General features: G+C 72.1%; 57 protein-coding genes (1 of these 57 running past the window's edge). 29 read left to right on the top strand and 28 right to left on the bottom strand.

Translation table 11 applies throughout. The annotated features are described in order from the left end of the window. Positions 1-241 carry the end of an HNH endonuclease gene (locus PD653B2_RS10710; RefSeq protein WP_085872367.1) on the top strand. It extends 1,055 nt beyond the left edge of the window, so 241 of the gene's 1,296 nt are visible here — the last part of the coding sequence; its start codon lies off the left edge, out of view; the stop codon is at positions 239-241. A gap of 17 nt (positions 242-258) precedes the next feature. Here the strand turns inward: PD653B2_RS10710 and PD653B2_RS10705 are convergent, their stop codons facing one another. Genes PD653B2_RS10705 through PD653B2_RS10695 form a run of 3 tightly spaced genes read right to left on the bottom strand, consistent with a single transcriptional unit; the run spans position 259 to position 3,307 of the window. Further along, positions 259-1,302 (bottom strand): zinc-dependent alcohol dehydrogenase family protein, encoded by a 1,044-nt coding sequence (locus PD653B2_RS10705; protein ID WP_085872366.1) that lies wholly within the window; start codon positions 1,300-1,302, stop codon positions 259-261. A gap of 17 nt (positions 1,303-1,319) precedes the next feature. Then, a complete protein-coding gene (locus PD653B2_RS10700; protein ID WP_085872365.1) occupies positions 1,320-2,432 on the bottom strand; it encodes an NAD(P)/FAD-dependent oxidoreductase in 1,113 nt (370 codons plus the stop codon). Then, complete coding sequence (locus PD653B2_RS10695; protein ID WP_085872364.1) at positions 2,429-3,307, bottom strand: DUF1295 domain-containing protein; 879 nt, start codon at positions 3,305-3,307, stop codon at positions 2,429-2,431. Before PD653B2_RS10695 ends, PD653B2_RS10700 begins: the two co-directional genes overlap by 4 nt. 79 nt (positions 3,308-3,386) lie before the next feature. Here PD653B2_RS10695 and PD653B2_RS10690 point away from each other — a divergent pair, with 79 nt between their 5' ends. After that, positions 3,387-4,535 (top strand): fatty acid desaturase family protein, encoded by a 1,149-nt coding sequence (locus tag PD653B2_RS10690; RefSeq protein WP_085872363.1) that lies wholly within the window; start codon positions 3,387-3,389, stop codon positions 4,533-4,535. Positions 4,536-4,544: 9 nt separating this feature from the next. On the opposite strand, the gene PD653B2_RS10685 is transcribed toward PD653B2_RS10690, so the two are convergent. After that, entirely contained in the window at positions 4,545-5,570 is a 1,026-nt protein-coding gene (locus tag PD653B2_RS10685) for a glycosyltransferase family 2 protein (RefSeq protein WP_085872362.1), read from the bottom strand. Between the two features lie 67 nt (positions 5,571-5,637). Next, a complete protein-coding gene (locus PD653B2_RS10680; protein ID WP_165763428.1) occupies positions 5,638-6,786 on the bottom strand; it encodes a glycosyltransferase family 4 protein in 1,149 nt (382 codons plus the stop codon). A 73-nt stretch (positions 6,787-6,859) separates the two neighbouring features. On the opposite strand from PD653B2_RS10680, the gene PD653B2_RS10675 reads away from it, so the two are divergent. The 6 genes from PD653B2_RS10675 to PD653B2_RS24915 are packed head-to-tail and all read left to right on the top strand — an operon-like array spanning position 6,860 to position 14,057. Then, entirely contained in the window at positions 6,860-7,324 is a 465-nt protein-coding gene (locus PD653B2_RS10675; RefSeq protein ID WP_133058958.1) for a hypothetical protein, read from the top strand. Beyond that, positions 7,321-8,406, top strand: coding sequence for a glycosyltransferase family 4 protein (locus tag PD653B2_RS10670; RefSeq protein ID WP_085872359.1), 1,086 nt, complete (start codon positions 7,321-7,323; stop codon positions 8,404-8,406). The genes PD653B2_RS10675 and PD653B2_RS10670 overlap by 4 nt, the downstream gene beginning before the upstream one ends. After that, positions 8,403-9,236, top strand: a complete 834-nt coding sequence (locus PD653B2_RS10665; protein ID WP_085872358.1) for a hypothetical protein — start codon at positions 8,403-8,405, stop codon at positions 9,234-9,236. The genes PD653B2_RS10670 and PD653B2_RS10665 overlap by 4 nt, the downstream gene beginning before the upstream one ends. Continuing rightward, a complete protein-coding gene (locus tag PD653B2_RS10660; RefSeq protein WP_085872357.1) occupies positions 9,233-11,596 on the top strand; it encodes a DUF2206 domain-containing protein in 2,364 nt (787 codons plus the stop codon). Before PD653B2_RS10665 ends, PD653B2_RS10660 begins: the two co-directional genes overlap by 4 nt. Further along, positions 11,593-12,876: a lipopolysaccharide biosynthesis protein gene (locus PD653B2_RS24920; RefSeq protein WP_165763427.1), complete on the top strand. Its 1,284-nt coding sequence runs from the start codon at positions 11,593-11,595 to the stop codon at positions 12,874-12,876. Before PD653B2_RS10660 ends, PD653B2_RS24920 begins: the two co-directional genes overlap by 4 nt. After that, positions 12,873-14,057 carry a CDP-glycerol glycerophosphotransferase family protein gene (locus tag PD653B2_RS24915; protein ID WP_165763426.1) on the top strand — a complete coding sequence of 395 codons (1,185 nt, stop codon included), beginning with the start codon at positions 12,873-12,875 and terminating at the stop codon, positions 14,055-14,057. The genes PD653B2_RS24920 and PD653B2_RS24915 overlap by 4 nt, the downstream gene beginning before the upstream one ends. A gap of 7 nt (positions 14,058-14,064) precedes the next feature. On the opposite strand, the gene PD653B2_RS25330 is transcribed toward PD653B2_RS24915, so the two are convergent. Continuing rightward, positions 14,065-16,389 (bottom strand): hypothetical protein, encoded by a 2,325-nt coding sequence (locus tag PD653B2_RS25330; RefSeq protein WP_085872356.1) that lies wholly within the window; start codon positions 16,387-16,389, stop codon positions 14,065-14,067. A 33-nt stretch (positions 16,390-16,422) separates the two neighbouring features. Beyond that, on the bottom strand, positions 16,423-17,553 hold the full coding sequence (locus PD653B2_RS10645) for an acyltransferase family protein (protein WP_165763425.1): 1,131 nt from the start codon (positions 17,551-17,553) through the stop codon (positions 16,423-16,425). Positions 17,554-17,641: 88 nt separating this feature from the next. Between PD653B2_RS10645 and PD653B2_RS10640 the strand changes: the two genes are divergently transcribed. Next, positions 17,642-19,504: a fibronectin type III domain-containing protein gene (locus PD653B2_RS10640; RefSeq protein ID WP_085872354.1), complete on the top strand. Its 1,863-nt coding sequence runs from the start codon at positions 17,642-17,644 to the stop codon at positions 19,502-19,504. A 9-nt stretch (positions 19,505-19,513) separates the two neighbouring features. Here the strand turns inward: PD653B2_RS10640 and PD653B2_RS10635 are convergent, their stop codons facing one another. The 3 genes from PD653B2_RS10635 to PD653B2_RS10625 all read right to left on the bottom strand — a co-directional run bounded on the left by PD653B2_RS10635 (position 19,514) and on the right by PD653B2_RS10625 (position 23,796). Beyond that, entirely contained in the window at positions 19,514-20,860 is a 1,347-nt protein-coding gene (locus PD653B2_RS10635) for a phospholipase D-like domain-containing protein (protein WP_085872353.1), read from the bottom strand. Between the two features lie 54 nt (positions 20,861-20,914). Beyond that, a complete protein-coding gene (locus tag PD653B2_RS10630) occupies positions 20,915-22,258 on the bottom strand; it encodes a phospholipase D-like domain-containing protein (RefSeq protein WP_242665238.1) in 1,344 nt (447 codons plus the stop codon). Between the two features lie 71 nt (positions 22,259-22,329). After that, positions 22,330-23,796, bottom strand: a complete 1,467-nt coding sequence (locus PD653B2_RS10625) for an MFS transporter (RefSeq protein ID WP_085872351.1) — start codon at positions 23,794-23,796, stop codon at positions 22,330-22,332. A 307-nt stretch (positions 23,797-24,103) separates the two neighbouring features. Here PD653B2_RS10625 and rlmC point away from each other — a divergent pair, with 307 nt between their 5' ends. The 4 genes from rlmC to PD653B2_RS10605 are packed head-to-tail and all read left to right on the top strand — an operon-like array spanning position 24,104 to position 27,191. Further along, positions 24,104-25,246, top strand: coding sequence for a 23S rRNA (uracil(747)-C(5))-methyltransferase RlmC (rlmC, locus tag PD653B2_RS10620; protein WP_085872350.1), 1,143 nt, complete (start codon positions 24,104-24,106; stop codon positions 25,244-25,246). After that, positions 25,243-25,572, top strand: a complete 330-nt coding sequence (locus PD653B2_RS10615; RefSeq protein WP_085872349.1) for a TraR/DksA family transcriptional regulator — start codon at positions 25,243-25,245, stop codon at positions 25,570-25,572. Before rlmC ends, PD653B2_RS10615 begins: the two co-directional genes overlap by 4 nt. Before the next feature lie 60 nt (positions 25,573-25,632). Then, positions 25,633-26,175, top strand: coding sequence for a hypothetical protein (locus PD653B2_RS10610; RefSeq protein ID WP_085872348.1), 543 nt, complete (start codon positions 25,633-25,635; stop codon positions 26,173-26,175). 20 nt (positions 26,176-26,195) lie between these two features. Next, positions 26,196-27,191 (top strand): aldo/keto reductase, encoded by a 996-nt coding sequence (locus tag PD653B2_RS10605; RefSeq protein ID WP_085872347.1) that lies wholly within the window; start codon positions 26,196-26,198, stop codon positions 27,189-27,191. Between the two features lie 25 nt (positions 27,192-27,216). Here the strand turns inward: PD653B2_RS10605 and PD653B2_RS10600 are convergent, their stop codons facing one another. Together PD653B2_RS10600 and PD653B2_RS10595 are read right to left on the bottom strand one after the other, a co-directional pair. Further along, a complete protein-coding gene (locus PD653B2_RS10600) occupies positions 27,217-27,648 on the bottom strand; it encodes an SHOCT domain-containing protein (RefSeq protein ID WP_085872346.1) in 432 nt (143 codons plus the stop codon). A gap of 32 nt (positions 27,649-27,680) precedes the next feature. Next, the gene (locus PD653B2_RS10595) at positions 27,681-28,370 is read right to left on the bottom strand and encodes a hypothetical protein (protein WP_133058957.1); all 690 of its coding nucleotides are present in this window, start codon (positions 28,368-28,370) and stop codon (positions 27,681-27,683) included. 132 nt (positions 28,371-28,502) lie between these two features. Between PD653B2_RS10595 and PD653B2_RS10590 the strand changes: the two genes are divergently transcribed. The 3 genes from PD653B2_RS10590 (at position 28,503) to PD653B2_RS10580 (ending at position 29,948) form a co-directional block, all read left to right on the top strand. Then, on the top strand, positions 28,503-28,922 hold the full coding sequence (locus tag PD653B2_RS10590; protein ID WP_085872344.1) for a hypothetical protein: 420 nt from the start codon (positions 28,503-28,505) through the stop codon (positions 28,920-28,922). A 1-nt stretch (position 28,923) separates the two neighbouring features. Then, the gene (locus PD653B2_RS10585; RefSeq protein ID WP_085872343.1) at positions 28,924-29,313 is read left to right on the top strand and encodes a DUF2237 family protein; all 390 of its coding nucleotides are present in this window, start codon (positions 28,924-28,926) and stop codon (positions 29,311-29,313) included. A gap of 131 nt (positions 29,314-29,444) precedes the next feature. Further along, entirely contained in the window at positions 29,445-29,948 is a 504-nt protein-coding gene (locus PD653B2_RS10580; protein ID WP_207559348.1) for a DUF4234 domain-containing protein, read from the top strand. Here the strand turns inward: PD653B2_RS10580 and PD653B2_RS10575 are convergent. The 3 genes from PD653B2_RS10575 to PD653B2_RS10560 form a co-directional block, all read right to left on the bottom strand. Further along, positions 29,915-30,568, bottom strand: a complete 654-nt coding sequence (locus tag PD653B2_RS10575) for a hypothetical protein (protein WP_085872342.1) — start codon at positions 30,566-30,568, stop codon at positions 29,915-29,917. The genes PD653B2_RS10580 and PD653B2_RS10575 overlap by 34 nt on opposite strands. Before the next feature lie 161 nt (positions 30,569-30,729). Next, complete coding sequence (locus PD653B2_RS10565) at positions 30,730-31,173, bottom strand: hypothetical protein (RefSeq protein ID WP_085872340.1); 444 nt, start codon at positions 31,171-31,173, stop codon at positions 30,730-30,732. Between the two features lie 7 nt (positions 31,174-31,180). After that, entirely contained in the window at positions 31,181-31,861 is a 681-nt protein-coding gene (locus PD653B2_RS10560) for a DUF4389 domain-containing protein (RefSeq protein ID WP_085872339.1), read from the bottom strand. A 123-nt stretch (positions 31,862-31,984) separates the two neighbouring features. Between PD653B2_RS10560 and PD653B2_RS10555 the strand changes: the two genes are divergently transcribed. After that, complete coding sequence (locus PD653B2_RS10555) at positions 31,985-33,388, top strand: glycoside hydrolase family 30 protein (protein WP_085872338.1); 1,404 nt, start codon at positions 31,985-31,987, stop codon at positions 33,386-33,388. A 54-nt stretch (positions 33,389-33,442) separates the two neighbouring features. Here the strand turns inward: PD653B2_RS10555 and PD653B2_RS10550 are convergent, their stop codons facing one another. The 6 genes from PD653B2_RS10550 to PD653B2_RS10525 all read right to left on the bottom strand — a co-directional run bounded on the left by PD653B2_RS10550 (position 33,443) and on the right by PD653B2_RS10525 (position 38,145). After that, complete coding sequence (locus tag PD653B2_RS10550) at positions 33,443-33,730, bottom strand: contact-dependent growth inhibition system immunity protein (RefSeq protein ID WP_085872337.1); 288 nt, start codon at positions 33,728-33,730, stop codon at positions 33,443-33,445. 9 nt (positions 33,731-33,739) lie between these two features. Beyond that, entirely contained in the window at positions 33,740-35,131 is a 1,392-nt protein-coding gene (locus tag PD653B2_RS10545) for an RNase A-like domain-containing protein (protein ID WP_085872336.1), read from the bottom strand. Continuing rightward, positions 35,128-35,427 (bottom strand): WXG100 family type VII secretion target, encoded by a 300-nt coding sequence (locus PD653B2_RS10540; RefSeq protein WP_085872335.1) that lies wholly within the window; start codon positions 35,425-35,427, stop codon positions 35,128-35,130. The genes PD653B2_RS10545 and PD653B2_RS10540 overlap by 4 nt, the downstream gene beginning before the upstream one ends. Further along, entirely contained in the window at positions 35,427-35,732 is a 306-nt protein-coding gene (locus tag PD653B2_RS10535) for a WXG100 family type VII secretion target (RefSeq protein ID WP_085872334.1), read from the bottom strand. The genes PD653B2_RS10540 and PD653B2_RS10535 overlap by 1 nt, the downstream gene beginning before the upstream one ends. 61 nt (positions 35,733-35,793) lie before the next feature. Further along, on the bottom strand, positions 35,794-36,936 hold the full coding sequence (locus PD653B2_RS25865; protein WP_085872333.1) for an acyl-CoA dehydrogenase family protein: 1,143 nt from the start codon (positions 36,934-36,936) through the stop codon (positions 35,794-35,796). Between the two features lie 24 nt (positions 36,937-36,960). Further along, positions 36,961-38,145 (bottom strand): acyl-CoA dehydrogenase family protein, encoded by a 1,185-nt coding sequence (locus PD653B2_RS10525; protein WP_085872332.1) that lies wholly within the window; start codon positions 38,143-38,145, stop codon positions 36,961-36,963. Between the two features lie 98 nt (positions 38,146-38,243). Between PD653B2_RS10525 and PD653B2_RS10520 the strand changes: the two genes are divergently transcribed. Genes PD653B2_RS10520 through PD653B2_RS10490 form a run of 7 tightly spaced genes read left to right on the top strand, consistent with a single transcriptional unit; the run spans position 38,244 to position 43,656 of the window. Beyond that, positions 38,244-39,017 (top strand): hypothetical protein, encoded by a 774-nt coding sequence (locus PD653B2_RS10520; RefSeq protein ID WP_085872331.1) that lies wholly within the window; start codon positions 38,244-38,246, stop codon positions 39,015-39,017. Between the two features lie 58 nt (positions 39,018-39,075). Further along, positions 39,076-40,125, top strand: coding sequence for a hypothetical protein (locus PD653B2_RS10515; RefSeq protein ID WP_133058956.1), 1,050 nt, complete (start codon positions 39,076-39,078; stop codon positions 40,123-40,125). A 27-nt stretch (positions 40,126-40,152) separates the two neighbouring features. Further along, complete coding sequence (locus PD653B2_RS10510) at positions 40,153-40,665, top strand: hypothetical protein (protein ID WP_133058955.1); 513 nt, start codon at positions 40,153-40,155, stop codon at positions 40,663-40,665. 45 nt (positions 40,666-40,710) lie between these two features. Further along, positions 40,711-41,352, top strand: a complete 642-nt coding sequence (locus PD653B2_RS10505; RefSeq protein ID WP_085872328.1) for an alpha/beta hydrolase — start codon at positions 40,711-40,713, stop codon at positions 41,350-41,352. Between the two features lie 9 nt (positions 41,353-41,361). Continuing rightward, the gene (locus PD653B2_RS10500; RefSeq protein ID WP_085872327.1) at positions 41,362-41,868 is read left to right on the top strand and encodes a gluconokinase; all 507 of its coding nucleotides are present in this window, start codon (positions 41,362-41,364) and stop codon (positions 41,866-41,868) included. Then, positions 41,868-43,238, top strand: coding sequence for a GntP family permease (locus PD653B2_RS10495; RefSeq protein WP_085872326.1), 1,371 nt, complete (start codon positions 41,868-41,870; stop codon positions 43,236-43,238). The genes PD653B2_RS10500 and PD653B2_RS10495 overlap by 1 nt, the downstream gene beginning before the upstream one ends. A gap of 37 nt (positions 43,239-43,275) precedes the next feature. Next, a complete protein-coding gene (locus PD653B2_RS10490; protein ID WP_085872369.1) occupies positions 43,276-43,656 on the top strand; it encodes a DUF427 domain-containing protein in 381 nt (126 codons plus the stop codon). Here PD653B2_RS10490 and PD653B2_RS10485 read toward each other — a convergent pair. Continuing rightward, positions 43,641-44,309 carry an EthD domain-containing protein gene (locus tag PD653B2_RS10485; RefSeq protein WP_085872325.1) on the bottom strand — a complete coding sequence of 223 codons (669 nt, stop codon included), beginning with the start codon at positions 44,307-44,309 and terminating at the stop codon, positions 43,641-43,643. The genes PD653B2_RS10490 and PD653B2_RS10485 overlap by 16 nt on opposite strands. A 29-nt stretch (positions 44,310-44,338) precedes the next feature. On the opposite strand from PD653B2_RS10485, the gene PD653B2_RS10480 reads away from it, so the two are divergent. Further along, on the top strand, positions 44,339-45,598 hold the full coding sequence (locus PD653B2_RS10480) for an MFS transporter (protein WP_085872324.1): 1,260 nt from the start codon (positions 44,339-44,341) through the stop codon (positions 45,596-45,598). Here the strand turns inward: PD653B2_RS10480 and glgA are convergent. Then, positions 45,580-46,767: a glycogen synthase gene (glgA, locus tag PD653B2_RS10475; RefSeq protein WP_085872323.1), complete on the bottom strand. Its 1,188-nt coding sequence runs from the start codon at positions 46,765-46,767 to the stop codon at positions 45,580-45,582. The two genes, PD653B2_RS10480 and glgA, sit on opposite strands and share 19 nt — an antisense overlap. Positions 46,768-46,804: 37 nt before the next feature. Between glgA and PD653B2_RS10470 the strand changes: the two genes are divergently transcribed. Next, a complete protein-coding gene (locus PD653B2_RS10470; protein WP_085872322.1) occupies positions 46,805-48,055 on the top strand; it encodes a glucose-1-phosphate adenylyltransferase in 1,251 nt (416 codons plus the stop codon). Here PD653B2_RS10470 and PD653B2_RS10465 read toward each other — a convergent pair. Further along, on the bottom strand, positions 48,052-48,618 hold the full coding sequence (locus PD653B2_RS10465) for a mismatch-specific DNA-glycosylase (RefSeq protein WP_085872321.1): 567 nt from the start codon (positions 48,616-48,618) through the stop codon (positions 48,052-48,054). The genes PD653B2_RS10470 and PD653B2_RS10465 overlap by 4 nt on opposite strands. A 54-nt stretch (positions 48,619-48,672) precedes the next feature. On the opposite strand from PD653B2_RS10465, the gene PD653B2_RS10460 reads away from it, so the two are divergent. Further along, complete coding sequence (locus PD653B2_RS10460; RefSeq protein WP_133058954.1) at positions 48,673-49,089, top strand: hypothetical protein; 417 nt, start codon at positions 48,673-48,675, stop codon at positions 49,087-49,089. Here PD653B2_RS10460 and PD653B2_RS10455 read toward each other — a convergent pair. The 3 genes from PD653B2_RS10455 to PD653B2_RS10445 are packed head-to-tail and all read right to left on the bottom strand — an operon-like array spanning position 49,086 to position 52,618. Continuing rightward, complete coding sequence (locus PD653B2_RS10455; protein WP_085872319.1) at positions 49,086-50,324, bottom strand: phosphodiester glycosidase family protein; 1,239 nt, start codon at positions 50,322-50,324, stop codon at positions 49,086-49,088. The genes PD653B2_RS10460 and PD653B2_RS10455 overlap by 4 nt on opposite strands. A gap of 19 nt (positions 50,325-50,343) precedes the next feature. Continuing rightward, positions 50,344-51,891: an alpha/beta hydrolase family protein gene (locus tag PD653B2_RS10450; RefSeq protein WP_085872318.1), complete on the bottom strand. Its 1,548-nt coding sequence runs from the start codon at positions 51,889-51,891 to the stop codon at positions 50,344-50,346. Positions 51,892-51,946: 55 nt separating this feature from the next. After that, entirely contained in the window at positions 51,947-52,618 is a 672-nt protein-coding gene (locus PD653B2_RS10445) for a matrixin family metalloprotease (protein WP_133058953.1), read from the bottom strand. A 151-nt stretch (positions 52,619-52,769) separates the two neighbouring features. On the opposite strand from PD653B2_RS10445, the gene PD653B2_RS10440 reads away from it, so the two are divergent. Both PD653B2_RS10440 and PD653B2_RS25650 read left to right on the top strand, forming a co-directional pair. Then, positions 52,770-53,297 (top strand): DUF6318 family protein, encoded by a 528-nt coding sequence (locus tag PD653B2_RS10440; RefSeq protein WP_085872316.1) that lies wholly within the window; start codon positions 52,770-52,772, stop codon positions 53,295-53,297. Between the two features lie 17 nt (positions 53,298-53,314). After that, positions 53,315-54,025 carry a hypothetical protein gene (locus tag PD653B2_RS25650; RefSeq protein ID WP_242665239.1) on the top strand — a complete coding sequence of 237 codons (711 nt, stop codon included), beginning with the start codon at positions 53,315-53,317 and terminating at the stop codon, positions 54,023-54,025. Positions 54,026-54,074: 49 nt separating this feature from the next. On the opposite strand, the gene PD653B2_RS24910 is transcribed toward PD653B2_RS25650, so the two are convergent. Beyond that, a partial coding sequence (locus tag PD653B2_RS24910) for an HNH endonuclease signature motif containing protein (RefSeq protein ID WP_165763424.1) occupies positions 54,075-54,749 on the bottom strand: 675 nt, incomplete at its 5' end.

The raw sequence follows: 54,749 nt of genomic DNA, 5'->3' as shown, positions 1-54,749 counted from the left end.
CCAGGGCCAGGGTCTCTGCGAGTCGTGCAACTACGCGAAGGAGCACCCGGGCTGGCGGCACCGGACGACGAGCCACTGGCCCGAGCGCCACACCGTCGAGACGACCACGCCGACCGGACACCGACATCGGTCCCGCGCGCCTGCGCTGCCGGTGCCGACGTCACCCGACGGTCGACGACGCATCCTGGTCGTCGAGCTCTATCACCCCGCTGTCGAGGTCGAGCTCGAGCTCGCCGCCTGAGCCCTCGCCGGTGCGCGTCAGTGCTCCGGTCCCAGCCGGACCACAGTGACGCCCGCCGTCGCGGCCGGCCGGCTCATCGCCGCGAGCGCGGCACCGGCCTCGCCCAGCCCGATGACCGCCCCGACCAGCCGGCGCGGCCGTACGGCGCCCGAGGCGACGAGCTCGAGCATCGGCGGGTAGTCCCGCGCCGCCATCCCGTGCGAGCCGTGGATCGAGAGCTCCTGGGCGACGACCCGTCCCATCGGCAGCGGCGGCGTGGCGTGCTCGCCGAGCAGCAGCCCCACCTGGACGTGCCGACCCCGGGGGCGCAGGCAGGACACGGACGCCACGGCGGTGTCGGTGAGCCCGACGGCGTCGATGGAGAGATGCGCGCCGCCGCCGGTGGCCTCCACCACCCGGGTGGCCGCGTCGGGTCCGCCCTCGACGACCACCTCGGCACCCAGCTCGGCCGCGCGCTGCCGGGCGGCCTCGGACACGTCCACGGCGACGACGCGGGCACCGAGCGCGGCCGCGATCATCACCGCCGACAGCCCGGCTCCGCCGCAGCCGTGCACGGCCACCCAGTCGCCCGGGCGCAGCCGTCCGTGGGCGGTCAAGGCCCGGTAGGAGGTCGCGAAGCGGCACCCCAGGGCCGCCGCGCTGACGAAGTCCAGGTCGTCGGGCAGCACGACGACGTTGAGGTCGGCGGCCGGCACCGCCACCAGCTCGGCGAACGAGCCCGGCATCGTGAACCCGGGCTGGGACTGGTCCGGGCACACCTGGGCGTCGCCGGCGAGGCAGTACGTGCACCGCCCGCAGCCGCAGACGAACGGCGCGGTCACCCGCTCGCCGACGCGGTGGCCGGTCACCCGGGCGCCGACCTCGACGACCACCCCGGCGAACTCGTGGCCCGGCACCATCGGCAGCGGCACCGGGTCGTGGCCCTGCCAGGCGTGCCAGTCGGACCGGCAGACCCCGGTGGCACGCACTTCCACCAGCACCCCGTCGTCGGGACAGACGGGAGCGGGGATCTCGACGAGGGACGGCGTCGCGCCGTACGCGTCGTAGCGCACTGCTTGCATGGCGCGATCGTCGCAGGTCAGCCGCGGCGGATGCCGCCGTAGATCCCGCGGCGGACGATCCAGGGCTGGAGCACGGTGTCGATCGACCAGGCCGGGAAGCGGAACGCCTGGCCGGTGGGTGCGAAGACCTCGAGGCCGTTGGCCTGGACACCGAGCACCGACCCCCAGCGACCGCGGGGGGCCCTGAACTCGCGCAGCGGCTTGCCCGCGAGGTGGGCGCGGATGTTGCGGGCGAGCAGCTTGTCGGCCCGGTTGCGGGCGGTGGAGCGCAACGGGTCGGTGGCGGCGACGTCGCCGATGGCGAAGACGCCGGTCTGGCCCGGGAGCGTGAGGTCGGGGGAGACGCGCACGAAGCCGTCGTCGTCGAGCAGCTCGGGCGGCACCCACGAGGTGTTGGGCCGCACCCGGCCGATGGCCCAGATCGTGGCGTCGGCGGGAGTCGGCGGCTGCCCCGTGCTCCACGACACCGGTTCGTCGGTGATCCGGTCGCAGTCGAAGCCGTCGGGCACGACGGCGCGGTGGCCCGGGTGGAGGGTGACGCCGCGGGCCGTGAGCAGAGAGGAGACCCTCTGCCAGACCTTCGGGTGGTGGTGCGGCAGGGCGTGCTCGCCGGGGAAGAACAGGCGGACCTGCTTGTCGGGCCAGGTAGTCGCGACGTTCGCGGCGGTGCTCACCGACGCGGCGCCACCGCCGAGGACGTTGATCGAGCCGGCGGCGGCGAGGCGTTCGTGGGCGGCACGCAGCGACGCGTCGACCTGGTCGGCGGACTGGAAGTCGGGCCGTCGCCAGAAGCCGTTGGAGACGCCGGTCGAGATGACGAGGACGTCGTACCGCTCGGTGTTGGTGCGCCCGCGCGAGGTCAGTACCTCGACGGTGCGGGCCTCGAGGTCGAGGCCGGTGAGGGTGCCGTGGACCGTGCGGACGCCGCTGAGCTTCGCGTAGCGGTCGAAGGAGATGACGTAGTCGCGCGCCCAGTCGTCGGGGCGGGCCAGGCGGGTGCCGAGCTCCTGGCCGCTGACCAGGGCGGGCTTCGTGGAGATGCCGACGACGTCGGCGTGCCGGGACAGGTGGAGGGCGGTCAGGAGGCCGCTGTCGCCGAGGCCGGCGACCACCACGCGGGGCCGACTCATGCGGCTCGGCGCGGCGGGCGGGGCAGCAGCTTGGGCACCCGGTCGATGACGTCCTGGTACGACGGGCGGCGCGCGAGGCTGCGCTCCTCCATCATCGGGATGCTCGCGCCGAGGAAGAGCGCGACCATCGCGACGGCGCCGACGAAGACCCACCACCAGTCGGACGGCGAGGCGGCCAGCCCGAAGAGCGCGAGCGAGAACCAGAAACCGATCTCCCCGAGGTAGTTGGGGTGTCGCGACCAGCCCCACAGGCCGCGGTCCATGGCCTGGCCGGGCTGCTTGGTCCGCGCGAAGCGGTACATCTGGAGGTCGGCGGTGAAGGTGAGCACCACCGAGCCGACACCGACGGCGACGGCGACGACGTCGAGCCAGCCGACGTCCCGGCCGGTCCGGGTGACCGCGACGTACACGGGGAGCACGCCGAGGAAGACCTGGAGCGTCGGGATCACGTGGATGGCGAAGAGATCCACGAGCGGCTCCATCGCGCCCTTGCCGTCCTTCAGCATCGGGTAGCGCCAGTCCTCGTGGGGGAAGCCGGGGAACGCGTAGACCCAGTTGCCGGTCAGGCGGATCGCCCAGAAGAGGATGACGCCGATGACCAGCCAGGCGCGGACGTCGTCGACGTCGGGGGTGCTCTCGCTCCACCAGTAGACCGCCAGCAGCGGGGGCAGGACGCTCCAGTAGGCGTCGTAGAAGCTCGAGTTGTGGTGGATCCGGCTGAACACGAAGACCACCAGTGTCGCGAGCAGGTCGGCGACGAGTCCGTCGAGCCACAGGCGGCCGGTGTCCGGGCCCCGGTAGAGCCACGCGGCGCCGACCAGGATCGCGAGCGCGTAGGCCACGCAGACGCGCGTCAGCGACTCGGCTCTGCTCATCGTGGCGACCGTACTAGAACAAGTTCCAGTTGTGGCGTGGATCGCCCGGTCCCATTGCCCGCACGGCACACTGGAGAGCATGACCGTGACGTTGGAGCGCAGCAGGACAGCGCCGACCGACCTGACCGCCGACGAGATCGAGCTCCTGGGCAAGGAGCTCGACGCGATCCGACAGGACGTCCTCGACACCCGCGGCGCGCGCGACGCGGCCTACATCCGGCGCCTGGTGCTCGCCCACAAGGTGCTCGAGCTCGGCAGCCGTGCGGTGCTGCTCAACAGCCGCCGCAAGAGCGCGTGGGTGCTGGGGACGGCGGGCCTCACGGTCGCCAAGATCCTCGACAACATGGAGATCGGCCACAACGTCCTGCACGGCCAGTGGGACTGGATGCGCGACCCGAAGATCCACTCGACCACCTGGGACTGGGACCACGCGTCGCCGCCCAAGCAGTGGCAGCGCGCGCACAACGACCGGCACCACAAGAACACCAACATCGTCGGCATGGACAACGACCTCGGCTACGGGATCATGCGCGTCGACGAGGCCCAGGAGTGGCAGCGCCGACACCTGGTGCAGCCGGTGTGGAACTTCGTGACGGCGTGCATCTTCGAGTACGGCATCGCGATGTTCGACCTCGACCTCGGCGACCACATCCGCGACAAGCGGCAGATGTCGCCGGAGAAGAAGGTGGAGGTCCAGGCGACCCTCACCAAGATCCGCAAGCTGGCCGTCAAGGACTACGTCATCCACCCGGTGCTGTCGGGTCGGTCGTGGCGCTCGACGATGGCCGCCAACGCGACCGCCAACCTGGTGCGCAACCTGTGGAGCCACTCGATCATCATGTGTGGCCACTTCCCGGAGGGCGTGTCGACCTTCGAGCAGCCCGCGGTGAACGAGAAGGAGACCAAGGGGGAGTGGTACATCCGGCAGATGCTCGGCTCGGCCAACATCTCCGGGTCCCGCGCCATGCACCTGATGGCCGGCAACCTCTCGCACCAGATCGAGCACCACATCTTCCCGGACCTGCCGAGCAACCGGTACGTCGAGATCGCGCCGAAGGTGCGCGCGGTCTTCGACAAGTTCGACCTCGACTACAACTCGCGCCCGCTGGTGAAGCAGGTCGCGAGCGCGTGGCACAAGGTCGTGCGGCTGTCGCTCCCCAACGGCTGGCTGGCCGAGACCAACCGGCGCAACCTGATCCCGCAGCTGCGCCGCCTCACCCGGGCCTAGGCCCGAGGGTCATGCAGAGCGCGGCGCCGGGACGATCATCGGCGGCTGGCCGTCGAGCAGGATCGTGCCGGGTGCGGGGTCCTCGACGTACATCCCGCGGACGGCGGGGTGTCGCATGTAGGAGAGCCGGCTGACCTCGTGGCGCGACTTGCGCATGCCGTCGAGCACCAGCCCGGCCATCACGCACATGCTGCTGATCACGACGAGGAACGACGCGACGAAGAGCGTGGGCAGGCGCGGCACCAGGCCGGTCTGGAGGTACTGCACCCCGACCGGGAGCCCCAGGACGGCCGCGGCGAGCGACAGCAGCGCGGCCACCAGGCCGAAGAAGTAGATCGGCCGCTCGTGGCGGGTCAGGGTCAGGATCACGGTGAGGATCCGCCAGCCGTCGCGGTAGGTGCGCAGCTTGGACTCGCTGCCCTCGGCGCGGTCGCGGAAGTCGACGTCGACGGACGCCGACGGGATGCGCAGCGCGAGCGAGTGGACGGTCAGCTCGGTCTCGATCTCGAACTCGCGGGACACGGCGGGGAAGCTCTTCACGAAGCGGCGCGAGAAGACGCGGTAGCCGCTGAGCATGTCGCCCATGCTGTCGCCGAAGATGCCGGTGACGATGCGGTTGAGGGCCTTGTTGCCGAGCTCGTGGGCCGGCCGGTACGCCGAGCTCTCGAGTCCCTCGATCTCGCGACGGACGCCGACCACCTGGTCGAGGTTCTCCGAGACGAGCTTCTCGATCATCTGGGGGGCGGCCGCGGCGTCGTAGGTGTCGTCACCGTCGATCAGGAGGTAGATGTCGGCGTCGATGTCGGCGAACGCGCGCCGGACGACGTTGCCCTTGCCCTTGAGGGGCTCCGAGAACACGAGAGCGCCCGCCTGGCGGGCCTGCTCGACCGTGCGGTCGGTGCTGCAGTTGTCGTAGACGTAGACGGCCATGCCCGGCACGGCGGCACGCAGGTCGGCGACCACCTTCGCGACGGCGACCTCCTCGTTGTGGCAGGGCACGATCGCGGCGATGCGGTACCGCGTAGCCAGCTCCATGCGAACCCCCAAGGTGAACGACCGGTCCCGAGATCGTCATGGGGGAAACGGGGCAGGGACCCGCGGGTTACGCCGAGCCTGTAACTCGTTCTACTCGTCTCGTCGACCGGATGGTCCGGCGGTAGACCGCCTCGAGCTGGTCGAGGTGGGCCTCCCACGAGAACTCCGCCTGCACGAAGGCGTGCCCCGCGGCGCCGGTACGGCGCATCGCGGCCGGGTCGGCGACGGTCTCGCGGAGCGCCGCGGCGAGGGCGCCGCCAGCCGTTCCTACGCCGTCCATGTCGACGAAGCGCACGCCCGGGCCGGCGGTCCACGGGGAGTGCAGGGCGGGGTCCTCGCGCAGCAGCACCGGCAGACCCGAGGCCATCGCCTCCAACACGGTCAGCGGGCACTCTCCCACCGATGCGACCACCATGACGTCGGCCCCGGCGTAGACCTCCGGCATCTCCGCCGCGGGCACCGAGCCCAGGAAGCGCAGGCGGGGGTCGTCGACCCCGGGAGGCCGGTCGCCGCCGGCGAACACGATGTCGTAGTCGTCGCCCGCGGCGGCGGCGACGAGGTCGAAGCCCTTCTTGGGCACGAACCGGCCGACGAACAGCACCACGGGCCGCTCTCCCGGTTCGCGGGGGCGGGTCTCGCCCCGGCGGGGACGAAAGCGTGTGGTGTCGACTCCGTTGCCGAGCACCTCGACCTTCTCCGGCCGGGGCAAGGTGGCCGCGATGTGGGCGTCGATCGGCAGCACGGTCCGGGCCCCGCCGAGCACGAGCCGTCCGAACGTCGCCAGCACCACCCCCTGCACCAGGCGCACGAGGGCGGAGGAGTGGTGCACGAAGCCGACGTGGCGGTGCACGACGTACGGCGTCCGCAGCGCCAGGCACCACAGCGCCGCCACCCAGCTGGTGACGTAGAGGACGTCGTGGACGTGCACGACGTCGGCCCGCCGCACCTCGCGACCCAGGGTGAGCAGGAGCCGGGGGGAGAAGAGCGGGAAGGGCACGCCGAAGCGCTCCTCCAGCCCGTTCCACGCGCGCACGCGCACGGTGCGGACGCCGTCCTCGACCCGCGTTCCGGGTCCGACCGGGCCGGCGCTGCTGACGACCGTGACCCGCCAGCCGCGGGCCGTGAGGCCCTGGGTCTCGGCCGCGACGACGGTCTCGAGCCCCCCGATGTGCGGCAGCACGTGGTGGGCGACGTGCAGCACCGCTCTAGTCCTCACGCCGCGAAGTATGCCGTCGCGTAACCGGGGGTATGCCTCCCCGTTGACCCAGGTGGCCGGTGTGGGGCCGGGCATGAGGGGATCCGAGGTAGTCGTGGCGATCAGCGAGCGAACCGCGCCGTGGTGGCAGCGTGTCGTGCCCGTGACCGGTCTCGTGCTGGGAGCGCTCGCGCTGGCCGCGCTCGTCGTCCCCGGCTTCCGCCACCAGCTCGCCCTCTCGGCCAGCCACCGGACCGACGCGTACGTCGAGCTCTACTTCGCGCGGACCCCGGCCGGCACCCAGCAGGTGTGCACCACTTCCGGCGGCCGGGCGGACGTGCGCTTCGCCGTCACCAGCCACCTCGCCGGCGAGGAGGACCTCGCCTACGACGTGACCGTCGGCGACGAGGAGAGGTCGGGCACGGTCACCGTGAGGCCCGGCGCCTCCTCCGTCGTCCTCGAGTCGCTTCCGCGCCCCTCCGGCCCCTACGACGTCCGGGTGCAGCTGTTCGGCTCCGACCAGCAGCTGCAGGCGCACTGCCCGGGAGCGCGGTCATGACCCACGTCGCCGTCGTGACCCCCCGCTTCCCTCCCGACGCCGGCGGCGTCGAGGAGTACGCCGCCTGGGTCGCCGAGACGCTCCAGCGCGCCGGCCACCGGGTCACGGTCATCACGACGGGCCCACCCGGGACGACCATCTTCCGCGGCATCCCGGTGATCCGGGTCCGCAGCTGGGTGACCCTCTCCAACACGCCGGTGAACCCGCTGTGGTGGTGGCAGCTGCGCCGGCTCCTGACCCGCCTGGACGTCGACGTCGTCAACGCCCACGCCCCGGTGCCCGGCCTGGCCGACGTCACGGCGTTCACCTCGCCGGTGCCGGTCGTGCTGACCTACCACTCGGGGTCGCTGGTCAAGGCCGGACCTCAGGAGCGGAGCAGCGCCGTCGACCCCCTGCTGCGCGCCTACGAGCGGCACGTGCTGCCCCGTGTCTTCGCCCGCTGCCGCGAGCTCATCGCCGTCTCGCCGGTCTCGCTCGCGCACGCGACCGGTCGCGCGCACCTGATCCCGCCGGGCGTCGACACCGACCTGTTCTCACCGACGGAGGAACCGCGCCAGCGCCGCGTCCTCTACGTCGGCCGCGTCGAGCGCACCTCGCGGTGGAAGGGCCTCCAGGTCCTCGTCGACGCGCTCACCCGGCTGCGCGAGCTCGCGCCCGGCGTGCGCCTCGACATCGTCGGCGACGGCGACGACGTCGCGCCCCTGCAGAAGCGGGCCGCCGACCTCGGGGTGGGCGACCTCATCGACTGGCACGGCCGGGTCGCCCACGGCGACCTGCCGGCGTACTACCGGCGTGCGGGCGTGACCGTGCTGCCGTCGCTGACCGAGTCGGAGTCGTTCGGCATGGCGCTCGCCGAGGCGGTCGCCTGCGGCTGCCCGGTGGTGGGGTCGGCCGTCGGCGGCATCCCGTTCGTCGTCCGCGACGGCGAGGACGGGCGTCTCGTCCCGCCCGGCGACCCCGTCGCGCTCGCGGAGGCGCTGGCCGCCGTCCTCGACGACCCGCCGCGCCCGGGACCGTCCCGCTGGGACTGGAGGCACCGGGAAGACCAGACGGTACGGGTGATCGGCGAGGTGTCGCGATGAGCAGTCCGGTCCGGCCGGGGGGCGCGGTCGCCCGGATCCGCCGGAGCATCCCGCGGGCGCTGGTGCCGCTCGTCGTCGCTCTCCGCTTCCACCTGGCCTGGGCGCGACCGGCCGTGCGCGCGGACGCCCGAGCCCAGATGACGTTCCTCCTCGAGCACACCCGGCGCGACGCCGACGTCAACGCCGTGGCCCGCGACTACGTCCGCTACCAGGTGCGGCGCGGCGAGCTCCGCTGGCACCCGGAGATGATCACCAGCCTCCGGGTCGAGGGCATCGAACACCTGCTGGCCGCCCGCGACCAGGGGCGGGGCGTGATGGTGAACTTCGTCCACCACGGCTACTACGACGGCGGCTTCGCGTCGATCGCCCGGCACGGCGTGCCGTGCCGGATGGTCGTCTACCCCTACATGCTCGAGCCCGACGCCCCGCTCTGGCTCAAGCAGCACGTCTACGTCGCCTGCACGGGCGGGGGCACCCCGGTCAGCGCCGCCGTCGGCAACGACGGCATCACGGAGCTGCTCCGCCACGGTGAGGTCGTCGCGATCGCCTCCGACGTGCCCGGGCGGACCCCGCTCACCTTCGTCGGGCGCGAGGTCCTCGGCTCGTTCGGCGCCGCCCGGCTCGCGACCGACACGAACTCCCCGGTCATCGTGATGACCTCCGAGGAGGACGCCGACGGCCCGTTCATCCGGCTGCACGAGCCGTTCGAGCCGAAGCGCTACCGGTCGCCGAAGGAGCTCCTCCAGGCCCTGCTGGTGATTCACGAGTCCCGCCAGGTGCGGTGGCCCGAGGCGACCGACCTGCCGTTGTCGCGCTGGGGCATGCCATGACGCTGACCGTCTCCCGCGACGAGGCGGGGCCGGCCACCTTCCCGGAGCAGGTCGTCACGCCGACCCCGCGCCGGCGGCCGCCGGCCGTGCTCCTGCTGCTCGTGCTGGCCCAGGCCGTCATCGCCCTCGACCTCGACCTGCCCGTCGTCCGACCCGCCATCGCGCTGGTCACCTTCGTCGCGCTGCCGACGCTGGTGCTCCACCGGCGCGCGAGGTTCGCCGCCGACACCGAGGTGGGGCGGTTGTCCTACGCGTTCGGCGTGACCCTGCTCGGCCTCATCCTCGGCGGCCTGCTCCTCGACACGGTCCTGCCGGTCGTCGGCATCGACCACCCGCTGGCTCCCGCCCCGCTCGCGGCTGCCTGGCTGGTGGTCGACGTCGCGCTGCTGAGGTGGCGCCGCGAGGTCCCGCTGGTCGCGCCCGAGGCGCACCGCAGCGTCGTTCTCGGGGCGTACCGACGAGTGCTCGACGCCCGCCTCGAGCTCTCCCAGGGCCTCGCCGTGCTGGGCCTGCTGCTCGCGGTCGTGGGCGCGATCCGGCTCAACAACGGCGCCGGCGGGGGAGCCGCCCTGGTCGCGGTCGTGCTCGCCGGCGCGGCGATGCTGACGCTGCTGGTCGGCCCGGGCGACCGCTCCATGGTCGTGCGCGACGCGTGGGTGATCGGCCTGGTCGCCGCCGGGCTGCTGCTCGCGACGTCGCTGCGGGGCTGGGCGATCACCGGTCACGACATCCAGGCGGAGTTCCTCGCCTTCCGGCTCACCGACGAGGCTCAGAACTGGCAGATGAGCGCGCTGCCCAGCGCCTACAACGCCTGCCTGAGCGTCACCATCCTCCCGACCGTGCTGGTGCAGACGACGGGGCTCTCGGGCGAGCTGGTCTTCAAGGTGCTCCTCCAGCTGGTCTTCGCGACCGTGCCGGTGCTGACCTACCTCTTCTCCCGCCGCTTCGTGAGCCGCCGCCTCGCGCTCGCCGCGACGACGTTCGCGATGGCGTTCCCGACGTTCTTCACCGACATGCCCTACCTGGTGCGCCAGGAGGTCGCGTTCTTCTTCCTCGCCCTGGTGCTGCTCGCGGCCACCGAGCCGGGCCGCACCCGCGTCCGCACCGGCGTGCTGGTCTTCGCGCTCGGGCTCGGGGTGGTCGTCTCCCACTACTCGACGACGTACCTGCTGCTGATGGCGCTCGTGGCGGCGCTGCTCGCGATGGGCCTGACCGGCCTCGTCCGCCGGCTGCGTCACCTCTCGGGGCACCGGCCGGCACACGCCGCGCCGCACGACCCGCTGGTGCTGCTGCACCCCGGGATGGTCGCGGCGCTGATCGGCGTCACGCTCCTGTGGGCGGGGCCGATCACCGACACCGGCGGGCACGCGACGTCCGTCGTCAAGGAGACCATCGACTCGCTGACCGGCAAGGGCGTCGACGGCCCGAGCTCGTCGGACACGTCGTACTGGGTCTTCTCCGGCGACGAGACCACCCCGCGCGAGCGGATGGACATGTTCGTCCAGGAGACCGTCGACTACCGCGACGCCGAGATCCCGGCGGGCGAGCGGGTCGTGCGCGACCCCGGCGACGCCGAGCTCGAGCCGGCCCTGCACGAGCAGGCGGCGAACCCCGTCGACACCGCGCTGCGGCTCGGCTGCGCCCTGCTGATGCAGGTCTTCGCCCTGCTCGGCGTGGTGTGGCTGCTGCGCCGCCGGCTGCGTGGCACCGACACGTCGCGCGAGGTCACGTTCCTGACCGTCGGCGCGATGTCCGCGCTCGGGCTGGTGGTGCTGGTGCCGAACCTGTCGGTCGACTACGGCGTGCTGCGCGCCTTCCAGCAGACCCTGCTGGTCATGGCGCCCACCATGGCGCTCGGCATGTCGGTCGCCCTCCGTCCGCTCACCGCGCGGGCGCCGCGCTCCTCGCTCGCGCTGGTGGCGATCATCCCGGTCACGCTGCTGCTCGTGCTGAGCGGTGTCCTGCCCGCCGTGACCGGCAGCCAGCAGCAACGGATCGCGATGGCCAACGCCGGCACCTACTACGACCGCTTCGCCGTGTCGGACTCCTCGCTCGAGGCGATGCGCTGGCTGGCGTCGGTCGACCACGCGGACCGGTCGAACGAGCGGATCATCGCCAACCGCAACGTCAACGTGCGGCTGCTCGCGATGAGCGACAACCGGGCCCCGGTCTCCGACCGGCTCTACCCGACGCTGCTGTCGAAGGACGCCTACGTGTTCGTCGACGCGCAGATCCTCGAGCAGGGCGTCTCGACGATCTTCTACACCGGCGACCTGCTCACCTACACCTACCCGATCCAGGACCTCGACGAGCACCTCGACCTCGTCTACAGCGCCCCCGACGCGCGGATCTACCGATGAACATCGTCGCCAAGCTCCGCAACGACCCGCTGCTGATGAACTCGGCGCTGATGTTCGCCACCACGGTCCTGATGGCCGGCGGCGGCGCGGTCTTCTGGGTGATCGCGGCCCGGCTGGCCAGCCCGGGTGAGGTCGGCCTGGCCGGCTCCCTCGTGGCCGCCGGTGACTCGCTCGCGCTCTTCGCCCAGCTCGGGCTCAACATCGCGCTGCTGCGCACGATGCCGACCAGCAGCAAGAAGGCCGCGGACGTCCTCACCGCCTCGATCGTGGTGGTCGGCGCGGGTGCGGCGTTCGCGCTGGTCTACGCGCTGCTGCTGCCGCTGACCTCGCCGCGGCTGGCGGCCGTCCTCGACTCCCCGGTCACGATCGGCGTCTTCTGCGTGCTCGTGGCCGGTACGGCGCTGAACGTGCTCTCCGACAGCGTCTTCCTGGCGATCAACCAGGTCTGGTCCTACCTGCGCCTCAACGGCATCCTGATGGGCCTCGTCAAGTGCGTGCTGCCCTTCCTGCTCGCCGGCGCCGGCGCGCTCGGCCTCTACGGCTCGGTCGGCGGCGCGATCCTGTGCTGCGCGGTCGCGAGCGTCTGGGTGATCCTGCGCCACGTCCCGGGCCGCCGCGTGCTCTCGCCCTCGCCCGAGCTGCTGGCGACGCGCCGCTTCGCCGCGGCCGGCTGGGTGACCTACGTGCTCACGGTGCTGCCGCTGCTGGTCTTCCCGCTGATCGTCGTCAACGCGCTCGGGCCGGCCGAGGGCGGCGCCTACTTCATCAGCTTCCAGGTCGTCACCCTGCTGCACGCGGTGGTCCTCGCGGTCGCGAGCTCGGCCTATGCCGAGAGCGAGAAGGCGGTCCACGACCGGCACCGCGTGGTCCGCAAGGGCGGGCTGACCCTGCTCGTCTGCTCGGTCGCGGGTGCGCTCGCGATGATCGTGCTGGCGCCGTTCTTCCTGATGATCTTCGGCTCGCACTACGTCGACTCCGGTACGACGACGCTCCGCGTGCTGTCGCTGTCGGCGGTCGGCGCGGCCTTCAACTACTGGTCGGCGATGCGGCTGCGGCTCGCGAGCAACCTGGTCGCGATGATCGTCGTCCAGCTCGTCAGCACCGCGGTGATGCTGACGCTCGCGGTCGTGCTCGCGCCGTACGGCACCGTCTGGGTCGCCGCCGCGTGGGGCGTCGGGCACGTGGTCGGCGGGGTGCTCGGCTACCTCGTCACGGCCACCGTGGCGCGCTTCCCCGACGACGCGCCGGCGGTGGTCGAGGAGGAGCTGGTCGCGCCGTGAGGACCAGCCACCTCAGAAACGGCTTCCTGACCGTGGTGCTCGGGACCCTGCGGGTCGTGCTCGGGGCGCTGTCCCGCGTCGTACCCCCGTCGACGTCGGTGGTGGTCACCGCGAGCCCCGAGACCGAGGGCAACGGCGTCGAGGTGGCGCGGGCGCTGGTGCACCGCTACGACGGCCGCGTGGTCTGGCTGCGCGACGCCGCCAGGAGCTCACCGAGCGTGCCGGAGGAGATCCGTGCCCTGACCGACCAGGGCCTGGTGCTCGTGCCGAAGGCCAGCCTCGCGGGGTTGTGGGCCTACCTGCGCGCCGAGGCGATCCTCTTCACCCACGGCCTCTACGGCAGCCCGAAACCCCGCGCCCGCAAGCCGATCGTGAACCTCTGGCACGGCGACGGGCCCAAGGACATCACGCCCGGCAAGGGCGTCGGGGCGATGATCTCGAGCACCTACCTGGTCGGCAGCACGCCGCTCTTCTCACAGATGCAGGCCCGCGCCTTCGACGTCCCGGCCGACCGCGTGCTGGTCACCGGCAACCCGCGCACCGACCAGCTGTGGGCCCCTCCCGAGCTCGACCGGCTCGCCCGCCTCGGCATCACCAGCGACTTCGTGGTCTGGATGCCGACCTTCCGACAGGCCCGCGCCGTGGGCGCGGTCCGGGTCCACGGCCACGACCGGGCCGGCACCGACGGCGCGGACCACGAGATCGCGACCCTCGTCGACGGCCTGCGCGAGCGCGGCCTCCAACTCGTCGTGAAGCCGCACCCGATGGACGCCGACCGCCGGCAGCTGCCGGGGGTCGTCACGATCGACGAGGAGGACCTGGCCGGCGCCGGCGTCAGCCTCTATGCCCTGCTGGGCGCGTCGTCCGGGCTGGTGACCGACTACTCCAGCGTCTGGGTCGACTACCTCTTGCTCGACCGGCCGCTGGCCTTCCTGGTGCCCGACCGCACGACGTACGACCGCGCGCTCCATCCCGCCGACATCCTCGACTGGGTGCCCGGCGAGGTGGTCGCGCAGGATCGGCCGTTCGCGGCGTTCCTCGCCGACCTCGACGCGCACGGGCGGCTCGGCGCGGACCTGCGGCACGACGTCGTGCGCCGGATCGGCCTCAACCCGTCGGCGACGGCTGCCGACGACCTGGTCACCGCGCTGGTCGAGCTCGGCGTGCTCAGCTCCGGCTGAGCGACCTTCAGAAGCCGCGCGAGCCGCCGCCGCCCGAGTGGTGCGAGCCGCCACCGCCACCGAACCCGCGGGAGCCGCCGCCACCCCCGCCGCCGGAGTGGTGCGAGCCACCGCCGCCACCGCCGCCACCGAAGCCGGAGAACGAGCTGCGCGACGAGGCGGCGGCCGCGGCCCGCCGGGCGGCCGCCCGCTGCTCCTCGGCCTCGCGGCGGTCCCGGCGGGCCATGGCGACGGCGTCGTTGGCGCGGTTGCGCGCCGCGTCGGCGCCGCCCCGGATCTGGTCGAGCGCGGCGAGCGCGGCGGCCTGGTCGAGGAGGCCCGCGGCCTCCTCGGCGGCAGCGCGCGCCCGGCTGCCGACGTCCGCGCGGGAGACCTCGCTCTGCGCCTCGGCGACCGCCGCCTCGGCGGCGCGCAGCGCGCGCTGGGTCTCCTCGTAGGTCGCGATCACGGTCACGACGACGTCGGTGCAGCCGGCCAGCCGCTCGGCGACGGCGTCGAGCTGGGTCTTCAGCAGCAGCAGCGGCGCCCGAGGCGCCGCGGCCTGCTGGCCGAGCGCGGCTGCCTCGGCGCCGATCGGGGCCACCTCGGGGACGGTGGTCAGGTAGGAGACCGCGGCCGAGTTGGACTCGATCTGGGCGGCGAGCGCGGTCGCCTCCGCGGCCAGCCGTTGCCCGGTCAGCGGCAGCTGGGTGGTCAGCTGGTCGAGCTCGCGCTCGCGCACCCCGGGGGCGGCCGCGTCGGTCGCGATGGTGTCCGCGGCGGTGCGGGCGGCGGTGATCTGCTCCCGCGCCAGCCGGAACTCCTGGGTCGCCATCGAGGAGTTGGACCGGATCGTCGCCAGGGCGTCGGCCAGTGCGGTCCGGGCGACCTTGGCGGCGTCGACCCGGGCGCGCACGCCCTCCAGGCAGGAGGCGTCGTACGTCGCCTCGAGGTGCTCGGTCGTCACGGAGGCCTCGGCGATCGCGGCGTCGAGCTCGATCGCCCGGGCCTCGAGGGCGGTCGTGTCCGTGGCGAGGTCGGCGAGGTAGTCGGGGAGGCCGGTCAGCCAGGCCTCGTGTCCGGCCAGGGTCGTCATGGCGGTGGCGACCAGGGCGTCGGCGTCACCGAAGCGCAGCTGGCCGCCCAGGGTCTCGGCGTCCCGGGCGGCCTGCTCGGCGGCCGTCGGCGCGCCGTCGAGGTCGCCGGTCTTGTATCCCTCACCCCGGCGCCGCTCGAGCAGGGCGGTGAGCCGGGTCGCCGCGGCGCGCAGCTCGGCCACCCGGGCCGGCAGCCGGTCGCGCACCTGCTCGAACGCCGTGACCGACTCCTCGACGCGGGTCAGCGCGTCCTTGGCGGCCTTCAGCTGGGCGGTCGTCTCCTGGATCGGCGTCAGCGCCGCGGTGGCCTCGTCGGCGTCCAGCTCGGGGACCGCCTCGGTCGAGTAGGTCTGGGACCTCTCCAGGTAGGTGGCGGTGGCGGCCTCGAGCATCGCGACGGCCGCGGTGTTGTCGGTCCGGATCCGGGTCAGGGTCGTGTCGGAGACCTGCGGCAGCGCTCCGACGCGGGCCGCGACGTACTCCCGACCGGCGTCCAGCTCGACCCACGCGGTCGCCATCTCGTCGGTGGCGGCGCTCAGCGTCGCCCGGGCGTTCGTGGTCGCCTTCCGGCGCCGCCAGAGCACGAACCCGAGGTAGGCCGCGGCCCCGCCGACGACCAGCACCGCCAGCCCGCCGAGCACCCAGGCACCACCGGCCGAGGTACCGGATCCGGAGGCCTCGTCGACACCGCCGCCGAGCGGCGACCCGCTGCCGGGGACGGTGCCCGGGTCGCCCGAGCCGTTGTTGCCGGAACCCTGTGCCGGCTGGCGGTTGTAGGCCCTCGCGTAGATCGTCAGCCCGTCGACCATGCCGGCGGTCCAGTCGCCGTTGCCGAAGTTCGCCCCCATGCCGTCGACCTCGGCGTGGTCGCGCGCGGCCTCGAACTTGTTCAGCGCCTTGCCGTCGTAGTGGCTGCCGAGCTGGCGGTCCTGGACGGCGACGCCGAGGATCAGCAGCGACTGGGACCCGTCGGCCTCGAAGCCCCAGCCGTGGCACTGCGCCCGGGCGTCGAGGAGCACGTCGTAGAGGTCCTGGCCCTTCGCCGTGGTGAACGTCAGCACCTTCACGGTCACCTGGTCGCCGAACCGGGCGGCGGCCCGCTCGACCGCGGCGTCGTCGAGGACGTCGGCGGCGTCGCTGACGACCTTGGCGGAGCAGAGCGGCGCGGCGGTCGCGGCCTGGCCGGGAGCGGCGAACGTGATGCTGACTACCGACGCCGCGAGGGCGATGCCGAGGACCACGAGATACCTGCGCATGCGCACATCGTGCCCCTCTCCCGTCGCGGCAACCTACGCGGCTTGCTGGACCCTCGGGCGCTGCGGGCTGAGGACGTCGCTGCGGGCGCGGAGGAACGGCCTCTCCAGGAAGCGGTAGCTGAGCACGGTCACGGTGGTGGCCGCGGTGACGGCGATCAACCCGGAGACCGGCTTCGGCAGGGGCGCATCCTCCAGCAGCAGGAACGGCACGATGTGCCAGAGGTACAGGCTGTAGCTGCCGCGCCCCACGGCCGCGAGCCACGGGTGCCCGAGCAGCCGGTGCACCGGGCCGTCCATGTTGTCGGGACTGCCGGCGCCGGCGTTGCTGTAGCCGGTGTGGATCAGCACCACGGTGGCGAGCACCGCGAGCGGGATCCCGACGTAGCGGTAGACGGGGCTGTGCGCGTCCGGCCCGAGCAGCGCGTAGCCGCCGATGGCGACGAGCGCGGCGCCCGCGGACGCGTGCCGGCGTGGCCGGGCGGGGTGTCCGCTGTCGGTGAAGACCCGGTCGACGGACCACAGGGCGAGGGCGGCCCCGACGAGCAACTCGGCCGAGCGGGCCGACGGCCCGAAGTAGAACCAGAAGGCACCGAGCGGCAGCGACAGCAGGTAGAGGGCGAGGGCGGCGCCGAGGCTGACCCCGGCGAGGCGGCGGGCGCTCCAGCCGCGCGAGCGAGCGCCCAGCACGGCGACCGGCCAGAGCGCGTAGAAGTACCACTCGACGGCCAGCGACCAGGTCTGCCCGAAGGGCTGCAGCCCGGGGAGCCAGAGGCTGCCGTGCTGGTCGGCGGCCCACATCGCCGATCCCTGGCCGAGCACGATCACGCCGCGCTGCAGGACCTCGACCGGGCCGACCGGGGCCCACGGGACCACGGCGTACAGCACGGCGCTGGCCACGACGAGGCCGAGCAGGGCGGGGTAGAGGCGCGACACGCGGCGCCGGAGGAAGGCCACCCAGGCGGCCGCCCGGGAGCCGGTGACCGGGCTGCGCCAGAGCATCGTGGTGATGATGAAGCCGCTGAGCACGAAGAAGACGTCGACGCCGATGGATCCGCCGTGGAAGAGCGGGACGTACCAGCTGAACCAGTGCAGGGCGAGGACGGCCGCGATCGCGACCGCACGGATGCCGTCCAGGTAGTCGAACCGCCCGGTTGCTGACCTCACCTGCGCGTAACGAATCGCCTGCTTCCGGGGTTATGGCACGTGTCACAGCGGTCCGTACCGGCCGCGGTTCGTGCCTAGGGTGGGGGAGATGCGGCTGATTCGGGCAGGTCTGCTCTCCGCGCTGGGCTTGGTGATCGCCGCCCAGGGCGCCGTCCTGGGTGCCGCTCCGGTGAGCGCGGCGCAGCCCGGGACAGCCTCGCCGGACCGGGTGATCGCGCCGATCGCCGCGATCCCGGCCGACTCCGTGGTCGACAGCTACGGCGTGGGCATCCACCTGAACTTCCTCGACACGCCGTACGCCGACGCCGACGCCGTCGCCCAGAAGCTCGACGAGCTCGGGGTGCGACACGTGCGCGACGACCTCTTCCTGAACTCGCCGCGGCAGTACGCCGCGATCAGGACCGTCGCCCAGCGGGGCATCGCCTTCGACCTCATCATGGGCCGACCCGACTCCGGGTCCACGCCCGCCGACTACGTGGACACGGTCGCGACCCAGCTGCCCGCCGGCTCCGTGGAGAGCCTGGAGGGCGCCAACGAGTGGGACCTCTTCAGCCGTGCCGACGCCGCCGACTGGGTGCCCCAGGTGAAGAGCTGGCAGGAGCAGCTCTACACCGCGGCGAAGGCGAACCCGGCGACCGCCGACCTGCCGGTGCTGTCGCCGGCGCTCGCCTTCAAGCAGAACTACGCGGCGGCCGGGGACCTCTCGGAGAACGCCGACCTCGCCAACGCGCACATGTACCCCGGCGGCTACCGGCCCTCCAACCAGATCAAGCAGATCACCGATGCCCTCCGCACGTCGGTCCCCGACAAGCCCCTGGTCACCACCGAGGCGGGCTACCACAACGCGCTCGGCACCGACAACGGTCACCGCGCGGTCCCCGAGGACGTCGCCGGGACCTACCTGCCGCGGCTGCTGCTCGAGCACGTGCTGCGCGGCCACCAGCGCATGTACAGCTACGAGCTGATCGACGAGTTCGACGACCCCGACCTGACCGACCCCGAGGCCCACTTCGGGCTGCTGCGCCGCGACCTCACCCCCAAGCCTGCCTACACGGCGATGCAGAACCTGCTGGGGCTGCTCGCCGACCCCGGCAGCTCGTCGTTCGAGCCCGGCTCGCTGGCCATCGAGGCCGACGGGCTGCCGGCGGGCGAGGCGCGCTACGTGCTCACCCAGAAGCGCGACGGCCAGTTCGTGCTGCTGCTCTGGCGCGACGTTTCCGTCTGGGACCCGGTCGAGCAGGAGCGGGTGGACGTCACCCAGGCCGACGTGACCCTGAGGCTCGGGCAGAGCCAGGACCTCGCGCTGTACCGGCCGTCCGACGGCGTCGCCCCCGAGCACGAGACCACCGCTGACTCCTTGTCGCTGCAGCTCGGCGGCGAGGTCGTCGCGGTCACGATCGGGCCCCCGAGTCCGCCGACCGCGCCGGACCCCACGCACGTCGCCGCGACTCCGGGCAACGCGAGCGCCACCGTGACCTGGGACCTGCCGGAGACCACCGCCGAGGTGACCGGCTTCGAGATCAGCCGCAGCCCCGGCGAGGAGACGGACGTCGTGCCGGCGGACGCCCGTTCGTTCCGGGCGACCGGACTCGCCAACGGCACCAGCTACGTCTTCACCGTCCGCGCGATGACCGCCGACGGGTCGTCGGGCACGGTCTCCGCGCCGGCGGTGGTGCCGGCCACCGTGCCGCTGCCGCCGCGGATCGGGTCAGCGAAGGCCGGCAGGCGCAGCATCACCGTCACCTGGTCGAAGCCCGACGGGCGCGGCAGCGCGATCACCGGCTACCGCCTGGTGTGCAAGGGCAGGGTGCTCGACCTCGGCCCCGGCAAGCGCAAGGCCACCATCTCCGGGCTGCCGGCGGGCAAGCGTCTCCGGGTCGGCATCCGGGCCGAGAACGGCGTCGGCTGGAGCGCCACGGCGCACACGAAGTACGTCCGGACGCGGCGCTGACCAGAGGGGTCAGTCGCCTTCCCAGTGCCGGCCGGAGAAGGTCAGGCCGGTGCCGGCCACCGGCCGGTAGTAGAAGGGGCAGTACGGCGCCTCCGGGCGGAAGCCGCCGTCGCCACCGACGACCCGGGCACGCTTGTGCCAGATGAAGTTGAAGTTCGTGTTCCAGTCCTTCACCAGGCCAGGCCCCTCGGCGCGGAGGACCAGCTCGTCGCCGCTGATGCCGGACGACGTCCAGTTGCTCGATCCGGTGAAGACGTACGACGAGGATCGGTCCTCGCCGTACCAGCCGGAGATCGTCAGGTACTTCTGGTGGCTGTACATGTCGACCTGGTGGAGCACGTCGCAGTCGGTGTTGTAGCCGTCGGCCCGGCGCGGGACCAGGCCGTGCCGGGTGGGCCGGTCGAACATGCGCTTCATCTCGGCGCCTCCGAGGGCCCACATCACCTTCACGTCACAGCCCCGGGCGTAGAGGTGGCGCAGCCGGCGGGCGAGGAACGTGCCACGCTCGCCGGCCCACGAGTGCATCGAGACCCGGATCTTGGTGCGGCCGTCCGTGCCGGTGCCGCCGCGCGCGCCCCAGCACCTCACGTCGTCCAGGATGTTCATGACCGGGTCGTTGGCCGCGGAGTTGTGGGGGTGCGGCATCACCCAGAGCTGGTAGTTGTCCAGGGTCTTGTGCTCGAAGAGCGGCCGGGCCTTCTTGTCCTTCTTCAGCTCGCGGAAGAGCCGGAGGAACGTCTGGTGCAGGGACGGCGAGCCCTTCTTCACCAGCAGGTCGTTGAACTGGTGGGCGGCGGCGTTGAGGGTGAGGTTGGCCGAGCCGGTCATCACGACGTCGCGGGCGCCGCCGGTGTGCTCGAAGAGGTAGATCTTGTCGTGCAGGACGCCCTGGACGCTGCGGCAGCCGGTCTTGCAGGTGTAGTCCCAGCTCTTCTTGCCGCGGTGGGTGCCGAGCGCCTTCTTCAGCATCCTCATCGCGGGCGTGTACTGGTGGTCGTTGTGCAGCACCTGCACGTGCACCCCGCGCCGGTACGCGGCGATCAGGGCCTTCGCGACGTTGACCCGGTCGAAGGAGTAGACCGCGATCCGGATGTGCGAGCCCCGCCGAGCGTGCTCGATGGCGGCCATGATCTGCCGCTCGATCTGGAACTTCGCGCGCCGGTCACCCCACGGGTTGTTGAAGAACCCGCCGTTGGTCGGCGCCCACGGCGCCGCCTCCACCTGCTGGGCCTGGGCGTGGCCCTGGCCCTGGCCGTGCTTCGGGTCGGCCGACGCCGGCGCACCGCCCAGCAGCGACCCGGTCAGCGCGCCGACCAGCAGCAGGGCGCACGCCAGCAACAGGGGGGTTCTCCGCACTCGCCAGAAGGTACCAACAGTCACTCTGGTCACACGGGCACCACGCCCGACGGGTCAGTCGTTCTCCCAGTACCGCCCGGAGAAGGTCGGGTCGGTGGTCGTGGTGGCGGGCACCCGGCGCTCGGTGGCGCCGGCCCGGGCGGAGGTGCAGGTCGGGGGCGTGGGACGGAAGCCCCCGGAGCCGCCGACCGGCCGGGACCGGTGCTCCCAGATGTAGGTGAAGTTCGTGTTCCAGCGCTTGACGAGGTTCGCCCCGGTGGCGCGCAGGATCATCTCGTCGCCGCTGATGCCCGAGAAGGTCCAGTTGCTCGAGCCGGTGAAGACGAACGACGCCGAGCGGTCGTCGCCGTAGTGGCCGGAGATCGTCATGTACTTCTGGTGGCTGTACATGTCGACCTCGTGCAGCTCGTCGCAGTCGGTGTTGTAGCCGTTGGCGTGGCGGGGCACCTGGCCCCGGGGGGTGGAGGCGCCGATCGTCTTCTTCATCGTGGAGCCGGCCAGGGCCCACATGACCTTGACGTCGCAGCCGTCGGCGTAGAGCTGCCGCAGCTTGCGGGCGATGTAGGTGCCGCGGTCGCCGGCCCACGAGTGCATCGAGACGCGGATCTTGGTGCGCCCGTGGGTCCCCGTGCCGCCGTTCGCCCCCTGGCACCTCACCTGCCGCAGGATGCGCATCAGCGGGTCGTTCGCCGAGGTCGTGCGCGGGTGCGGCATCACCCAGAGCTGGTAGTTGGCGAGCACCTTGTGCTCGTAGAGCGGCTTGGCCGGCTTGTCCTTCTTCAGCTCCCAGAAGAGCTGCAGCATCATCGAGTGCAGGTTCGGCGCGTCCTTCTTGACCAGCAGGTCGTTGAACTGGTGGACCGTCGCGTTGCGGGTCAGGTTGTGCGACCCGGTCATCACGACGTCGCGGGCGCCGCCGGTGTGCTCGAAGAGGTAGATCTTGTCGTGCAGGACGCCCTGGACGCTGCGGCAGCCGGTCTTGCAGGTGTAGTCCCAGCTCTTCTTGCCGCGGTTGGTGCCGAGCGCCTTCTTCAGCATCTTCATCGCCTGGGTGTACTGGTGGTCGTTGTGCAGCACCTGCACGTAGACGCCGCGTTGGTGCGCCTTGATCAGGGCCTTGGCGACGTTGACCCGGTCGAAGGAGTAGACCGCGATCCGGATGTGCGACTTCGGCTTGGCGTGCCGGATCGCCGCGACGATCTGGCGCTCGATGCGGTACTGGGAGTCCGTGTCGCCCCACGGGTTGTTGAAGAAGCCGCCGGCGGCGGGCTCCCACGGCTTCTTCGCCACGACCTCCGCCGCTCGCGCCGCGGCAGGCACCGTCGCCGGCACGGCCAGCAGCGACCCGGTCAGCGCCATCGCAACAGCAAGGACCACACCCGAGAATCTCGGCTTCACACCCACACCCTTCGTCCCCCACGCGACCAAAGCGTCGACGGTAACAAACGGTGGGACAGGCTCCGAACTCGTCAGCGGTCGGCGGCGAGTGGCGCGTGCGCGGCCGCGGCGGCCTCCGCCTCGGCCTCGGCCTGCGGGCCGGGTACGACGTGGGTCTTCGCGCGGACCACCGGGACGAACACCGCGACCAGCGCGGCGAGCGCGGAGGTCACGACCAGGACGCCGAAGCCGTGGGTGTAGCCCGCCTCGACCGGGAACCCGTCGGGGCGCGCGCCGGCGGTGACGACGCTCGCCAGGACGGCGCCACCGAGGGCACCGCCGACCGTGCGGATGTTGGCGTTCATGCCGCTGGCCACGCCGGTCTGGGTCTGCGGGACGGCGTCGACGACCAGGTTCGACATCGCCGCGAACGCGAGTCCGAAGGCCAGGCCGAGCACCGTCGTCTCGACCACGATCTGCCACAGCTGGTCGTGCACGAGGGTCAGGCCGAGGGTGCCGAGCGCCGTGAGGGTGGCGCCGACGACCAGCACCGCCTTCGAGCCGTAGCGGGCCGCGAGCCGGCCGGAGAACACGCCGGCGACGAACGTGGCCGCGGTCTGGGGCAGGAGCAGCAGGCCGGACTCGGTGACCGAGACGCCGAACCCGTAGCCGGTGAGCTGGGGCGTCTGCAGGAACTGCGGCAGGAACGCGAACATCGAGTACATGCCCATGCCGAAAAGCAGGGCCACCAGGTTGACCGTCCACACGGTCGGGATGCGCATCATCTTCATGTCGATGAGCGGCATCGCGCTGCGCGACTCGGCGATCACCCAGGTCGGCAGGAGCACGGCGGCGGCGACGAACAGTCCGATCACGCGACCGGAGCTCCAGCCCCAGCTGTGCCCCTGGCTCACGGCCAGCAGGAGGGCGACGAGCCACGCCGAGAGCAGGACGGCGGTGCCGACGTTGATCCGGCCCGGCGTGCGCTCCGGAGACTCGGGCACGAACACGGCGGCGGCGATCGCGGCGATGAGCGTCATCACCATCGGGATCCAGAAGAGCCAGTGGTAGCTCAACGCGTCGACGACCGGACCGGCGATGACCAGCCCGACGCCACCACCCACGGCCAGCAGCGCGGCCGACGTACCGACGGCTCCGGCGACCTTGTCGCGCGGGAACTCGTCGCGGATGATGCCGAAGGTCAGCGGCAGCACGCCGCCGCCGATGCCCTGGATCGCGCGGGCCACGACGAGCACCCAGATGCTGGGTGCGACGGCCGCGAGCAGTGAGCCGACGGCGAGCGCGGCGAGCGCGAAGACCAGCATCCGCTCCTTGCCGACCTTGTCGCCGACCCGGCCGATGATCGGGGTGAAGACCGAGGCGGAGAGCAGGTACGCCGTGAGCACCCAGGTGACCGTGGCCTGGTCGGTGTCGAGCGCGGCCTCGATCGTGGGCAGCACCGGGTTGACCATCGACTGCAGGAGGGAGAACGACGAGACGCCCACACAGAGCACGAGGAAGGTCACCCGGTAGTCGGTCCTGCGGTCGGTGCGTGCCACGCGTGCTCCCTGGGGTGAGTGTGCAGTCTGGATCGTCTCCCCGGGCGCGGCCGCACTCCGGGTACAGCCGCAACCTCGCGACCAGTCGGTTGATTCCGTCAACCACCTGAGACGTCTGTCACGCGGAGTGATGCACGAGAAACCCGCAGTGGTTGCGGCCCGCAGGCCGCCGACGTGCCCCACGTGGCTCGCCGAGTCGGCGCCAGTTTCCTCCCCCGCTGGCGCTCCTCCGGAAACTGGCGCCGACTCGGCTCTGTCGCGTGCTTGCCGTTCCTCGGATCTGCTCGACGCCTACGCTGAGCGGATCATGCTCTGCCACCACTTCGAGGCCGGCCGCTGCCGGTCGTGCAGCGAGCTCGGCATGCCCTACGACGTGCAGCTGGCGAGCAAGCAGCGCGGTGTCGAGGCACTGCTCGGTGACCACGCCGGGCTGGCCTGGGCGCCGCCGGTCGCCAGCCCGCAGCTGGGTTTCAGGAACAAGGCCAAGATGGTCGTCACCGGGACGGTGGCGGAGCCGACGCTGGGCATCCTCCGCGTCGGCAGCGGGGGCCCGGGTGGCGGCGTCGACCTGCGCGACTGCCCCCTGCACACGCCCGGGATCCAGACCGCGCTGCCGGTGCTGGCCGGCTTCGTGACCAGCGCCGGGCTGACGCCGTACGACGTGCCTGCGCGGCGGGGCGAGCTGAAGCACCTCCTGGTGACGGAGTCTCCGGACGGCGAGCTGATGGTCCGGTTCGTGCTGCGCTCGCAGGAGCCGGTGACGCGGATCCGGAAGCACCTGCCGGCCCTGCTGGCCGAGCTGCCGCAGGTCGTCGTGGCGTCGGTCAACCTCCAGCCCGAGCACAAGGCGGTCCTGGAGGGGGAGCACGAGATCCTGCTCACCGACCGGGAGACGCTGCGGATGCGGGTCAACGGCATCGACCTGCACCTGCGCCCGGCGAGCTTCTTCCAGACCAACACCGCGATGGCCGCCGAGCTCTACCGCCTGGGCCGAGCGTGGGTCGGCGAGGTCGGGCCGGTGTCGGTGTGGGACCTCTACTGCGGGGTCGGCGGCTTCGCGCTGCACCTGGTCTCCGCCGGCGCGGCCACCGAGGTCGTGGGCATCGAGATCAGCCGCGAGGCGATCGCGAGCGCCGAGCAGAGCCGCGCCGAGGCCGGGCTGGCCGGGGTGCGGTTCGTGGCGGGCGACGCCACGGCGTACGCGCTCGGCAGCGACGCGGCACCGGACCTGGTCGTCGTGAACCCGCCGCGCCGCGGGATCGGGCCCGAGCTCAGCGGCTGGCTCGAGGGCAGCGGGGTCGGCCACGTCCTCTACTCGAGCTGCAACGCCCAGACGCTCGCGCGCGACCTGGCCGCGATGCCGTCGCTGCGGCCGGTGCGGGGGAGGCTGCTCGACATGTTCCCGAACACCACCCACTACGAGGTGCTGACCTTGCTGGAGCGGTCGTGAGCGACCCGAGGTCGCTCCTCGAGCAGGAGCGCCGTCGTACGACGGACCGGCTCGCCGCCCTGCGCGACGAGCACCGCGGCTTCGTCGACGCGTCCCGCGACACCAACGCCGACGACGAGCACGACCCGGAGGGCGCGACGATCGCCTTCGAACGCGAGCAGGTCGGGGCCCTGGTGCGGCTGGCCGAGGAGCACCTGCGCGAGGTCGACGCCGCCCTGGCGCGGGTGGACGACGGGACGTACGGCGTGTGCACCGTCTGCGGCCGGCCGATCCCGGCGGAGCGGCTCGAGGTGCGCCCGACCGCCCTCACCTGCGTCGCGCACTGAGACCTCGGGCGCTCGCGCCGTGATGGAATGAGTGTCCCCGGAGCCGGGCACAATGGGGGCATGCGTCAGCACCTGGTCCTCCCCGCTCTCGCCGCCGTCGCCGCGCTGGCCCTCACCGCCGCGCCCGCGGTCGCGGCGCCACCGACCGAGCGGACCATCCGGGACGCCGCGGAGCCCGGGAAGGCCTACGACATCCTCACGGTGACGATGAAGTCCGCGGTGAGCGCCGGGCGCAAGGCCCAGGTCACCGTCGAGCACGCCCGCCGAGTGCGGGTCGGCGACGGCATCGACCTCTGGATCGACACCGACGACGACCGTCAGCCCGACCTCTACCTCACCGGCTACGCCTTCTCCGAGTACGCGGTCTACAAGGCGCGCGGCTGGGAGGGACACGGCCGGGACATCAGCGACCGCGGCTGCGCGTCCCTGAAGATGCGCGGCACCAAGTCGATCGTGCGGGTGGACCCGAGCTGTCTGGCGCCCTCCACGCGGTTCGCGATCTCGGTGCGGTCCTTCGTGCAGGACCGCCCGGCCGCGAGCGCCGACCACGTCCCGGGCCCGGAGCGGCTGAGCAAGAAGGTGCTGTCCTACCAGCCCTTGTGAGGCGTGCCAGACTCGCGCCCATGGAGCAGCGAACCCTGGTGGGAAGCGGTAGGGGGAGGACCGGCCGCGAGGTCTCGGTCGTCGGTCTCGGGACCTGGCAGCTGGGTGCCGACTGGGGTGACGTGTCGGAGGCCGACGCGCTCGCCGTGCTGGAGGCCTCGGTCGAGGCCGGGGTGACGGTCTTCGACACCGCCGACGTCTACGGCGACGGCCGCAGCGAGCAGGTGATCGGCACCTTCTCGAAGAGCCACGGCGACATCATGGTCGCGACCAAGATGGGCCGCCGGGTCGACCAGGTGCCCGACAACTACACGCTCGACAACTTCCGCGCCTGGACCGACCGGTCGCGGCGCAACCTCGGGGTCGACACGCTCGACCTGGTGCAGCTGCACTGCCCGCCGAGCGCGGTCATCGAGTCGGACGCGACGTACGACGCCCTCGACACGCTGGTCGCCGACGGGGCGATCACGGCGTACGGCGTGAGCGTCGAGACGGCCGACCAGGCCCTGGCGGCGATCGCGCGGCCCGGCGTCGCGTCGATCCAGATCATCCTCAACGCCTTCCGGCTCAAGCCGCTCGACGCGGTGCTGCCCGCCGCCCGGGAGGCCGGCGTCGGCATCATCGCGCGGGTGCCGCTCGCCTCGGGCCTGCTCTCCGGGAGGTACGACGCGAGCACGACCTTCGCGGCCGACGACCACCGGACCTACAACCGCGACGGGAGCGCGTTCGACGTGGGCGAGACGTTCTCCGGCGTGGACTACGAGGCGGGCGTGCGCGCGGCGCAGGAGTTCACGACGCTCGTCGCCGACCTCGGCATCACGCCGGCCCAGGCTGCGATCGCCTGGATCGTGCAGCAGCCGGGCGTCTCGACGGTGATCCCGGGTGCGCGCAACGCCGACCAGGCCCGCGCCAACGCGGCGGCCGGGGAGGTCGGTGCGTTGCCGCAGGACGTGCTCGACGGCGTCACCCGCATCTACGACACGTACTTCCGTGAGGCGATCCACGGCCGCTGGTAGGGCCGGGTTCGGCCGCCTGCCCGCCTCAGAGCCGGTCGAGCATCTTCGCCTTGGCGGTGGCGAACTCCTCGTCGGTGATCACGCCGGTGCTGTGCAGCCGGCCCAGGCGCTCGAGCTCCTCGAGGGTCTCGAGCGACTTCGCCATCTCGGGGGTGGGCAGGTCCTCCTCGGGCGGGGCCGCCGCGACGCCGGCGCGGAGCGCCTCGACGAAGTCGAGGAGGTCCTTCCTCGGGACCCGCGAGAACTGCAGGTCCTCGCCCGGCGTGGTGACGGTGAGGTAGCCCGTGAGCTTGCCGGACTGCTCGCGGACCGCCACGATCCGGCCCAGCGGCACGGTGCGGAACGCCTCGGCGTCACCCTGGAGCCGGACGACGAAGCTGTCGGCGGTCAGCTCCAACCGGGTCGGGCGACCGCCGATCGAGCCGGTCGCCGTACGCAGGGCAGGGTCGGTGGCCATGTCGCGAGCCTAGCCCCGTCGCGAGCCGTGGCTCAGCCGCAGTTGTCGCAGACCCCGGTGGGCGGGATCGCCATGAAGCAGGTCGGGCAGACCGTGGGCGGGGCCTCCTCGCGAGCGCGCTTGCGCTCCCGGGTGATCCGCTGGGCGAGCTTGGGGGAGAGCGCGGCGTTGCCGCCGTCCTCGGGCATCTTCGCGCCGGCCCAGCGGTAGCACTCCATCCGCGCAGCGGCGGCGTGCTTCTCGCGCTCGTTGGGGTCGGAGATCGCGGGCACGCCCATCAGACGGAGCACCTCGTCGTAGTCGTCGCCGACGGTGCCCTGGACGCGGTGCACGACCAGGGAGGTCAGGGCCGGCTCGCCCTTGACCGCGTTGACCGCCGCGACCTGGTTGAGGACCCGGCCGATCCAGTAGTGCGCGTTGGTGCTCGTGTAGATCCCGCTGGCCTTCTGCACGGCGTTCGCGAGGTCGGTGTGGTCGATCAGCATGTGGTAGGTCCCGGCGACTCCCGCGAGGATCTGCCGGGCCTCCTCGGCCCAGGCGTCCTCGGCCTCGCCGGCGGTGATCGCCAGGGGCTCCACGGTGGGCTCGACCTCGGCGGCGACCTCGTCGGCCACGGTCTCGTCGTCGACGTCGTCGAACTCGTCGACCACCAGCTCGTTCTCGGCTCCGGTGGCCACCTCGGTGTCCGTCGTGCGCCAGTAGGTCATCCGCCCGACAGCCATCAGCTTTCCCATCCCGGTCCGGGCTCCGGCCGCACGTGGTCGTGCGGCACCTCGCCCGTGGTCCTGTTTCGAGAATAGTCCGGTGACACCCGGCCCGACGATTCCTGACGAGATCGGACTACGCTGGCACCGATGAGCGACGAGGACTACTGCGAGCTGTGCGACCTGCCCAAGTCCACGTGCATCCACGGGCGGCCCCCGCCGCCCCCGGCGCCCCCGGCCCGGGTCGCGCCGGTGAAGCGGACCACGCGCAAGAGCACCACGACGGCGCCGGCCCGGGCCGTCGTTCGTCGCTGGACACCGGTCGACGTCTTCCGGCCGGAGATCGTGGCGGTGCTCCAGGAGGCCGGCGGCGAGCTCGACGCGGACGACCTCTTCCTCGCGCTCGAGACGCGGATGGAGGAGCGGCTGACCGACGCCGACCGCGAGAAGACGCCCGAGGGCGAGCTGCGCTGGCGCTTCGCCGCGCGCCGGGCCCGCCAGGCACTGGTCGCCGACGGCGAGATGTCTCGGGGTCGCCCGGGCGTGTGGGCACTCACCGACGGGGACTGACGTGGACGAGCTGAACGTCCTCGGCGGGCCGCTGGAGCCCTGCGGCACCGACCCGATGACCGGCTTCCGCCGGGACGGGAGCTGTTCGTGCGGTCCCGAGGACGTCGGCCTGCACGCGGTCTGCGCGGTGATGACCGAGGAGTTCCTCGAGCACCAGCGCTCGGTCGGCAACGACCTGTCCACGCCCCGCCCGGAGTGGCGCTTCGTCGGGCTGCACCCCGGCGACCGGTGGTGTGTGGTCGCCGCCCGGTGGCTCCAGGCGTACGACGCCGGCGCGGCCGCCCCGGTCGTGCTCGCCGCCACCAACGAACGAGCCCTGGAGCTGGTCCCGATCGAGCGGCTGATCGAGCACTCGGTCGACGTCCCGGGCGACGCCAGCTCGCTGACCTGAGCCCGTCGAGACGCCGGCACACGTCGACGTCTAGCTGAGCAGGCTCGACTTCGGCCGAAATGCGCGCACGCGGCGCCGCGCAGGCCCTACCCTTCGATGCGGCCCAACATTTCCGCGTGAGGACAACTGTCATGACCGAGAGCACCGAGCCCGTTTCGCCGACCCAGCCCGCCGAGGCGGTCCCGCCGCCGTACGGTGCCGCTCCCACGGGGATGGTGGCCCCCGCTGCCGCCGCGGCTGCTCCTTACGGCTACCAGGCCGGCGCGGCGCCGATCGGCAAGATCCGCAGCACCGGCACCTGCATCCTGCTCACCGTCGTCACGCTCGGCTTCTACACCTGGTACTGGTACTACAAGACCCACGAGGAGATGAAGGCCCACAGCGGCCAGGGCGTGGGCGGTCCGATCGCGCTGCTGCTCGCTGCCCTCGTCGGCATCGTGATGCCGTTCATCACCCCCAACGAGGTGGGTGGCCTCTACGAGCGTCGCGGCCAGAAGCGCCCGGTGAGCGCGTCGACCGGCCTCTGGTACCTGCTGCTCGGCTGGTTCTTCTTCGTGGGCGCGATCGTGTGGTTCGTGAAGACGAACGGTGCGCTGAACGACTACTGGCGCTCGGTCGGCGCGACGGAGGACTGAGCCTGTCGTGGCCGCTGATCGGTGAGGACGCCGATCTCGTCACCGAGGCGGGCACCACGCAGCAGCTCGAGGTCGTCGCCGGACCAGAACTTGCCGGGGTCGTAGTAGTTGGTCGGGCGCTTGCCGTCGAGCAGGCCCATCGCGGCGTACGTCGCGGCGACCACCTCGGCGCAGTAGGTGAGCTCGGCCGGTGCGGCGTGCCGGATCCGGCCCTTCGCCCAGCGCCCGATCAGCGCGGCCGTCGTGGGGAAGGGCGTGCCGTCGAGGCGGGCGATGGTCTGGAGGATGGCGTCCTCCATCGTCGGGGTGACCACGGTGTCGAGCTGGCGCAGCCAGGCGCGCTGCTCGTAACGGCCGGTCCACTGCTCGACGGCGCCGCGCAGGTCGTGCAGCTGGACGCCGCGGTGGTGGCTGTTGGTCCACACGTCGACGAGGCCCTTGCCGAGCTCGGCGTGCCACATCAGCGGCGGCAGGTCGTCGAGGACGACGGCCATCCCGACGTGGTTGACGGGCGCGTTGGTCAGGACCCGGATAGCGTGGTCGGCGGTCGAGTTCCCGCGGAACAGCCACAGGTCGCCGGTGCGGGTCAGGTCGACCGCCTCGTCGAGTGTGAGCGTCATGGAAGGAGTCCTCGTGAAGGTCTGGAAGTGGCTCGGGCTCGCGGGGGTGGCCGGAGTGGCCGCCACAGGAGCCATCATCGCGCGTGACCAGCGTCAGCGCGCGCAGCTCACGCCGGAAGAGGTCCGTGACCGGCTCCGGGACCGCCTCGACGGTGGTGCGGTCAGTCGGGACGACGGCAGCTCCGCACCAGGTGGACCACGCCGCTGACGACGCCGATCGCCGAGCCGACGATGCCGAGCCCGAGCACGAGGTGGGCGACCAGGCCCCAGCCGGACCAGTCGTCGGCGGTGTCGAACGGGAACACCTGCCAGAAGCGTGAGACCACGACGATCCCGATCGCCGACGTGACGATCTCGCCGATGGCGCGCAGCCAGCGCGGGTCCCAGGCCACGTAGAGGGCGTTCGCGGCCAGGTGGACCACGATCGAGAGGTTCATCAGCCCGATGACCCGCTCGAAGTCGGGGGTCAGGAACGGCAGCAGGTCCCAGCCGGGCCACCGGTTCAGGAGGTAGAGGAAGAGCGCGTCGACGACGACGGTGCCGACGTACCCCGAGCGTCGGGCAGGCGCCGACGGTCGGCGACGGGTGTCGGCCGTGGTGGTCATGGGGTGCTCACGGGACCGGTGTGGCGATCGGGTGCTCGGCCCGGACGCTGCCCGGGTCGGCGCCGCCGAGGTCGAGACGGAACGGCGGGTACTCGTCGGTCATCAGCGCGGCGTACGCCGCGACCCGGAAGACCCAGCGGTTGAGGCCGATGACCAGCGGGAAGACATCGGCGAGGTAGTGGCCGGTGAACAGCAGCACCACGGCGGCCACCAGGACGAGGAAGCCGATCAGCCCGCTGCCGCCCCAGCCGCCGGCAGCGTGGGCGCCGCCGCTGAAGATGCCGACCACGATGTACTGCGGGATCGCGAGCAGCCACCACTTGACCAGCACCAGCCCGCGCGACAGGTGCTCGGGGTAGTCGACCTCGAGGTGGGCGGGGTAGTCGTCCTTCTCGGCGAGGGCGAACGGCGGGTAGCGGTCGGTGCCCAGTGCGCCGTACGTGTAGTAGCCCACCCGCCAGCTCCACCGGAGGACGCCGACGTTGAAGTCGAAGATCCCGCGCGGGTAGCGACCGGTGAACAGGATCGCGAAGAACGCGATCACGGTGAGGACCACGAACGCGATCCAGAGGAAGACGAGAATGATGCAGTGGGGGATCGCCAACAGCCACTTCACCAGCCACAACCAGCGACTGAGCGGCTCCTCGAGCTCGGCGTCGAGGCGGACCGGGTAGACGGCGGTGCTCATGACGCCACCGTCTCGCCGCGGTTGCGCGGGGCACAGGGCCAAGGGTCAACCCGGGCACGGACCTTCGCCCCGATCTGGTCACCGAGGTTGCATCTGCGCGCGGAGTCTGCACACGGTGGAGCGATGGTGATCCCCTGCCGGGCCCTCCTGCCCGTGCTCGCCGCCGTGGTCGCGAGCGCGGTGGTCTCGTGCGGATCCGCGGCCGTGCCGTCGGCCGACGTGGGTGGCAGGGCGGCTCCGAAGCCGCCGCCGAAGCCGACCTTCACCGTCTCCTCGCCCACCGACCCCGGCCGCCGGCTGCAGACCCTCCCGACCTCCCGGGCGTCGGCCGGGTCGACGGTCGACGTCGTCCTCCACCCCGAGCAGACCCGGCAGGTCTGGTGGGGCACCGGCGCGGCCCTGACGGATGCGTCCGTCGAGCTGCTCGACGGCCGGCCCGGCTTCGTGCGCACGCTCTTCGACCCGAAGGCCGCCCGGGGTGCCCGGCTGAACATGCTCCGTCTGCCGCTCTCGGCGACCGACTTCTCGCCGCGGATGTGGAGCTGGTCGTGGGACGGCCGGACCGCGACGCCGAGCCCCGAGGCCCGGCGCGCGCTCGACCTCGTGACCTCCGACGTACTGCCCCTGCGCCCCGGCCTCCGGGTCGTGGGCGCCGCCTGGTCGGCGCCCGCCGCGATGAAGACCAGCGGCACCCTGCGCGGTGGCGCGCTCGCCGACGACGAGGTGGGCGCGTACGGCGACCTGCTCGTCGCTCAGGCGCAGTGGCTGGAGCGGCACGGCGTGCCGCTCTGGGCGACCTCCCTCGGCAACGAGCCCGGGCACAGCTCCGACTACCCGACGATGACGATGACCGACGCGCAGATGGCCACCCTCGCCAGCTCCGTCGGGCCGCGGCTCGACGCCCTCGGCACCCGGCTCTGGGCGATCGACCACAACTGGGACGACCGCGACCGGGTGGACGCCGTCCTCGCCGAATCGGACGGCTTCGACGGGGCGGCGTTCCACTGCTACGCGGGCCACCCCGACCAGATGGCCGGTCTTGCCCTGCCCCGGATGATCACCGAGTGCACCGGCACCGTCGACGACGCGACCGGCACCTTCGGCTGGGACGCCGAGAACCTGGTCGCCGACGCGATCCGCGCCGGCTCGTCCGGGCTGATGATGTGGAACCTCGCCCTCGACGCCGAGCACGGCCCGGCCGACACCGGGTCCCGTGGCGGCTGCAAGCTGTGTCGCGGGGTGGTGACCGTGACGCCGTCCGGGATGATCCGCGAGCCCGAGTTCTTCACGCTCGCCCACCTCTCCCGCGCGGCCGCCCCGGGCGCCCGCGTGATCGACGCCGAGGCGCCGGAGTGGCTCAGCGTCGCGGCCTTCCGCAACCCCGACGACACCGTCGGCGTCTTCGGGCAGAACCGCTCCGGCTCCGAGCAGACCGTGCGGATCGCGATCGGCGACGGCGGCGGGCGGCGCTACGTCGTACGTCCGGGGGAGATGTTCAGCTATCGGGCGCCGGTGCCGTCCGGGTGAGCGGGTCGTCCGCCTCAGGGCAGCGTATAGACGCGTGAGAGGCGGACGACTCGCTCAGCTCGTGGCAGCCCGGACGCGGTCGGCGATCTCGGTGAGCCTGCCGCGGTAGCCGCCCTCGCCCGGCATGAATCCCGCTCCGAGCCGTCGCATGAGTGCTACCAGGTCCGCTTCGGACATGTGCGAGGCGAGGACGTCGTCGATCTCGGACGGCAACGCGGCGGCGAGGTCGGGCTCGTCCCTGGCGAAGTCATCGACGCCGGCCATGAGGTCCGGGTAGACGAGCGACTGATCCTGGTTCAGGTAGGCGCCGATGAGGTGCTCGAGCGCCGATTCGTCAGGCATCTGCTCTCCTCAGAGATCCGGGAAGGCGGTCAATAGGCGCCATCCAAGCGGCATCGACGAGTCCTTCACGAGGACGAGGCGGACCTTGGTGCTGGAGACGATCTCGCCAGTATCGCGGACGAGGATCCGTCCGATGTCGTAGCCGACATCCGCGAAGAACGGCTTCTTGAAGCGTCCGGAGGCCATCCAGTTGTCGATGGCACCCCGGTTTCGCGAGATCGCATCCTCGATGGCTCGCTCCGCCTCTCGTTCCGATCGGAAGGTCGAGGCAGCAGGCGGCCCGCTCTCGTTGGCCAGTCTCTCGCGCAGCTGCTGGTCGCTCCTGCCGATGTGGTCCCTCCGCGTGTGACTGCCGGAGTGCTCGTGCGAGCGCAACCACCGCCGCGGGAAGCCGTACTCCCGCCCCAGGCGCAGACTTCCCCGCTCCGTCATCGCCGTACGCCGAGCAGCGACCAACCGCGACAGGTACGACCGCGAGTCACGCAGCGTCGCGGACACCGGCCGGAGACCCGCGGACGTGCTGCCGTTGAGGACCCGCAGCGCGTCGACGATGACCTTCAGGTCGCGGGAGACGGCGGCGATGCGGCCACCGGCGGCGGCGGTGCCGGCGCCTGCGGCGAGCCCGCCGGAGAGGAGCGACAGCGCGCCGGTGACGAGGGCGCCGACGCCCAGCTCGATGCCGAGCTGCTCGAGCAGGTCGAGCATCTCGGCGCGCTTGGCGTCGACCTGGTCGGCGTAGGCCTCGCAGGACGTGGCGATCGTGGCCAGCTGGTCGGCGACCACGTCGATCCGGACGCGGAGGTCCTGGGTGGTCGCGACGGCGAGCGGGATCTCGGGGGAGAGCTCGCCCTCGAAGCCCTCGAGCGCCGTGCGGCAGTGCGCCGTGAGGATCGAGACGGAGGTCGCGGCCGACCGCCAGGAGGCAGCGGCGTCGCGCAGGCGGTCGGTGTCGGCGTCCGGCCAGAAGACGCCCTCGAGGAAGTCGAGGACGACCGACGCCCACCCGGGCAGCGACGAGGAGTCCGCGCCGAGCGAGGAGGGCGGGGTGCCGACGAGCAGGCCCACGCTGTCGTCGGCGCGGCTGGGCGGAGCGTCCGGGCGGTAGGCCGCGCCGACGACCGACTCCGCATCGGCCGCGAGGTGGTTGGCCAGCGACGCCTCGGCGAGATGACCGAGCGAGCCGAGCCCGCCGACCAGACCGGCGAGCGCCGAGACGGCCTCCGCGGCCGCCTCGTCGTACGACGCGGCGAAGTCGGTCGCGGTCGCGTCGTCGCCCGCCATGCCGGCGTACGCCGGCAGCCGGTTGCAGAGCGTCTCGCAGGCCCGGGCGGCCAGCAGGTTGCCCGAGACGAACGCCTCGACGGCCGAGGAGTAGCCCTCGCCGCGGATCGCGACCCTCATCGGACCTGCTCCCACATCCGCAGGTTGGTGGCGACCGCGTCGCCGTAGTTGCCGTGCGCGAGGTCCGCGGCCGCCCGCATCGACGCGAGCGCCGAGCGCATCTCGCGGAAGCCGGCCTCCCACTCCGCCTGCGCGGCAGCCTGGGCGGCGGCGGCCTCGCCGGACCATGTTTCGTGGAGCGCCGCGACGCGGGCGGCGACGTCGCTGAGCAGGACGTCGAGCGCCGCGCCGGCGCGCGCCATCTCGTCGATCGAGCGCATCAGCTCGTCGAGGTCGACCGCGAAGGCGGAGGACATCAGCCCAGCCTCGCCGTGAGACGAGCGAGCGAGTCGGCCGAGGAGGTGTCGCTCTGCGCCAGGTCGGCATGTGCCGCGTCGAGCAGCCGACCCATCGTGTCGAGGCCGGCGAGCACGCGGGCCGCGGCCTGTTTCCAGTCGTCCCAGCCGGCGGCGTACGCCGTGGCGGCGGCGCCGCGCCAGCCCGTGTCGAGGAGGCCGTCGACCTCCTGCGCGACCCGTTCGCGGTCGTCACGGAGCCGATCGGCAGCGGCGTGGACGTCCGCGACGGCCGCGCGGAAGGCGGTGTGGTCGAGGGTGATCATGCCGGGAGGATTCCCGGCTCACCGCACGTCCGACACCGCCGATCCGCGGCCTGTGGAAAACCTACGGAAGCGGGTCGACCTCGTCGTACCCACCGACAGCGGCGCCGAGCAGCCCCAGGTGGTGGTTGCCGTCGCCGAAGAGGTGGTCGAGCGCGGTGAGCCGGCTGGTGTAGCTGCCGATGCTGTACTCCGCGGTCATGCCGATGCCGCCGTGCAGCTGGATGGCCTCCTGGCCGATGTGCCGGCCCGCGCGGCTGACGCCCAGCGACGCGCGCGAGGCGGCGACCGAGGCCTCCTCACCCGACGCTCCGGCCAGCACCATCGTCGCCCAGACGGCGAGGCTGCGCGCCAGCTCGAGCGAGACGTACATGTCGGCCGCGCGGAAGGTCAGCGCCTGGAAGGTGTTCAGCGTGACGCCGAACTGCTTGCGGCTCTTGAGGTACGCCGAGGTCTGCTCGAGCGCCACCTCCATCAGCCCGACTGCCTCGTTGCAGGCGGTGATCCGGGCGATGTCGAGCACCCGCGCGATGAGGCCGGCGCGGTCGTCGGGGCTGCCCAGGGGGGACGCCGCGGCGCCGTCGAAGGCCACCTTGGCGGCGCGGCCCCCGTCGTGGGTCGGGTAGCCGGTGCGGGTGACGCCGTCGGCGTCACCCGGCACCAGGAAGAGGCCGGTGCCGCCGTCGGGGAGCGCCGCGCTGACGACCAGCACGTCGGCGCGCGCGCCGTGGGGGACCGGCTCCTTGACGCCGCTCAGCGCCCAGCTGTCACCGTCCTGCGTCGCGGTGACGCCGGCGGCCGTGGGCTGCCAGCGCGACCCGGGCTCGGCGTGCGCGAACGTCGGGACCATCGAGCCCTCGGTCAGGGCGCCGAGCAGCTCGGACTTCTGCTCCTCGGTGCCGGCCGCGGCGATGATGCCGCCGGCCAGGACCACGGAGGTCAGGAACGGCTCGGGCGCGAGCACCCGGCCGAACTCCTGGGCCACGATGCCGACCTCGATCGCCCCGGCGCCCATGCCGCCGTACTCCTCGGGGAAGGGCAGCCCGAGGATGCCCATCTCGGCCAGCCTGGCCCACAGCTTCTCGTCGAACCCGGGGTCCTCGGCGACGGCCTTGCGCCGGTTCTCGAAGTCGGAGTAGGCCTTGCCGACCAGGCCGCGGACGGCCTCGCGCAGCGCCTGCTGCTCCTCGTCGTAGGTGAAGTCCATCTGTGCTCTCCTCCCAGAGAAGTGTCAGAGTCCCAGGATGGTGCGGGCGATGATCTGTCGCTGCACCTCGTTGGAGCCGCCGTAGATGGAGGCCTTGCGGAAGTTCAGGTAGACCGGCGTGGCGTGCCGCGCCCAGAAGGGCAGGTCGGACTCGTCGCCCGCGCCGCTCGCGATCGAGGCCGGCCCGGCGAGGTCGACGACCAGCTCGGTGACCGCCTGTTGCAGCTCGGTCCCCTTGAGCTTGAGCACCGACGAGGCCGGGTGCGGCTTCCCGTCGGCGGAGTTGGCGACCACCCGCAGGGCGGTGAGCTCGAGGGCGAGCAGCTCGTTCTCCAGCTCGGCGATCCGGGTCGAGACCAGCGGGTCGTCCAGGAGGGTCGCCCCCTCCTCGGCAGAGCCGACCGAGACCGATCCGGCCCACTCCTTGGCCTGGGCGAGCACCCGCTTCGTGGCGCCGACCGGCGCGACGCCCACCCGTTCGTTGCCGAGCAGGAACTTGGCGTAGTCCCACGCCTTGTTCTCCTCGCCGACGAGGTTCTCGACCGGGACGCGCACGTCCTCGAACCACACCTCGTTGACCTCGTGGCCGCCGTCGATCAGCTCGATCGGCCGGACCTCGACGCCGGGCGTGGTCATGTCGATGAGCAGCAGCGAGATGCCCGCCTGCTTCTTCACGTCGGGGTTGGTGCGCACCAGCGTGAAGATCCAGTCGCCGTACTGCCCGAGCGTGGTCCACGTCTTCTGGCCGTTGACGACGTAGTGGTCACCGTCCAGGACGGCGGAGGTGCGCAGCGACGCGAGGTCGGAGCCGGCGTCGGGCTCGGAGAAGCCCTGCGCCCACCAGATGTCGAGGTTCGCGGTCGGCGGGAGGAACTTCTCCTTCATCTCCTGCGTCGCGAACTGCGCGATCACCGGGCCGATCATCGAGGCGTTGAACGCCAGTGGCACCGGGACGTAGGCGCGCTGCATCTCCTCGTGCCAGATGTGGCGGCGCAGCGGCGACCAGTCCTGGCCGCCCCACTCCGTGGGCCAGTTCGGTACGGCGAGCCCGGCCTCGTTGAGGATCCGCATGCTCTCGACGATCTGGTCCTTGGTGAGCTCGCGGCGGTCCGCGACCGCGTCACGGATCTCCTGCGGGATCTTCGTGGTGAAGAACGTCCGCATCTCGTCGCGGAACTCGGCGTCCTCCGCCGACAGCGCCAGCTGCATGAGTACCTCCCTGGTGGTGACCTCGCCGACACGTTACTGGCAAGTACGCCGGATGCGGGAGCGGGGCCCGTCTGGCGGCGTCGGCATACTGGACGACGATGACCGACGACTCCGCCGAAGACCCCCCACGCCTCGAGATCGACTGGCTGCGCGTCGTCGCCGGCGCGCTCGCGGCGGTCGCCTCCGCGGTCCTGCTCTCGACCCTGGGAGCCGCCGGGACGATCATCGGCGCCGCCCTCGGCAGCGTCGTCGTCACGGTCTCGAGCGCCTACCTCAGCCAGGGCCTCGCGACCTCCCGGCGCACGCTGGCGAAGGCGCAGGCCGCCGCGCGCGACAAGGTCGGCATCGCCCAGGCGGAGGTACGCCGGGCCGGCCGCGCCGACGACACCCGGGTCCAGGACAGCCACCTCGAGCACGCCGACGAGCGACTCGCCGAGGCCCACGAGGAGCTCGACGCGATGGCGGAGGAGACCGCGCCGGCGCCGTGGAGGCAGCGGCTCGTCGCCCTGCCCTGGAAGCGGGTCGCCCTCGCGGCCGCGGCGCTCTTCGTGATCGCGATCCTGGCGATCACGGCCTTCGAGCTGATCGCCGGGCGCAGCGTGTCGTCGATCACCGGCGGATCGTCGAAGAACGAGCGCAGCACCCTCGGCGACGTCGGCGGGGGATCGGGCAAGGACGACCAGCAGAAGCAGCCCGACGACCAGTCCAGCCCGTCGCCGTCGCCCAGTGAGTCGCCCGAGCCGACCGAGACGCCGACCGAGACGCCGAGCGAGACCCCGACGCCGTCGGAGACGACGACCCCGTCACCCACCGAGTCCGCGACCCCGAGCGAAACCGCCGGTCCGACCCCGACGGAGCCATCTCCGTCGTAGGCTTCTCCTGACGTCTCGGAGAGAAGGAACAGCCGTGGGTGCACGCGGGGGGAGCAGGATGCGTCGGGCTGTCGTGGCCGGCGCCGGTGTGGCCGTGGCCGCGCTGCTGCCGCTCGCCCCGGCGCACGCCGACTCGACGGTCGTCGTGCACGGCCTGGCCTTCCCCAGCGGCCGCGCGGCCCAGCTCTCGTTCGTCGGCTGCCAGAACCCGTACGACCGGGCGGACGAGGCTCTGGAGCCCTACATCGGCATCGGTCCCGGGCAGGCACCGGCGGGTCAGCGCAGCCTGGGCTACGACCTCGCCGGGGGCAACGCGATCGGCTCGCTCCACTACGTCGACTCGATGGCGGCCACCACGGTCGCCGGCCTGTCCGTCACCGCCCCCGAGGGTGCCTCCGGCGTCGCGTACGCCGGCTACCAGGAGCCCGCCGACCGCGGCACCGGCCTCGTCTGGTTCGGCCGTGCCGACCTCGCCGCCGCGCCGGGCGGCTGGCAGCGGGTCGAGGCCGCCGGGCTGACCTACACCTGGACCAAGTTCGACATGCTCGCCCAGAAGGAGGCGGGGGAGAAGGAGGCGGGGGAGCAGCAGGACGCCGCCGCGATCCCCGCCTTCCTCGCGGCGCACGGGGGCGACGGGCCGGGGTTCTTCACGATCGGCTTCGGCTGCGACGGGCGCCCCTTCAACATGGACGCCTGGCAGGTCGGCAGCCCGGGCGCGGTCACGACCTACGACCTCGAGGGGTTGACGACGAGCACCTCGATCAGCGGACCGGACGGCGCCATCGACGTCGGCGACTCGGTGACCCTCCGCGGCTCGGTCACGGACAGCTCGTGCGCCCCGGTCCCCGGCGCGCGCCTGGTGCTCGAGACCCAGGGCCCGAACGGCGGCTGGTCCTTCGTCGACGGGGCCAGTGTCGACACATCCAGCGGCGACGGCCCGACCCTGGCGGTCGCCCCGGAGTCGACCACGACGTACCGCTGGCACTTCGTCGACCGGCCGCTCGCGGAGGGCAGCGTGTCCGCGCCGTTCACCGTCCAGGTGCGCGAGCCGCGGCCGAGCGAGGGCCCCGCGCCCACGAGCACCGCCCCGGAGCGGCGCCACCGATAGCGGTCCCCGGCTGCCTAGCCTGATGGGGTGCGCCGATTCATCCCTTCCCCCGCCCTGATCGTGGCCTGCCTGGCACTCATGCTGGCCAGCGGCGGCGTGAGCTACGCCGCGGCCAAGATCACCACCAAGGACATCGCCGACAGTGCGATCACCGGCAAGAAGATCAAGGACGCCACCATCGGTGCCGTCGACCTCGGTCCCTCGGCCAAGGCGCTGATGGGCGTCCGTGCGTACGCGGACGTGACCGTCGACGCCGCGTTCGACGCGACCCGCACCCACGGCTTCGCGACCGTCACCCGGCCGAAGACCGGCGTCTACTGCCTCACGCTCACCGACCCGGCGATCGACCCGGCGACGACGTCCCCGGTGGTCGGCGTCGACTGGGACAACTCCTCGGGTGCCAACCTGGCGGCCTACCTGAGCAAGTCCGCCCACCAGTGCCCCGAGGGCACCGACATCGGGGTGCGGACGTTCAGCTTCGTGGCCGGCGCCAACAACAAGCCGTCCAACGCGGTCTCGTTCACGATCCTGGTGCCCTGACCCACACCCACCCATCTGTTGGGGCGGGTCGGTACGAATGAGGACGTGACCAGCGCCCGCCTGATCGAGTCGACCGTCCCGCCACGCCCCGAGGGCCTGGTGCTGGTGCTGCACGGCGGCGCGAGCCGCCCCGGCCGGACCACGGTCAGCCCGGCCCAGCTCTCGGTGCTGCGGATGGTGCCGGTCGCCCGGCGGGTCGGGCGCGCCGGGCGCGGCCGGCTCGCCGTGCTCCGGCTGCTCAACTCCCACCGCGGCTGGGACACCACGCACACCCCGGTCGACGACGTCGCCTGGGCGCTGGGGGAGCTGCGGGGACGGCTCGGACCGCTGCCCACCTGCCTGGTCGGCCACTCGCTCGGCGGCCGGGCGGCGCTGCTCGCCGGCGGCCAGGACGACGTCCGGGGCGTGGTCGCGCTCAACCCGTGGGTCTACCCCCACGACGACGCGGACCTGACCGGGCGCCGGGTGCTGATCGTGCACGGCGCCGACGACCGGGTCGCGCCGCCCGGGCGCTCCCGCGCCGTGGCCCGGACCCTCGCGCGGCGCGCCGACGTGGAGTACGTCGAGGTCGCCGGAGGCAAGCACGCCATGCTGCGCCACGGCGCTCGCTTCGAGCGGGCCGCCGCCGACTTCGCGGTCGAGACGCTGCTCGGCGACCCGAGGCATGACGGGCGCGCCGCACGCTAACGTGGCCGGATGCCGTCTCCCCTCGTCGTGATGGGTGTCTCGGGTTCGGGCAAGTCGACCGTCGGGGCTGCCCTGGCCCAGCGGCTGCGCGTGCCGTTCGCGGACGCCGACGACCTGCACCCCTCCGCCAACGTCGCCAAGATGAGCCGCGGTGAGCCGCTGACCGACGAGGACCGCTACCCGTGGCTCGAGGTCGTGGGCGAGTGGCTCGCGGTCTACGCCGACGGCGGCGTGATGAGCTGCTCGGCGCTCAAGCGGAAGTACCGCGACCAGATCCGCCACCACGCACCGAACGTGCGGTTCCTCCTGCTCGAGGGCACCCGCGCCGTGATCGCCGCCCGCCAGGCGAGCCGGCCCGGCCACTTCATGCCGGCGTCGCTGCTCACCTCGCAGTTCGCGACCCTGGAGCCGCTGCAGCCCGACGAGGACGGGATCGTCCTGGACGTCGACCAGAGTGTCGACCAGATCGTCCAGGGGTATGTCGACCACATGTCCCGCGAGACGGAGGAGTCCTGATGGACGTCATCGACCCGGTGGCCGCCGGCTGGCAGCTGATCACCGCGGCCCTCGTCGCGATCGCACTGATCGTCGTGCTGATCACGCTGCTCAAGCTGCACCCGTTCCTGGCGCTGATCCTGGGCGGGCTGACCGTCGGCATCGTCGCCGGCCAGAACGTCAACGACGTGCTGGCCTCCTTCACCACCGGCTTCGGTACGACGGCGGCCGGCGTCGGTGCGCTGATCGCGCTCGGCGCGATGTTCGCCAAGCTGCTCGCCGACTCCGGGGGCGCCGACCAGATCGTCGACACGATCGTCGGCAACGCGACCGGGCGGATGCTGCCCTGGGCGATGGCGGCCGTCGGCGCGATCATCGGCCTGCCGATGTTCTTCGAGATCGGCCTCGTGCTCCTCATGCCGGTGATCTACCTGGTCGCCCGCCGCGCGCAGGTCTCGCTGATCACCGTCGGCATCCCGGCCCTGGCCGGCCTGTCGGCCATGCACGGCTTCGTGCCGCCGCACCCGGGCCCGGTCACCGCGATCTCCTACCTGCACGCCGACCTCGGCGTCACCCTCGCCCTCGGGCTGGTCGTGGCGGTGCCGACGATCATCGTGGCCGGCCCGCTCTTCGGGAGCATCGCCGGCCGCTGGGTCGTCGTCGAGCCCCCGCACACCTTCGACGCTCCTCCGCGGGAGGGGGAGCGCGACGAGCCGGTGCGACGGCCGTCGTTCGGGGTCACCATCGCGACCGTCCTGCTGCCCGTGGTGCTGATGCTCGGCAAGGCGATCCTCGACATCGTCATCGACGACCCCGACGACACCGTCCAACAGGTCGGCGACGTGATCGGCAACCCGTTCGTCGCGCTGCTGATCGCGGTCCTGGTCGCGATGTACACCTTCGGCGTCCGCGCCGGCATGGGGAGGCAGCGGCTCTCCGACACCGTGGGCGGGGCGCTGCCCCCGATCGCGGGCATCCTGCTGATCGTGGCCGCCGGTGGTGGCTTCAAGCAGGTGCTCGTCGACACCGGCATCGGCAAGCTCCTGGCCGACTGGGCCAGCGATGCGAACGTCTCCGTGCTGCTGCTCGCCTGGGTGCTCGCGGTGCTGATCCGCCTCGCGACCGGCTCCGCGACGGTCGCCACGATCACCGCCTCGTCGCTGATGATCGGGCTGGTCGAGGGCCTGTCGACGGGGGAGACCTCGCTGGTCGTGCTCGCGGTCGGCGCCGGCTCGCTCTTCTTCTCCCACGTCAACGACGCGGGCTTCTGGCTGGTCAAGGAGTACTTCGGGATGACGGTCGGCCAGACGGTCAAGACCTGGTCGCTGATGGAGACCGTGCTGTCCGTGACCGGGCTGGTCATGGTCCTGATCCTGGGCGTCTTCATCTAGCCGGAACACCCCGGTCGCCGCGGAGGTTGTGACCGGCATGAGTGAGAAGCAGGCACTGGTGCCCGACGCCAGCCACCCGATCACGATCACCCCGACCCGGGACCGCGTCGTCGTGCAGCTCGGCGACCGCACGATCGCCGACTCGACCAGCGCGATGACGCTGCAGGAGGCCAGCTACCCGCCCGTGCAGTACATCCCGCTCGCGGACGTCGACCCGGAGCTGCTGCAGCGCACCGACCACGCGACCTTCTGCCCCTACAAGGGCGACGCCGGCTACTACAGCCTCGTCATCGACGGCGACACGTACGACAACGCCGTGTGGACCTATGAGGCGCCGTACGACGCCGTCGCCGAGATCGCCGGGCACGTCGCGTTCTACCCGAACGTCGTGGACGTGCGGACCTACCCCAGCTCGTAGAGGTAGCGGCTCGTCGGCACGAGGTCGAGGTCGTGGTCGGCCCCGAACCGGGCGACGCTGGCCATCAGATCGGTGAGCCGGCGGTCGAGCTCGGCGTCGTCGCCGCCGCTTCCGTAGAACGCGTGCATGTCGTGGATGCCGGCGCTCGGGAAGAGCTCCTCGACGAAGGCGTCGATCCGCGGCGCGTCGGGGGTGACCGCCTCGACCACGATGTTCTGCACGTAGCCGAACGTCGCCTGGGTGCGGATCGCGACGGGCGTGTGGTCGACCATCCATATCCGCAGCCACTCCTCCCGGGCGAGGTCGTCGGGGCGCCGCAGCACCGCGACGTTCGCGAGGGCGTCGGCGCGGCTGCCGTCCCACGCCTCGGGCGGGTCGAGCCGTCGCCGCTCCTCGACCTCGTAGCCGTGCACGGTGGTCGCCGCGTCGCGGAGAGCCTCCGCGACGGCGGCCGGGTCGGCGTCCCACACGCTGACGAGGGCGCCGATCGGGTCGGCGAAGTGCGAGATCCGCATCGCGGCAGCCACCTCGGCGTCGTCGACGTTGAGCTGCAGGCGGCGGACGCCGGCGGCGGCCAGCCGGTCGCGCACGGCCGGCGCGTGGAGGGTGTCGGCGAGGTCGTCGCCCCACAGGGCGAAAAAGTGCTTGGTCACGGAGCCCGACGGTAGGGCATCCTCGACCGGTGTTGACGAAGGTCCGGCTCCCAGCCGTGCTCCGCGACGAGCCGCAGTACCGGCTCCTCTTCGGGAGCCAGGTGCTCTCGATCCTCGGCGACCGGGTCACCATGGTGGCGCTCCCGTTCGCCGTCCTCGCCAGTGGCGGCGGTGTCGGGGACGTGGCGTTGGTGTCGGCGGCGCAGTTCCTGCCGTTCGTGGTGCTCGCGCTCCCGGCCGGGGTGTGGGCCGACCGCCTCGACCGGAAGTGGATCCTGGTCGCCTCCGACGCCCTCCGGCTGCTCTGCCAGCTGGTGGCCGCCGCGCTCCTGCTCACCGACCACGCACACATCGCCCACCTGGCGGTGATCGCCGCCGTGTACGGCGCTGCCGACGCGTTCTTCGCGCCCGCCTTCAGCGGCCTGCTGCCCACGACGGTCGCGCCGGCCAACATCCAGCCGGCCAACGCGCTGCGCGGTCTCTCCTTCTCCGTCGGCTCGATCCTCGGCCCGGTGATGGCCGGTCTGCTGATCGCCTTCGCGGGTGGCCCGGGCGGGGCCTTGCTCTTCGACGCCGCGACCTTCGCGGTCTCGATCGCGCTGCTGGTGCCCCTGCGCCCGCGGGTCGTGTCGGCCGGCCTGGCGGAGGAGGACCCGGCCGCGACGACCGACCACTTCTGGACCAGCCTGCGCGAGGGCTGGGGCGCGGTCCGGTCGCGGTCATGGGTGCTCGCCTTCCTGGGCGGCATCGCGGCGTACCACGTGGTGGTGCTGCCGGCGATCTTCGTCATCGGGCCGGTGCTGATGGAGCGCGACCTCGACGGCGCGCGGTCGTGGGCGGTGGTCGTCGCCTGCTTCGGGATCGGCAGTGTGCTCGGCGACCTGCTGTTCCTGCGCTGGCGACCGCGACACGCGCTGCGGGTCGCGTCGTTGCTGCTGGTCGGCGCGTCCTGCCAGGCGGCGTTCATCGGCAGCGGGCTCGGCACGTGGGGGATCGGTGGGCTCGAGCTGCTCGCGGGTGTCTGCGTGACCGGCGCGTTCACGCTCTGGGAGACCTCGTTGGGCGAGCACATCCCGGCCGGGTCGCTGTCGCGGGTCTCGAGCTACGACTACCTCACCAGCTCCGGCATGATCCCGCTCGGCAACCTGCTGGCCGGGCTCGTCAGCGCGTCGATCGGCCTGCAGCCCACCCTCGTCGCGATGACGGTCGTCGGCGTGGGGGTGTCGCTGGTCGTCGCCTCGCTGCCGTCGGTGCGGGGGCTGGGCAGGGGTCAGAGCACGGAGCGGTAGACCTCGACGGTGCGCTCCGCGATCGCGGGCCAGCTGAACGACTCGATCGCCCGGGCCCGACCGGCCCGGCCCATCTCGGCCGCGCGGGCGGGGTCGGACACGACCTCGATGAGCGCGGCCGCGAAGTCCGCGACGTAGCGGTCCGCGTCGAGCGGTGTGCCGGTGCCGTCGGTGGCCTGCTCGATCGGCACCAGCCGCCCGGTCGTGCCGTCGACGACGACCTCCGGGATGCCGCCGGTGGCGGTCGCCACGACGGCCGTCTCGCAGGCCATCGCCTCGAGGTTGACGATGCCGAGCGGCTCGTAGATGGACGGGCAGGCGAAGGCGGTGGCGTTGGTCAGCAGCGCGGTGACGTCGGGGCGGGGCAGCATCTCCCGGATCCAGACCACGCCGGTGCGGGACGCGGCCAGCGACCCGACCAGCGCCTCCACCTCGGCCGCGATCTCGGGGGTGTCGGGCGCGCCCGCGCAGAGCACGATCTGGACCTCCGGCGGCAGCTGCGCGACCGAGCGCAGGAAGAACGGCAGCCCCTTCTGGCGGGTGATCCGGCCGACGAAGACGACCGACGGACGGTCCGGGTCCACGCCGAGCTCGCGCACGCGGCCGGGGTCGTCGTTCGGGCGCCAGTCGTCGGTGTCGATGCCGTTGTGGATGGTGTGCACGCGGGCCGGGTCGATCGCGGGGTACGACGCGAGCACGTCGTCGCGCATCGCCGACGACACCGCGATCACGGCCGCGGCCGCTTCGTAGGACGTCTTCTCGATGTAGGACGAGATCGCGTAGCCGCCGCCGAGCTGCTCGGCCTTCCACGGCCGCAGCGGCTCCAGCGAGTGCGCGGACACGACGTGCGGCACGGCGTACAGGAGCGAGGAGAGGTGGCCCGCGAAGTTGGCGTACCAGGTGTGCGAGTGGACCAGGTCGGTGCCCGCGCAGCCGTCGGCGATCGCGAGGTCGACCCCGAGCGTGCGCAGCGCGGCGTTGGCCGACGAGAGCTCGGCGAGGTCGGCGTACGACGAGGTCAGCGCCTCGTCGCGCAGCCCACCGAACGCGTGCACGTGGGTGGTGAGGTCGTCGCGCGCACGCAGCGCCCGGACCAGCTCGGCGACGTGGACCCCCGCCCCGCCATAGACCTCTGGTGGGTACTCCCGGGAAAGGACGTCGACTCGCACGTGCCGAACCTACTCGTCTTGGCGCTAGCGTGGGGCCATGGCTCTCAGCTCTCGCAAGCGCGTCCTGGCGATCGTCCTCGCGGGCGGTGAGGGCAAGCGGTTGATGCCCCTGACCGCGGACCGGGCCAAGCCCGCCGTACCCTTCGCCGGCATCTACCGGCTGATCGACTTCGCGCTGTCGAACGTCGTGAACTCCGGCTACCTGAAGATCGTGGTGCTGACCCAGTACAAGTCCCACAGCCTCGACCGGCACGTCACCCAGACCTGGCGGATGTCGACGATGCTGGGCAACTACGTGACGCCGGTGCCGGCGCAGCAGCGGGTCGGCAAGCACTGGTACCTCGGCAGTGCCGACGCCATCTTCCAGTCGCTCAACCTGATCAAGGACGAGAAGCCGGACATCGTCGTGGTGGTCGGCGCGGACCACGTCTACCGGATGGACTTCCACCAGATGGTGAAGGCGCACGTCGCCAGCGGGGCCGCCTGCTCGGTCGCCGCGATCCGCCAGCCGATCGAGCTGGCCGACCAGTTCGGTGTGATCGACGTGCACCCCGACGACCCGTCGAAGATCCGCGACTTCCTGGAGAAGCCGACCGAGCCGGTCGGGCTGCCGGACAGCCCGGGCGAGGTGCTCGCGTCGATGGGCAACTACGTCTTCGACGCCGACGCACTGGTCGAGGCGGTGACCCGCGACGCGACCGAGATCGGCTCCAAGCACGACATGGGCGGCGACATCGTGCCGTCGTTCGTGCGCCGCCAGCAGGCGGCCGTCTACGACTACAAGGACAACGACGTCGCGGGCTCGACCGACCGCGACCGCGGCTACTGGCGCGACGTCGGGACGCTCGGCTCCTACTACGCCGCGCACATGGACGTCGTGTCGCCGCTGCCGGTCTTCAACCTCTACAACTTCGAGTGGCCGATCTACACCTCCTACGGCCCGCAGCCGCCGGTCAAGCTCGTGCAGGGCGCGGCCGGCGAGAAGCCGCGCACCGACGAGGCCGTGCTCTCGCCCGGGGTGGTCGTCACCGGCGGCAAGGTGAAGCGGTCGGTGCTCTCGCCGGCCGTGCGGATCGAGGCCGGCGCGGAGGTGACCGGCTCGGTGCTGATGAACGGCGTGTACGTCGGGCCCGGGGCGATCGTGCGCAACGCGATCCTCGACAAGAACGTCGTCGTCCCGGCCGGCGGCCAGATCGGCGTCGACCTCGAGGCCGACCGCGCCCGTGGGTTCGTCGTCGAGGACGGGCTGACCGTGCTCGGCAAGGACCAGGTCTTCCCGAGCAGCTAGATCACGCCAGCGGCCCGCGCGGCGGCGCCGTACGCGGCGGCCAGCGTGTGCACGGTCTCGTGGGCGTTGAGACCGCTCGGGTTCGGCACGATCCAGAGCTCGGCGCCGGCGAGCGGCTCCGGCTGCCGACCCGGCACGGCCTGGCGCCGACCGAAGGCCGTGCGGTAGGCCGTGATGCCGGCGATCGCGACGACTCGCGGCGCGGTACGGCGCACCGTCGCCTCGAGCTCGACCCCGCCCGCCCGGAGCTCGTCGTCCGTCAGCTCGGACGCCTTGGCGGTCGCCCGACGGACGACGTTGGTGATCCCGATGCCGCGAGCGCGCAGCCGGTCGCGGTCGTCGTCGGTCATGCCCGCCGAGGGGCTGACCGGCTCGGTGATGATCCCGGCCTCGAGCAGCGCGGGGTAGAAGCGGTTGCCGGGGTGCGCGAAATGGGTCTGCGTCGCAGCCGTCCAGAGGCCGGGGTTGATGCCGACGAAGAGCAGCCTGAGGTCGGGCCCGACCAGGTCGGGCACCTCGGCGTCACGGAACGACTCCAGCTCGGCGCGGGTGAAACGGGGCACGCCCGCAGCCTGCCATGTTCGGAACCGGGGTCGAGCCGCTACCGTCCCATGGTCATGCGACAACTCCTCGGGACGACGCTGTTGGCCATGACCCTGCTCGCCGGGTGCGGTGACGACCGGGCCGCGGAGGTGTCGCCCCCGGCGGAGGTGGACCCGGTCACGCTGGTCTCCGGGACCGCGGGCCGCGGCGCCGAGGCCACGCACGCGACCGACGTGTCGGAGGACGCGGCGCTGGCGACGTACGTCGAGCAGTTCGACGATCCGTTCGCGGCGAAGGTGTCGGCGGCCGCCGGACGGATCGACGTGGGCAGCGGTCAGGTGCTGCTGGCCCAGGTGGTGGCCATCGGATGCGACGCTCCCACGAGCGCGCACGTGCGGGGCCACGTGATCGTGCCCGCGAAGGTGGCGTCGCCGCTGCAGGAGTGCTTCGCGCCCGTGACGACAGTGGCGCTGGCGGTCGTGCCGGACTAGGAGCCGGGCTTCGTGTAGGTGACCTCGAGCGCGTTGGCCACCCAGCGCTGGAAGCCGTCGGAGGGCTTGTTGAGCACCGCGACCTTCCCGTCGCGGTTCTTGCCCACCATCGTCGACGAGCCGCCGCCGTCGAGGTTGATCGCCTCGTCCGCGCCGAGGTCGATCATCAGGTCGGCCAGCTCGACCATCGTGTAGCCGCGACTGCCCTGCTGGCGGCCGTCGACCACCAGCACGAGCACCTCGCCGGTGTCGGCGTCGACGCCGACCGCCGTACGCGGGTGCATCTCGCGGTCGTCGACGGCCCGGATGATGCCGTCGTGGACCAGGAAGTGGTTGCCGCTGATCGCCATCTGCGGGCGGCCCTCGAGCCACCGGTCGATCGTGATCGGAGTGCCCTTGGGGAGCTTGCGCAGCAGCTTCGCACTGTCACCGCGGCCGATGAGGAGCTGCCCCGTGATCGGCTGGCCGCTGCTGAGCTTGCCGCGGGTGGTCGCGATCCGGCCGTTGACGACGGTCACCGCGCGGACCCGCTCGGTCTGGCCCTGGGTGACGCGGTAGCCCGCCGTCTTGCCCCAGCGCGGGGTGTAGACGCCGATCCCGCCGGGCGTCACGAAGGGGGAGTTGAGGTTCGTGATCTCGAGCTTCGGGTGGTGGCGGATCGCGGCGTGCATCGGCAGGTCGCCGATCCCGGCGCGGCCGTGTCTGTTGATGTAGAACGCGTTGTTCCAGCCGTCCACGCGGGCGTGCAGGAGACCGCGCTGACGGTCCTTGCCGAGGCCGAGCGGCGCGCCGGTGTGGCCGATGTCGTAGAAGTCGCCGTTCACCCCGGCGATCGCGCGGTCCTTGGCCAGGATGTCGATGACCGGCGCGACCCGGCGTACCGACCCCATGCTGGCGTAGTCGATCTTCAGCCCGGGCGTGCTCGGGTCGATGGTGAGCAGGTGGGCGCGGATCGGGCCGCGGGCGTCGGTCTGGCTCCACCGGGTGAAGGTGACGCCCGGGGCGACCTGCCAGGTGGTGCGGGAGGTCTCGGTCGCCGTCCGACGGCCCGCCGGGAGCGGTGCCGCGAGGGTGCCGGGCTCGCCGCCGGAGGTGTGCTTCGGGTGCAGCTTGCGCGGGCCGGGCTCGGCGTGGCGTCCCGGATCGCCGGCCAGGGCGGCGTCGGACGGCCCGGGCGCGGTGCCGGCGAGGACACACGCGACCAGGCCGAGGGAGATTGCTAGGCGGCGACGCACCGTTGCAAGGCTATGCCTCTCACCGGGTGACTTCGGGGAGGTGGACGACCGTGTCCTCGAGGAGCACGGCCCCGGGGGTGCGGCTGCCCATGCCGACGAACGTGTCGCTCACCGGCGACGCGAGCACGTAGAGGGACTGCCCGGCGGGGACGTTGACCGCCACCGAGGGCAGCGCGATCCGCCACGGCTCACCGGTCACCGGCGCAAGCGTGTTGAGCGGCAGCACGTTGTTCTGGACCAGGTGCGCGTCGGCGGGTGAGGTGCCGACCGCGAGCCCGTAGAAGGCACGGTTGTTGGCGCCGAGCGCGGTGAGCGTGCCGGTGAGGTACGGCGTGCCGGCGACCCGGATCGGGCCGGGGGCGACCTCGTAGGCGATCGGCGCACCACCGGTCTCGGTCGTGGCCACGGTGCCGATGTCGTAGGTCTTGCTCGCCTTGACCGAGTCGACGGTCGTGCAGGTGCTGCCAGGCGTGGCGAGATGGTAGGCGCCGTAGCCGCGCAGGCCGGTGTCGCGGTGCTTGATCTGCTCGTTGAAGAACCGGATGGTGAGGTCCTCGAAGGTGCCGCCCGCGAGCCGCTTGCTGCAGGGGTCGGAGGTGACGTCCACGCCGGTGGGCAAGACAGCGGGCAGCACGTGGCCGCCGTTGTAGGCGACGAAGATGCTGTGCCGGCGCGACTTCGCCGTGATCGCGGTCTTCCAGTTGGCGAGCCCCTGCTGGAGCGGGAAGAGCGAGTCGGTGGTGCCCTGGCCGAAGAGCACCGGGATGTCGAGCTTGCGACCATGGTCGACGTGCCACTTCGGGCCGTTCTTGCGGAAGAAGGCGGGCATGTCCTCGGTGCCGGGCACCGACCCGTCGGGCCAGGTGCCGGTCGCGGCGCCCTCGACGAGGGCGGCGTAGACCTGGGGCGGCAGGGCGTCGGACGTCGTGGAGGCGGCGCTGAGGGCGGCGGCCCAGGCGGTGCGGACGACGCCGTTCGGCGCGAGGCTCTCGCTGAGGTCGTGCCAGGTGATCTCGGGGGCGAGCGCGTCGAGGACCGGCTTGCCGGTGGTGCGCTGCTCCTCGAAGGCGGTCAGGAACTGGTAGCCGCCGCCGTAGCTGCCGCCGATCGCGCCCATCCGCGGGTCGCCCGGGCCGTCCTGCTGCACCCAGCGGAGCTTGCTGATGAGCTTCACGAGCGTGCGGACGTCGTGCCCTTCGACGTCGGGGTTCTCGACGTAGGCGTGGCCGCCGCTCTCGCCGAACCCGCGTTGGTCGAACGAGATGACGGCGTACCCCGCCTTGAACCACTTCGCGAAGCTCGCCGGATCGGTGGTGCGCGAGCCGCCCCAGCCGTGGCTGTGCATGATCATCGGCACGCGGTGGGTCCGGCTGGCGCTGCGCGGCTTGAAGATCGTGTAGCAGATCTCGACCTTCGCGGTGGTGCCCGGATCGGGGACGCTGGTGACGCAGCCGTCCGTCGCCGTCGCGAGCGGCCGGGCGGCGGCCGAGACCGCGGGCGTCGTCACGGGTACGGCGAGGAGCGAGGCGGCCGCCAGGGCCGCGGCGAGGACGGTGCGAAGGGTCATGCCTGGGACAACTGTCGCGGGCGCGGCAGGTTACTGACCGGTCACCAGCTGCCGGTCAGCGGCAGGGGCCCTGGCCCAGGATGTCCAGGCCGGTGCGGTCGCCGGGGCCGAGCTCGGTGCGCCTGGTGGTCTCGGGGTACATCAGCTCACCCGTGTCGTCCACGTGGCCCAGGCCCACGACGTGGGCGAGCTCGTGCACGATGACAGCGCGCTGGAGATCGGCGCCGTCGGGCCGCTCGGCCAAGGCGGCGAACGCGTCCCGGTCGAGCACGACCATGCCGGTGACGTAGGCGAGCTCGTCGGGGCCGGTCCGGGCCGCCTCGGCACCACCCACGCCGGCCACCTCGCCGGCCAGCTCGGGGACCTCGTCGGGCGTCGCCCACCCGACCAGCACCGGCGGGACCGGCCCGAAGAGGCTCGCCCGATCGCGGAAGTCGCGGGCGGTCGTGGTGCCGTCGTAGCGGAACTCGAGCCCGCTCGCGCCCTCGATGTCGGCGACCGCGTCCGCCAGGAGCCGCCGCTGGTCGGCGGGCGCGCCCTCGGGGTTGACGACGTACCGGATCTCCGCGCAGCGGTCCCAGGTCACCGGCTCGCCGCTGCGCGGCTGCGTCGCCGCGAACGTGTAGCCGGCGCCCGCGCCGTTGTCGGTGATGGTGAAGGTGAGGTCTTGACCGATGCCGAGCATCGAGCGCAGGTGCTTGCCGCTGGACAGCGGGTTGAACGTCACGACCAGGACCGTCAGGACGGTGGCCAGCAGAAATGAGGTCCGCGTGCGAGCGCGATGGGACACCGGACGGGACACAAGCCCACATTGTCCGTTGTCCACAGGCTCCACGAACGGCGTTTCGGGAATCTCGCGTCCGGGGAATCATGGAGGCGTGACCCGTACTCGGACGGTCATCACCGCCCTCTCGTGCCTCTCGGTGCTCGCGCTCGGCGCCTGCTCCGACGACGACCCCGAGCCCAAGTTCGCGCCGACGCCGTCGACGAGCGCACCGACGGAGGCGAGCACGTCGCCCGCGGTGGAGCTGGATCCCGAAGAGACGGTGAAGGCCTGGGTCGAGGCTCAGAACATCGCACTCCGGACCGGCGAGACCAGTGGCTTGAAGGCGTTGAGCTCGAGTTCGTGCCGTGGCTGCGACGATTTCATACGTCCGATTGAGTCGGTGTACCGCGATGGCGGACACTTCTCGACCGACGGTTGGACAGTTGTCGCGGCGAGGACGCGTGCACATTCCTCTGCGCCGGTTGTCGTCGATGTCGCAGTGTCGATCGCGGGCGGGGAGACCGTGGTCCGGTCTGGAGCTGATCCGGTTGTCTACGAGACCGACAAGAAGATCATGGTCTTCAAGGTGGACGACGATGGCCAGGGCTCGCAGGTCACATTCGTGGGGTTTGTCGAGTGATCAGGCGGGTCTTGCTCGTGCTGGCCGTGAGCCTGGGTGGCCTGGCCTTGGTACCCGCGCCGGCGAGCGCAGCGTGTCATGTCGTCCGTGAGCAGGAACTGGTGAACGGCCAGGTCCGCATGTATTGGGTGAAGCATTGCGATTCTGAAGGAAGCGCAACCCCGGCAGCCGACTCCACGAGGCCGCCGAGGGACTCTGACTGGGATCGGGCCTGTGTACGTCAGGCCCTCACGTTCGGTCTCGATCCGCAAGCGTTCTGCGATACCCCCGTCGCCGCCGTCGCGCCGACGCTCACGCCTGGCATTGTCGCCCGGGCGTTCCGGCGGTTGTCGTTGCCGGCGTCGGAGTTGGTGGTGCAGCCGCCGGGTGGGCGGACGTTGGTGAATTTCGCGACGAACTTCTACACCGAGAACGGTGGGTTCACGCGCACGGTGAGTCTGTTGGGTCGGCGGGTGGTGTTGCGGATCTGGCCGGCTGCTTATGGGTGGCGGTTCGGTGATGGGGTGACCAGGCAGACGGTGGGGGCGGGGTCGCCGTATCCGGATCTGGAGATCACGCACCGGTACCTGGACGAGGGTCGGGTGAGCCCGCGGGTGGACACGACGTATGCGGCGCAGTTCCGGGTTGGTGGGGGTCCGTGGCGTGAGGTGGTGGGGACGGTGACGGTCCCGGGGATGGCGCAGGGGTTGCGGGTGGTGGAGGCGCGTCCGGTGTTGGTGGGTTACTGAGCGGGCGTGGGTGTGGCCCCGCGGGCCCGTGGCCGGCGGGGTCGGGTGGTCAGGTATGTCGTGGGTGGGTGAGGTCGTTGAGGTGGACGTGGCCCAACGGGCTGGTCCAGCGGAAGATGCGTGCTGCGGTGCGTTGGTAGGTCCAGCCGCCGTGGGTCTTGAGGCGGTGGTGGAACCTGCACAACGGGGCGAGGTTGCAGGAGCAGGTGGGTCCGCCCTGGTCGTGCTCGATGATGTGGTCGGCGTCGCAGGACCTGGAGGGTCGGGTGCAGTGCGGGAACACGCAGGTGGGGTGGGTGAGGTTCACCTGTTCGCGCAGGAGCGGGGTGGGGTCGTGGCCCTGGTTCCACCGGTGTTCGTTGAGGTCGATGACCTGACGCACGTGCACGGACGAGGCGTGGCACCAGTCGCGGACCTGGTCGATCGAGTGGAACGACCTCGTGTTCTCCAGCGTGGCGAAGGGTCCGCCGTCGGTGTGCACGTTGAGCACCACCTGACGCTTCGGGAACTCCAAAGACCCTTGGTTGCGGGCGAGGTCGCCGGCGGCCAGGGACCGGCGGACGTCCAAGGTCTCCTCGCACCCGAGGTCGGCGAGTGCCTGCGCGCGGGTGGTGATGGCGTCGTCCAGATCCAACGCGTCGGCCAGGTCGAGGGTGCCGTACACGTCGACGGTGCCGTTGAACGACACCTGGGTGGTGTCGATGTCGAAGCACCGGCCGTCCGC

The sequence above is a fragment of the Nocardioides sp. PD653-B2 genome (assembly GCF_002117935.1).
In the GTDB taxonomy this organism is placed as follows: Bacteria; Actinomycetota; Actinomycetes; order Propionibacteriales; family Nocardioidaceae; genus Nocardioides.
The sequence above is the reverse complement of the archived record's forward strand: the minus strand, read 5'-3'. Positions and strand labels throughout refer to the sequence as shown.

What these genes read in the sequence shown, in the direction of transcription:
- PD653B2_RS10460 (WP_133058954.1), top strand. Translation starts at nt 48,673, where the DNA reads ATGCGACAACTCCTCGGGACGACGCTGTTGGCCATGACCCTGCTCGCC.
- PD653B2_RS10560 (WP_085872339.1), bottom strand. Translation starts at nt 31,861, where the DNA reads ATGAGCACCGCCGTCTACCCGGTCCGCCTCGACGCCGAGCTCGAGGAG.
- PD653B2_RS10590 (WP_085872344.1), top strand. Translation starts at nt 28,503, where the DNA reads ATGAGCGACGAGGACTACTGCGAGCTGTGCGACCTGCCCAAGTCCACG.
- PD653B2_RS10550 (WP_085872337.1), bottom strand. Translation starts at nt 33,730, where the DNA reads ATGCCTGACGAATCGGCGCTCGAGCACCTCATCGGCGCCTACCTGAAC.
- PD653B2_RS10685 (WP_085872362.1), bottom strand. Translation starts at nt 5,570, where the DNA reads ATGGAGCTGGCTACGCGGTACCGCATCGCCGCGATCGTGCCCTGCCAC.
- PD653B2_RS10610 (WP_085872348.1), top strand. Translation starts at nt 25,633, where the DNA reads ATGCGTCAGCACCTGGTCCTCCCCGCTCTCGCCGCCGTCGCCGCGCTG.
- PD653B2_RS10515 (WP_133058956.1), top strand. Translation starts at nt 39,076, where the DNA reads ATGCGTCGGGCTGTCGTGGCCGGCGCCGGTGTGGCCGTGGCCGCGCTG.
- PD653B2_RS10600 (WP_085872346.1), bottom strand. Translation starts at nt 27,648, where the DNA reads ATGGCCACCGACCCTGCCCTGCGTACGGCGACCGGCTCGATCGGCGGT.
- PD653B2_RS10580 (WP_207559348.1), top strand. Translation starts at nt 29,445, where the DNA reads ATGACCGAGAGCACCGAGCCCGTTTCGCCGACCCAGCCCGCCGAGGCG.
- PD653B2_RS10640 (WP_085872354.1), top strand. Translation starts at nt 17,642, where the DNA reads ATGCGGCTGATTCGGGCAGGTCTGCTCTCCGCGCTGGGCTTGGTGATC.
- PD653B2_RS10665 (WP_085872358.1), top strand. Translation starts at nt 8,403, where the DNA reads ATGAGCAGTCCGGTCCGGCCGGGGGGCGCGGTCGCCCGGATCCGCCGG.
- PD653B2_RS10670 (WP_085872359.1), top strand. Translation starts at nt 7,321, where the DNA reads ATGACCCACGTCGCCGTCGTGACCCCCCGCTTCCCTCCCGACGCCGGC.
- PD653B2_RS24920 (WP_165763427.1), top strand. Translation starts at nt 11,593, where the DNA reads ATGAACATCGTCGCCAAGCTCCGCAACGACCCGCTGCTGATGAACTCG.
- PD653B2_RS10595 (WP_133058957.1), bottom strand. Translation starts at nt 28,370, where the DNA reads ATGGCTGTCGGGCGGATGACCTACTGGCGCACGACGGACACCGAGGTG.
- PD653B2_RS10675 (WP_133058958.1), top strand. Translation starts at nt 6,860, where the DNA reads ATGAGGGGATCCGAGGTAGTCGTGGCGATCAGCGAGCGAACCGCGCCG.
- PD653B2_RS25865 (WP_085872333.1), bottom strand. Translation starts at nt 36,936, where the DNA reads ATGGACTTCACCTACGACGAGGAGCAGCAGGCGCTGCGCGAGGCCGTC.
- PD653B2_RS10605 (WP_085872347.1), top strand. Translation starts at nt 26,196, where the DNA reads ATGGAGCAGCGAACCCTGGTGGGAAGCGGTAGGGGGAGGACCGGCCGC.
- PD653B2_RS10490 (WP_085872369.1), top strand. Translation starts at nt 43,276, where the DNA reads ATGAGTGAGAAGCAGGCACTGGTGCCCGACGCCAGCCACCCGATCACG.
- PD653B2_RS10540 (WP_085872335.1), bottom strand. Translation starts at nt 35,427, where the DNA reads ATGTCCTCCGCCTTCGCGGTCGACCTCGACGAGCTGATGCGCTCGATC.
- PD653B2_RS10520 (WP_085872331.1), top strand. Translation starts at nt 38,244, where the DNA reads ATGACCGACGACTCCGCCGAAGACCCCCCACGCCTCGAGATCGACTGG.
- PD653B2_RS10565 (WP_085872340.1), bottom strand. Translation starts at nt 31,173, where the DNA reads ATGACCACCACGGCCGACACCCGTCGCCGACCGTCGGCGCCTGCCCGA.
- PD653B2_RS10660 (WP_085872357.1), top strand. Translation starts at nt 9,233, where the DNA reads ATGACGCTGACCGTCTCCCGCGACGAGGCGGGGCCGGCCACCTTCCCG.
- PD653B2_RS10695 (WP_085872364.1), bottom strand. Translation starts at nt 3,307, where the DNA reads ATGAGCAGAGCCGAGTCGCTGACGCGCGTCTGCGTGGCCTACGCGCTC.
- rlmC (WP_085872350.1), top strand. Translation starts at nt 24,104, where the DNA reads ATGCTCTGCCACCACTTCGAGGCCGGCCGCTGCCGGTCGTGCAGCGAG.
- PD653B2_RS10575 (WP_085872342.1), bottom strand. Translation starts at nt 30,568, where the DNA reads ATGACGCTCACACTCGACGAGGCGGTCGACCTGACCCGCACCGGCGAC.
- PD653B2_RS10495 (WP_085872326.1), top strand. Translation starts at nt 41,868, where the DNA reads ATGGACGTCATCGACCCGGTGGCCGCCGGCTGGCAGCTGATCACCGCG.
- PD653B2_RS10450 (WP_085872318.1), bottom strand. Translation starts at nt 51,891, where the DNA reads ATGACCCTTCGCACCGTCCTCGCCGCGGCCCTGGCGGCCGCCTCGCTC.
- PD653B2_RS10535 (WP_085872334.1), bottom strand. Translation starts at nt 35,732, where the DNA reads ATGATCACCCTCGACCACACCGCCTTCCGCGCGGCCGTCGCGGACGTC.
- PD653B2_RS10555 (WP_085872338.1), top strand. Translation starts at nt 31,985, where the DNA reads ATGGTGATCCCCTGCCGGGCCCTCCTGCCCGTGCTCGCCGCCGTGGTC.
- PD653B2_RS10545 (WP_085872336.1), bottom strand. Translation starts at nt 35,131, where the DNA reads ATGAGGGTCGCGATCCGCGGCGAGGGCTACTCCTCGGCCGTCGAGGCG.
- PD653B2_RS10690 (WP_085872363.1), top strand. Translation starts at nt 3,387, where the DNA reads ATGACCGTGACGTTGGAGCGCAGCAGGACAGCGCCGACCGACCTGACC.
- PD653B2_RS10470 (WP_085872322.1), top strand. Translation starts at nt 46,805, where the DNA reads ATGGCTCTCAGCTCTCGCAAGCGCGTCCTGGCGATCGTCCTCGCGGGC.
- PD653B2_RS25330 (WP_085872356.1), bottom strand. Translation starts at nt 16,389, where the DNA reads ATGCGCAGGTATCTCGTGGTCCTCGGCATCGCCCTCGCGGCGTCGGTA.
- PD653B2_RS10705 (WP_085872366.1), bottom strand. Translation starts at nt 1,302, where the DNA reads ATGCAAGCAGTGCGCTACGACGCGTACGGCGCGACGCCGTCCCTCGTC.
- PD653B2_RS10525 (WP_085872332.1), bottom strand. Translation starts at nt 38,145, where the DNA reads ATGCAGCTGGCGCTGTCGGCGGAGGACGCCGAGTTCCGCGACGAGATG.
- PD653B2_RS10500 (WP_085872327.1), top strand. Translation starts at nt 41,362, where the DNA reads ATGCCGTCTCCCCTCGTCGTGATGGGTGTCTCGGGTTCGGGCAAGTCG.
- PD653B2_RS10700 (WP_085872365.1), bottom strand. Translation starts at nt 2,432, where the DNA reads ATGAGTCGGCCCCGCGTGGTGGTCGCCGGCCTCGGCGACAGCGGCCTC.